Origin of the sequence: Roseateles hydrophilus, assembly GCF_026712245.1 — a bacterium.
Lineage (GTDB): Bacteria > Pseudomonadota > Gammaproteobacteria > Burkholderiales > Burkholderiaceae_C > Pelomonas > Pelomonas hydrophilus.
This window is the reverse complement of the sequence record NZ_JAPPUY010000005.1, coordinates 281,210-335,277: the sequence shown is the minus strand read 5'-3', so window position 1 is coordinate 335,277 and position 54,068 is coordinate 281,210. Positions and strand designations below refer to the sequence as shown.

Here is a 54,068-nt window from a genome sequence, read left to right as displayed (position 1 = left end):
CCCGCGCTGGAGCGCCTGCTGGCGCGGCTGGCGGTGGCGCCCGATTTCGTGGCCGCCGCCGACGCCCAGCGCCGCCTGCAGGGCACGCTGGCCAGCGACAAGGCCCACCTGCGCCAGGTGGCCGCGCTGGTGCAGGACGATGTAGCGCTGACCGGCAAGTTCCTGCGACTGATCAACGCCGTGTACTTCCGCCCGGCCGGCGGCGGCGAGATCACGTCCCTGCAGCGGGCCGTGGCCGTGATGGGCTTTGACGCCGCGCAGCGCGTCTGCCTGAGCCTGAAGCTGCTGGACCAGCTGCCCGACAGCCCCGCCGCACTGCTGCTGCGCGAGGACTTCCTGCGTGCGCTGCTGGCCTCGCGGCTGGCGCGCGAGCTCAGCGGCCCCGGGCCGGTCGCCGACGAGCTGGGCACCTGCGCGATGTTCCGCAACCTGGGCCGCATGCTGGTGGCCTCGCACTGCCCCGACGACGCGCTGGCCATCCGCCGCAGCGTGCCGCGCGTGGCGCCGGGCCTGGCGCAACGGGAGTACGCCGAATCGCGCCGCCGGCTGGGCGCGTCGTACGCGTCGCTGGGCCAGCATGTGGCGCGCCACTGGGGCTGGCCGCCGGCGCTGGTGGAGGCGGCCGGGCTGGAAGAACCGCCCGGTGGCGCCGACGCCGGCCCGAACCGGCTCTGGGTCAGCTGGACGGCCAACGATCTGGCCGACCTGCTGCTCTACCAGGACCCCGACGGATGGGACGCCCAGCTCGGCGCCCTCACCACGCCACGGCTGTCGGCCAGCCCGTTCAGCCCGGCCCAGGCCCGGGCAGCCCTGGCCGCCACGCGCCGCGACCTGGAGCGCATCGCCGAGTCCGTGGGCCTGCCGCTGGCCCAGCTGCGCGCCTGGCAGCAGGCTGACGTCACCGCCGCCGCACCTGTCGATGAGCCCAGCCTGCAGGCGGTGCAACGGCTGTCGGTGGAGGCGGCGCAGATGTCGGAGCTGCTGCTGCAGCCGGATGCCGCGCAACGCCTGCCCCGCCAGGCGCTGGGCAGCCTGTTCGAGGCACTGGGGCCGCAGCGGGCCGTGCTGCTGCTTCGCCGCGACGACGGGTTGCTGCACGTGGCCCATGTGCTGGGCACGCCGCTCGCCGGTGGCGGCCGGGGCTGGACGGTGGACGCCGTCAACGGCACGGATTTGTTCGCACGCACCTGCCAGCAGGGGGCCGACCTGCTCATCAGCGATGCACGCCGCTCGCAGGTCAGCGCCCACCTGCCGCCCGGCTTCGGCTGCGCGGGCCAGCCGCAGAGCCTGCTGCTGCTGCCCATGCGGCTGCAGGGCCGCACGCTGGGCCTGATCTACCTGGACCGCGCGACGGCGCCGCCGCTGGCCGTCAACGACGAGCTGATGCGGCTGCTGCGCCTGGTGCGCAACCAGACGTTGGCCGCGCTGCGCTGACGCGGCTGCGCCGGCCCGGTGCGGCCGGGGGCCAAAGCGGTGCCCCCGGGCGCTGCGGACGGCCTGCAGCGCGTGGCATGGAGCTTGCAAATCTCCCCGACGGAGGGCGCGCCCGCGCCCCACCGCTGATGGAGACCGCATGCCCTTCACCCGCCGTCGCGCGCTGGCCGCGCTCGCTGCCACCTGCCTGAGCTTCAGCGCCGCCCAGGCGCAGACCACCCCCGTCAAGTTCCAGCTCGACTGGCGCTTCGAGGGCCCGTCCGCGCTCTTCCTGCTGCCCGTGGCCAAGGGCTACTTCAAGGCCGAGAAGCTGGACGTGACGGTGGACGCCGGCAACGGTTCGGGCGGCGCGGTCACGCGCGTGGCCTCAGGCGCCTACGACATCGGCTTCGCCGACATGGCCGCGCTGATGGAGTTCCACGCCAACAACCCCGACGCGCCGTCCAAGCCGGTGGCGGTGATGGTGGTCTACAACAACACGCCGGCCGCGGTGCTGACGCTGAAGAAGAGCGGCATCAAGACGCTGGCCGACCTGACCGGCAAGAAGCTCGGCGCCCCGGTGTTCGACGCCGGCCGGCGCGGCTTTCCCATCCTGGCCAAGGCCAACAAGCTCGGCGCCGTCAGCTGGATCAGCATGGACCCGCCGCTGCGCGAGACCATGCTGATGCGCGGCGACGTGGACGCCATCACCGGCTTCTCCTTCACCTCGCTGCTCAACCTGGAGGCGCGCGGCGTGAAGACGGCCGACGTGCAGGTCTTCCCCTACGCCGAGCATGGCGTGAAGCTGTACGGCAACGTCATCATCGCGAGCCCCAAGTTCATCAAGGAGCGGCCTGAGGCACTGAAGGCCTTCCTGCGCGCCTTCACCAAGGGCGCCAAGGAGGTGCTGGCCCAGCCCGATGACGCGATCGCCTTCGTCAAGGAGCGCGACGGCCTCATCAATGCCGACCTGGAGAAGCGCCGCCTGCGCATGGCCATCGCCGACGTCATCGCCAGCCCCGACGCGCGGGCCGACGGCTTCGGCCAGCTCAACGCGGCGCGGCTGTCGCTGATGGCCAGCCAGGTGTCCGACACCTACGCCACCAAGACGCGCGTGGACGCCACGGCCGTGTGGAACGGCGGCTTCCTGCCCAGCGCGGCCGAGCTGAACATCCTGCCGGCAGCCAAGAAATGACGACCGCTGGGCCAAGCGACGGGCCTGCGGCTGAGGTGCCGTTCGTTGACTTCCGCGACGTCTGGCTCGCCTACAACGACGAGCTGCTGGCCAAGGGGCAGTTCGCCGTCGAGGCGATCAACCTGAAGGTCGCGCGCGGCGAGTTCATCGCCATCGTCGGGCCGTCGGGCTGCGGCAAGTCAACCTTCATGAAGCTGGCCACGGGGCTGAAGCCGCCGTCGCGCGGCGAAATCCGCGTGGACGGCAAGACCGTGCACGGCCCGCTGAAGATCAGCGGCATGGCCTTCCAGTCGGCCTCGCTGCTGCCCTGGCGCAGCACGCTGGCCAACGTGATGCTGCCGCTGGAGATCGTGGAGCCCTACCGCTCGCAGCTGCGCACCCGGCGCGCCGAGTTCGAGGGCCGCGCCCGCGCGCTGCTGGCCCGCGTGGGGCTGGCTGGTTATGAAGACAAGTTCCCTTGGCAGCTGTCCGGCGGCATGCAGCAGCGCGCCAGCATCTGCCGCGCACTCATCCACGAACCCCAGCTGCTGCTGCTGGACGAGCCCTTCGGCGCGCTGGACGCCTTCACCCGCGAGGAGCTGTGGTGCATGTTGCGCGACCTGCAGGCCGAGCAGGGCTTCAACGTCATCCTCGTCACGCACGACCTGCGCGAGTCGGTCTTCCTGGCCGACACCATCTACGTGATGAGCAAGAGCCCGGGGCGCATCGTGCTGCGGCGCGAAGTGCCGCTGCCGCACCCCCGCCCGCTGGAGGTGACCTACACGCCCGAGTTCGGCGAGATCGTCCACGAGCTGCGCGGCTACATCGGCGCGCTGAAGAAGGCCGGCGCGGAGATCGCCCAATGACATTGCAACGCCATGCCCACTGGGTGCTGCTGGCCCTGCTGCTGGCCGTCTGGCAGAGCGTCTGCGGCCTGTTCGACGTGTCCGAGTTCCTGTTCCCCAGCCCGGCGCGCATCGCGCAGCAGTTCTGGGAGCACCACGACGCCATCCTCGCCCACGCGTGGCGCACCTGGTGGGTCACGATGGCGGGCTTCGCGCTGTCCATCGTCGTGGGCGTGCTGCTGGGTTGCCTGATGGGCAGCTCGCGCCTGGCCTACGCCGCCATGTACCCGCTGATGACGGCCTTCAACGCGCTGCCCAAGGCAGCTTTCGTGCCCATCCTCGTCGTGTGGTTCGGCATCGGCGTGGGGCCGGCGGTGCTGACGGCCTTCCTGATCAGCTTCTTCCCCATCATGGTCAACATCGCCACGGGCCTGGCCACGCTGGAGCCCGAGCTGGAGGATGTGCTGCGCGTGCTGGGCGCCCGCCGCACCGACGTGCTGTGGAAGGTGGGCCTGCCCCGCTCCATGCCTTACTTCTTTGCTGCGCTGAAGGTGGCCATCACGCTGGCCTTCGTCGGCACGACGGTGTCCGAGATGACGGCCGCCAACGAGGGCATCGGCTACCTGCTGATCTCGGCCGGCTCGTCCATGCAGATGGGCCTGGCCTTCGCCGGCCTGCTGGTGGTGGGCGCCATGGCCATGGCCATGTACGAGCTGTTTGCCGTGCTGGAGCGCCGCCTGACCGGCTGGGCCCACCGCGCCGCGTGATTTCACAACCCGAGGAGAGACGCATGAACCAGAAAACCCTGGCCGCCGGCCTGATCACGCTGCTGAGCCTGCCCGCGCTGGCGCAGAGCAGCATCACGGCCTATGGCCTCATCGACGTCAGCGCCGGCATCAGCAAGGCGCCCGGCGCGACCGCCTCCGTGAAGAGCGTGGACAGCGGCAAGATGACCACCAGCTACTACGGCTTCCGCGGCGTGGAAGACCTGGGCGGAGGCCTCTCGGCCACCTTCAACCTGGAGGGCTTTCTGCGCGCCGACATCGGCGCCAGCGGCCGCTCTGCCACCGACAACTACTGGGCGCGCGCCGCCAACGTGGGCTTGAGCAGCAAGGAATGGGGCACGCTGCGCATCGGCCGCAACACCACCACGCTGTTCGTCGCCACGCTGAGCTTCAACCCCTTCGGCGACTCCTTCGGCTACTCGCCCAGCATCCGCCACATCTTCACCAGCAACACCGTCACCGGCGACTCGGGCTGGAGCGACTCGGTGCTCTACACCACGCCCAACTTCAGCGGCTTCACCGGCAGCGCCTTCGTCGCGGCGGGCGAGGGCCAGGGCGGCCGCAACGTGGCGCTCAGCGGCACCTACGCCGCCGGGCCGCTGGCCGGCTCGCTGGTCTACCAGAAGGTGCAAAAGGACGGCGGCGCCACGCCGGTAGACGACACCGAGGTGACGATGGCCAGCGGCTCCTACGACTTCGGCGCCGTCAAGCTCTTTGGCCAGTACGCGAGCGCCGAGAACCTCACGCGTCGCATCGACTACAAGATCTACGAAGCCGGCGCCAGCGTGCCCCTGGGCGCAGGCAAGCTGCTGGCGCAGTTCGGCAAGATCAGCCCCAGCACCGGCGCCGCGCGCCAGACCTGGACGGTGGGCTACGACTACTTCCTGTCCAAGCGCACCGACCTCTACGCCATGGCCATGAACGACAAGCTCAGCGGCCAGAGCGCCGGCCGCAGCGTGTCGGTGGGCATGCGGCACCGGTTCTGACCCGCGCCCGCCGCCAACGCGCAAGGGCCTGAGCGGCCGGGGCCGCCGGGCCATGCCTAGAATCCCGGCCGCCATGCCCGCCTTCAACCACGCCCACGCGCACCGCCAATCCTGGTGGCTGCTGGCCGTGTTCGTGCTCGGGCTGCTGGCGCCGGGCATCAGCGCGGCACTGGCCCATGCACGGGGCGACTTCTCGGCCTGGCAGGACGTCTGCCGCGCGCCCAGCGTGGGCCGCGTGGCCGAGCCCCGGCCCATCGAGAAGGCGCTGGACCTGCTGGCCAACGGCCACTGCGCGGCCTGCCAGCTGAGCGCCACCGACCTCGCCCCGCCCCCGGCCCTGCCGGCGGTGCAGGCACCGCTGGGCTTGGTGGCCCAAGCCCCCGCCCGCTTCTGGACCGCCCCGGTCACGGCCCACGCCTGGCGCCCGGCCAGCGCGCGCGCGCCACCCGCCTCGATCTGAGTCCCCTGCCCTTCCCGGCCGCCTGACGGCGCCGGGCCAGCCCTGGCCGCCCGGCCGGGGCCGACTCCGATCACTGTTCATTCCATGACCCAGATGTCCCTCGCGGGGCTGGCGATCGCCTGCCTCGCCCCGGCCCTCACGCCGCTCGCCCACGCCCAGGGCGTGGCCACCGACGCCCAGCTCGCCCCGGTCACCGTGACTGGCAGCGCCACCCGCAACGGCCTGCCCGCCGCCGTGCCCGGCAGCACCGCCAGCAAGACCGCCGACCAGCTGCGCGAGCAGAACCTCTTCAACCCCGAGGACGCGCTGAACTACGTGCCCGGCACCGTGGTGCGCAAGCGCTATCTCGGCGACCGCAATGCGCTGCTGGCCGGCCGCAGCTTCGGCACGCTGCAGCCCTCGCGCGCGCTGGTCTACCTGGACGGCTACCTGATCAGCAATTTCCTCGGCCGCTTCGACGCGCCGCGCTGGAACATGATCTCGCCCGAAGCCATCGCCCGCGTGGACGTGCTGTACGGCCCATACTCGGCGCTGTTCCCGGGCAACTCCATCGGCACCACGGTGGCCGTGAGCCAACGCGTGCCGCAGGGCTTCGAACTGTCCGGCCGGCTGGTCGCCAGCAGCCAGCACTTCAAGCAGTACGGCCAGGCCGAGCGCTTCGACAGCGGCCAGTTCTCGCTGCATGTGGCGAACCGGCTGGACGGCGGCGCCTGGTTCAGTGCCGACCTCAACCATCAGGACGCCACCGGCCAGCCTATGCAGTGGCAGACCGTGGTGGCCAACGCGGCGGGCAGCTTCCCGGCCGTGACCGGCGCGGCCACCACCGTGACCGGCATCGTCTACGACACCGATCCCAAGGGCCTGAAACGCGCCGTGTTCGGCGCCAATGGCGGCGCCATCGACCACACCGTGCAGGACACGCTCAACCTGCGCGGCGGCCTCATGCTCACGCCCACGCTGGAGGCCAGCGTGATGGCGTCCTGGTGGCACAACGACACCGAAACGCGCAACCAGAGCTGGCTGCGCGATGCGGCCGGCACCACGGTCTGGTCCGGCGTCGTCACCGACGGCACGAACCGCTTCAGCATCCCTGCCAGCGCCTTCGCACCGTCCACACGGCAGGAGACCCACCAGCAGCTCGGCGCCACGCTCAAGACCCGGCGCGGCCCGGGCTGGAACGGCTCGCTGGTGGTGTCCGACTACCGGCTGCTGACCGACAACGCCCGCCAGGCCAACACCCCCGACCCCGTCGCCGCAGCCGGCGGTGCCGGCAGCCTCACCCGGCGCGACGGCACCGGCTGGAACACCGCCGAAGTGCAGGCCAGCTACACGCCCACGGCTGGCGACTGGGGCCACGGCCGCCATGCGCTGGCCCTGGGCCTGCACCGCAACGGCTACCGGCTGGAGAACCGCGTGGCCAGCCTCGCCGACTGGCGCGGCGGCAACGGCACGGCCAGCCAGTTCTACGGCGGCAAGACCGAGATCACCGCGCTCTACCTGCAGGATGCCTGGCGCTTCAGCGACGACTGGATGCTCACGCTGGGCTGGCGCGAGGAGCGCTTCCAGACCCACAGCGGCCGCCAGCTGGGCGGTGGCGTCACCGTGGACTACCCCGGCCGCAGCCTGCGCGGCCACTCGCCCAAGGCGGCACTGGCCTGGGCCGCGTCGGACAGCCTCACGCTCAAAGCCAGCGCCGGCCGCGGCGTGCGCTTCCCCAACGTGGAGGAGCTCTACAACGGCACCGTCACGGCCACCAGCCAGACACTGTCGGACCCCACACTGAAGGCTGAGACCGCCGACGCCGTCGACCTCAGCGCCGAGTTCGAGGGCGATCGCCAGCGGCTGCGTGTGTCGCTGTACTGGGACGACGTGCGCGACGCCATCCTGCGCCAGTCCACCACGGACGCCGCGGTCTGCAAGACCACCGCCACCGGCGCCAGCAGCTACACCTGCGTGCAGAACGTGGACCGCGTGCAGACGCAGGGCATCGAGCTGGCCTGGCAGGCGCAGGACCTGGGCCTGAAGGGCCTGGCCCTGGAAGCCAGCGCGACCTACACGCTGCGCAGCGAGGTGACCGCCAACGCCCGTGACCCGGCCATGGTGGGCAAGTGGTGGCTGCGCGTGCCGCGCACCCGCGCCGCACTGCAGGCCAGCTACCGGCCCGACACGCGCTGGCTGTTTGCCGCCGGCTGGCGCCACCAGGGCCGCGCCTATAACGACACCTACAACCTCGACGTGAACCCCAACGTCTACGGCGGTGTCTCCAAGCTCAACCAGCTGGACCTGCGCGGCGCCTACAAGTTCACGCCGCAGCTGGAGCTGGCGCTGGGCATCAACAACCTGAGCGACCAGCACGCCTACCAGAGCCACCCCTACCCGGGCCGCACGCTGTTCGCCGAACTGCGCTTCAAGCGCTGAAGGAGGGCCGCATGAGCAACAACGCCTCGTCATCCGCGCTGAACCGGCTGTTCTGGCGCGTGCACTTCTGGGCCGGCCTGATCAGCGCGCCCATCATCCTGTTCGCCGCGCTGACCGGCCTGCTCTACGTCTTCACGCCGCAAATCGAGGCCTGGCGGCATGCCGATGTGGACCGCGTCACGGTGGGTTCACAGCGCCTGCCTCTGGACGCCCAGGTGGCTGCGGCCCTCGGGGCCGCGCCCGACGCGGCGCTTCGCTACGTCGTGCCGGCGCATGCGGCGGACGACAGCACGCAGGTCTGGCTGCGCGCGCCGCACGCCCATCACGGCGCGGGCGAACACGACCACGGCCTGCCGTCAGGCAGCATCGTCTACGTGAACCCCTACACCGGCCAGGTGCTGGGCCAGCTGCAGGAGATGGAACGCTTCAAGACCTGGGCCAAGAAGCTGCACTCGAACGCGCTACAGGGCGACGGCTGGCGCTGGCTGATCGAGCTGGGCGCGAGCTGGATGCTGGTGCTGTTTGCCACCGGCCTGGTGATGTGGTGGCCCCAGCCGCAAGCCCGTGGCGGCGACGGCTGGCGCGCCCTCGTGCCGCGCTGGGGCCGCGGCCGGGCCACCTGGCGTGACCTGCATGCCATCGTCGCCATCGCGCTGGGCCTGGTGCTGGCCGTCGTGCTCGTCACCGGCCTGACCTGGGCCGAGCACAGCGGCAAGCGCTTCCGCGCCATGCAGACCGCGCTGGGCCAGGACGCACCCAAGGCACCCAAGTCGCTGCGCTCTGCACCCGGCGATGCACCGCAGCTGAGCTGGCAGGCCGTGCTGGAACGCAGCCGCGCCCAGGCGCCCGACATCGCGATGCAGATCACGCCACCGGCCGGGGCCAACGGCGTGTGGCGTGTCGAGAACTTCGACCGCACGCAGCCGACCGGTCGCTTCAGCCTGGCGCTGGACGCGCGCAGCGGCGCCACGCTGTTCGCCAGCGGCTGGGAGCGGCTGCCGGCACTGGCCCGCGCCACGGCGGTGGGCATCCCCTTCCACCGCGGCGAGTTCGGCCTGTGGAACCAGGCGCTGCTGGCGCTGGCCGCGCTGGCGGCCGTGTTCTCGGTGGTGTCGGGCCTGGTGATGTGGTGGCAGCGCCGCCCACGCGGCAAGGTCGGCGCGCCGTCCCTGCCCAATCGCCACCTCAAGCAGGCGCCGTTGTGGCTGTGGCCTGTGATGGCCGGCCTGGCCTACGCCATGCCGGTGTTCGGCTGGAGCCTGCTGGTGATGCTGGCGCTGGAGGCCCTGGCACGGCTATGGCCCGTCGCCCGCGCCGCCGGCTGAGGCTGCCGTGGAAAAAAGCCGGGCCCGCCCCGGCTGATCGTGGGTTTGTTCACGCGCGGCTGCGCCGATGATCCATCCCGTCACCAGTGCACGGCCCCCGGCAACGCTGCGGCCCCTGGCGAGACGGCACCGCGAGCCGTCCGCGACCCTCCAGGCCCGCATTGCGTCGCCCCCACCGGGGCCTCGCCAGACTGGCCGCCTGCGCTGTGATCCACGCCGCAGCCCCACGCCCGCCGCCAGGCGGGTGTCCAGGGCGGTGTGAAGCGCCCCTCGCCCCGACGGCTTGCGCCGGCGGGGCTTCTTCTTGCGCGCCACACGGCCGCCGCATGCCACTCGGCGTAGTCCGGCTCATGCCGGCCTTGTCTCAGCCCCGTCAGAGACCCTGGCGATAGTGGCCGCTTCCCAGCAGGAGCACGCCATGGGCCGCCCGAAACAAGTCCCCCCCGCCCGCGAGGCCAACAGCCGCCGCGACTTCTTCAAGCGCTCCGGCGCCGGCACCGTGGCGCTTGTCGCCGCGCCCGCCCTGCTGCCGCTGGGCGCGCAGGCCGTGACCGCCCACACGGTGTTCCAGCACGGCGTGGCCAGCGGCGACCCGCTGGCGGACCGCGTCATCCTGTGGACCCGCGTCACGCCTGCCGCCCCCAAGCCGGCGATCACGGTCAGCTACGTCATCGCCACCGACCCGGCGCTGACGCAGGTCGTGCTGCGCGGCAGCACCAAGACCAACCCGGGCCGCGACTACACCGTCAAGGTCGACCCCGCCGGCCTCAAGCCCGCAACGACCTACTACTACCAGTTCAGCGCCGAGGGTGCCGTCAGCCCCGTGGGCCGCACGAAGACGCTGCCCGTCACCGGCGTGGACAGCCTGCGCATGGCCGTGGTGAGCTGCTCCAACCACGCCTACGGCTACTTCAACGCCTACGCCCGCATCGCCGCGCGTGCTGACCTAGACCTGGTACTGCACCTGGGCGACTACCTCTACGAGTACGGTGCCAACCAGTACGGCAACGTGCGCACGCCCGAGCCGGCGCACGAGATGGTCACGCTGGCCGACTACCGCCTGCGCCACGCGCAATACAAGCGCGACGCTGACTCGCAGGCCATGCACCGCCAGCACCCGATGATCGCCATCTGGGACGACCACGAGATCACCAACGACACCTGGAAGGGCGGCGCCCAGAACCACCAGCCCGGCACCGAGGGCGACTGGGAAACCCGCCTGGCCGCCGGCCTGCAGGCCTATTACGAGTGGATGCCGGTGCGGCCGGCCAACGGCGCCAAGCTGCGCGACAACCACCGCGGCTTTGCCTACGGCGACCTGGCCGAACTGCTGATGCTGGAGGAGCGCCTCAGCGAGCGCTCGCAGCAGCTGACCACGGCCACGCACATCACGGCCTTCGGCCCGGGCTTTGCCACCACCGACCCCGGCTACGGCGACGCCAGCCGCACGCTGCTGGGCGCCACGCAGGAGGCCTGGCTCATCGACCGCCTGCGCAGCACGCCGGCCCGCTGGAAGCTGCTGGGCCAGGGCGTCATGTTCGCGCAGCTCAAGGCGCCGGGCCGCGACCAGGCCACCGACCCCGGCCTCTACTTCATCAACGGCGACCAGTGGGACGGCTACGAGCCGGCCCGCAACCGCCTCTACGACGCGCTGCGCGGCGATGCCACCCGCCCGCAGGTCAACAACGTCGTCGTGCTCACCGGCGACATCCACAGCAGCTGGGCCGCCGACCTGCACCCCAACCCCTACCACCCGGCGCAGTACGACAAGGCCACCGGCGCGGGCTCGCTGGCGGTGGAGTTCGTCGGCACGTCCGTCACCTCGCCCGGCGTGGACACCGACACGACCGGCCAGGTGGCGGGCGCCATCCGCTTCTACAACCCGCACTTCAAGTACGTGCAGCTGACACGCCGCGGCTACATGCTGGTGGACGTCAACCGCGACCGCACCGTCGCCGAGTGGTGGTACGTGGACACCGTGGCCAGCCCCAGCAACATCGAGGCCTTTGCCACCGCCTTCGAGGTGCGCCACGGCGAGAACCGCCTGCGCCCGTCGGCGCAGACGCCCTCGCGCGCCAACCCGCCGCTGCTCGCCCCCTGACCACGAAGGAAGCAACATGCACAAAGCCGCTCTCGCCCTCGCCCTGGCCATTTCGGCGCTGGGCGCCCAGGCCGCCGACCTCAGCCTCTCCGGCCAGGCCGTCCATCACAACGACAAGATCGTCATCGACTTCCAGGTCGCCGCCGGCAGCACGGTCAGCCTGTGGACCGACTCCTGGCAGGCTGGCCTGAACTTCGACCCGCAGCTGTTCCTGGCCTGGGGCGGCGCCATCGTGAGCGCGGACGACGATGGCGGCAACCTCATCAACGCCGGCGCCGGCTACTACGACGCCGGCCTGCAGTTCACGGCCGGCACCGCCGGCACCTACCGGCTGGTGCTGAATGCCGCGTCCAACAACGCGCTGGGCAGCACGCTGTCGCAGGGCTTCAGCTACGACACCGACGCGCCCATCGCGCTGGCCGACTGGAACCAGCCCAGCTACGACCTCAACGCCAACGATCAAAAGGGAGGCTTCTGGCGCCTGAACCTCAGCGGCGTGGAACAGGCCGCCGTCGTGCCGGAGCCCGGCCGCGTTGCGCTGCTGCTGGCCGGCCTGGCCGGCATTGCCTTCAGCGTGCGGCTGCGCCAGACGCAGCGCTGAGCGCCGCTGCCGGCGCGGCCGGCACGGCCTCACAGGCCCGCGCCTGGGCGATGCCCTTCAGGAAGGCCCGCCGCACCGTGCCCGCCGCGATGGCGGCGGCCACCTGGCGCGAGTAGCGCTCCGCGCCGCTGAGCTTGCGCACCCAGCCACGGAAGGGGATGGCCCCTTCCACCGCGCGCTTCGCCGCGCCCGTCACGGCGTCACCGCCGCGCTCCACCAAGCTGGGGTTGGCATCGGTGGCGGGCGTGTCCAGGTCGGCGCCCAGCACCGCGTCCAGCGCGCGGATGTCGGCGGCCAATGCCGGGCAGCTCGCATCGGCCGGCATGCGGTAAGGCGCCTGCTGCGCCTGCACCAGCGTGTCGGGGATGGGCGCATTGACGAGGTTCAGGTCGGACAGCGGCGTGGTGGCGGCCGACGCCATCTGCTGCTGGTGCGACGCCGCGCAGCCGGCCAGGGCCAGCACGGCCGACAGGGACATCAGGAGCAAAGTGGTGCGCATGGGCTGAACCTGGAGCAGGCGTGAACGGGCGCGCAGCATAGCCGGCGCCTGCTCGCGGCGCGCGGTCAGTCCTTGCGCTCCACCAGCCGCCGGCCGGCGTCGGTGTAGCGCTCGTGCAGCGGGTCGATGGCCTGGCGCAGCCGCAGCAGCGCCTCGGGCGACAGGCGCTGGCCATGGTGGTTCAACGTCGCACGGGCCAGGTGGATGATGCGTGCGTTCAGGCTGCTGCTGGCCAGTTCGGCCAGCGCCTCCAGCGTGCGCTGGTGCTGCTTGCGCACGAGGTGCGACATCGCCTCGTTCGCCTGCGTGTTGATGGCCTGGGCCGCGTCGCGCACCAGCGCCTCGACCGCCGGCATCGGCGCGGCGGCCAGTTCCAGCAGGTGGGTGCGTGCCCGCGACACGCAGAAGCGCCGCGCCAGCTGCATAGCCCAGGTCATGGCCTCCGGGATGGGCTGCTGCCCCGCGCAGCGCACCAGCAGCATCAGCAGGCTGCTGGCCATCTCGTAGCTGAACTCGGGCTGCTCGATCTGCGCGGCCAGTTGGCGCAGGCCGCTCAGCGCCGCCTCGGCGCGCCGCAACGACAGCTGCAGCGCCACCTCGCTGGTCTGCGTCAGCAGGCGCACGCGATAACTGTCGGGATGACGGCCCAGCGCGGCCTCCAGGTGCCGGTAGGCGCGCTCGCAGGCGTCAACGTCACCCAGGTCCAGGCTGGCGATGGCCAGTGCGACAACACCTTGAAAGTCCAGCACGCGGGCCTGCGCGCCGATGGTCAGCGCCGCGCCGAGGTGCCGGGCCGCCTCGACGCTGTGGCCGAGGTAGAGCTGCAGCGAACCCAGCTTCTGCAGGCGCGACACATTGCCCGGCGTGATCTGCACCGCCTTGGCAAAGACCTCGGCGGCGGCCTCGACCTTCATCTCCTCCAGCAGCGCGTGGCCGTAGACGTCGTACGCATCGGCATAGGCCGGGTTCTCGGTCAGCAGGGTCTCCAGCGCGCGGCAGGCCTTGGCGGTGTCGGCGTCGCGCAGGTCCAGACGCGCGAGACCCAGCCGCGCCCAGGGCACGGCCTTGAAGGCCAGCACGGCCTCCAGCATGCGCCGCGCTGCATCCAGCTGGCCCAGACGCAGGTAGAGCTCGGAGCCGATGCGCGCGGCATAGACCTTGTAGACCTCGCTGTCGCGGAACATGGCCTCGCACAACTCGGCCGCCTTGGCGTAGTCCGACTCCTCGATGGCCTGGAAGACCGGCCGGAAGGCCTGCTTGCGCGCCAGCACCACCTGCAGCCGCTCCTCGAACTGCCGCGTCGCGATGGGCTTGAGCAGGTAGTCGTCCAGCGCGCCCTCCACCGCCTCGGCCACATGCTGGTAGCGGGCCTCGCCGGTCACCATGATGAAGGCCGTCTGCATGGGCAGGCCCTTGGACTGGCGCAGCTCGTCCAGCAGGTCCTGGCCGGTCATGTCGTTGGGCCCTTCCTGGCGGAACGTCATGTCGCTGAGGATCAGGTCGTAGGGCTGGGGTGCGCTCTTGATCATGCGGCGCGCCTCTTCCGGGCGGCGCGCCATGTGCAGGTGCTGGTGGCGCACGCCCAGGTCGCGCAGCATGCTGCCCAGCACGGAGCGGGCCAGCTCGACCTCATCGATGATGAGCACGAGCAGCCTGTCCATGGGCACGCTGCCAGACAGTGAGAAAGCGGGGTTCACCTGGGCTCCGGAACCTCGTCGGTCACCGCAGTCTGGCAGTAACGACGATCACGTGCAGGGGTTTCTGCGTCACGGGGGCGGCGGCCAGCGGCAGGCTCACGCCAGCAGCTGCTCCAGCCGCTGCTCGCGCAGCCCGTAGAAGCGCTTGATCTCGGCAATCTGCGCCAGCAGCTCGGGCCGGCGCGCGGCCAGGGCCTGGGCGGCGGCACCTTGCGCCTTCACGGCCAGGATCATCTTGTTCTTGCTGGTGTGCTCCAGCGCGATGAACTCGAAGACCTGGGTGCGGTAGCCCTGGCTCTCCAGCAGCAGCGCGCGCAGGCTGTCGGTCACCATCTCGGCCTCCTGACCCAGGTGAATGCCGTGCTGCAGCATGGGCTTGAGCGCCGCCGGCAGCTGCATCTGCGGGCGGATCTCCTTGTGGCAGCAGGGCGAGCTCATGATGACGCGGGCGCCGCTTTGCAGGCCCACGTGCAGCGCGTGGTCGGTGGCGATGTCGCAGGCGTGCAGCGCGATCATCACGTCCAGCGGCTGCACCGGCTGGGTGCGCACATCGCCCTGGTCGAAGCGGATGCCGCTGAGCTGCTCGCCGTCGATCACGGCGTTGCACAGGCGCACCATGTCGTCGCGCAGCTCGATGCCGGTCACGCGCGGCTGCAGGCCCTGCGCCTGCAGCCAGTCGTGCACGGCAAACGTGAGGTAGCCCTTGCCGGAGCCGAAGTCCGCCACGCGCACCGGGCCCTGCAGCTGGGCCTCGTCCACCGCGGCGGACAGGATCTCGACGAAGCGGTTGATCTGCTTCCACTTGCGCGCCATCGCCGGCACCAGCGCCGGCTCGCCCTTGACGAGGTGGGTCAGCCCCAGCGCGCGCCAGACGGGATGCGCCATCTCCAGCGGGCGCTGCTTGGCCTTGTCGTGCGCGGCCGGCGCGGGCGCGTCCTCGGCGCTGTCCAGGCGAGTCACGCGCAGGGTCTCGCGGCCCTTGCGGCTGACGGCGAACTGCACCTCCTCGCTCGCCGTGTGCAGGTGGGCGTTGCGAAAGCGCGCGCCCAGCAGCGCGGCGATCTCGGCCAGGCCGGTCTCGGGCGCGTGGTTCTTGGTGACGTCCTTGGTGCGGTGCCGCCACAGAAAGCTCAGCGCCGGCTCGCCGCGCAGCTCGATGGCGCGCACGGTCAGGCGCTCGACGTCGGCATCCTCCTCGTCCGCCGCCACCGGGCCGGACAGCAGCAGCTTGCCGAACTGGCCGCTGGCCAGCGCGAGTCGGATCTGGTGGAGAAAGCGCTCGTGGGCTGCGGCAGTGGCAGCAGGCGGCGGCGTGATCAGGCGCGTGAACATCCGGTGATTGTCCCCGCCGCGCCGCGCGAGCCCCTCAGATGCGCCCTTTCGCACAGGCAGCGCCCTCGCACCCCCCGCTTTGCGGAGATGCGCGCCGCCGCCGCCCAAGGGAAACTACCCTCCCTAACTTGAAGAACTCCTGGTCACTGTCATGCTCAAGCCCCTTCAGATCGCTGCCGCCACCCTGCTGCTTGCCGCCAGCGCTTCGCAGGCCACTTCGGTGGTCTCGTCCCAGGGCGTGACGTTCTCGTACGACGCGCTGGACGCCGACAGCTTCACGCTGCGCATCCAGAACGCACCGGCGGCCACGGGCAACTGGGGCCCGGCGACACACCTGGGCTTTCTCGCACTGAAGGATCTCGGCAGCTTCGCCACGCTGTCCAGCGTGCAGGTGTCGCTGAACACGGGCGCCAGCACGGCGTGGTCGTTCACCACGGGCGAGTTGACCGGCCAGGGCTGCGGCAGGAGCAAGGCCAACGGCGCGGCGGGCTTCTGCATCGACGCCCCGCAGGACCTGCCGCTCAGCAACGACATGCTGCTGACCGTCAACCTGCAAGGCACGGGCATCCAGTTGTCCAGCGACGGCACCCCGCACCTGAAGGTCGGCTTCACGGCGCTGAGCGCCAACGGCAACCGCCCGGCCAGCTACGCGCTCGTCGGCGACCTGCTGTCGCAGCCGATGGCGACGTCGGGCGTCGTCAGCAGCGTGCCGGAACCGTCCTCGGTGGCCATGCTGTGCCTCGGCCTGGCCGTGCTGGGCGCGGCCAGCCGCCGCCGCGCCTGATCAGGCGTGCGTGACCAGGGCCGCCTGCTCCGGGCGGCCCAGCTGCGGCAGCGTGTTGAAGCTGACGAGGTGATGCCGCTTGGGGTTGAACGCGAACTCCGTGACGGCCGCGTTGCGCAGCCGCAGGTTGAGCTCCACGACTGACTCCGCCGGGCAGGCCAGCACCTGGCCCACGGCCGTGGAGATGGGCCCGCCGCTGGAGACGATGAGCACCTGTCGGCCCGCGCCCCCGGCCAGCACGCGGGCCAGCGCGTCGGCCACGCCGGCCGCGAACTCGGCATGCGTGGGCATGCCCGCTGGCGCCACCTCGCCGCGCATCCAGGCCAGCAGGCCGGTGCGCAGCAGCCGGAAGTGCTGCTTCACCGTCTCGGCATCCGTGGGCTTGGCCAGCGGGCCGGGGTGGATGGCGCGCACGATGGCCTCGCTGTCGTACTCGTTCAGGCCGGGCAGCGCGACGGCCGGCAGGTCCTCACCCAGCCCCTCGACGAGGCCGGCGAGCGACTGCGCATGGCGCTTGAGCGTGCCGGTGAAGACGGCATCGAAGCGCTGGCCGCGCTCACGCCACCAGGCGCCCAGCAGGCGGCATTGCTCGTGGCCGATGGGGCTGAGCTGGTCGTAGTCGGCGGCGCCGAAGCTGGCCTGGCCGTGGCGAACGAGGTAGAGGCTTCCCATGGCCGCCATGATGACGGGCCGGCCGGGCGCCGGCTGTCGCGACAATGACGGCATGTCACGCCTGCGCCAAGCCACCCGCGACGACACCGCCGAGCTCTGGCGCGTGCGCTACGCCGTCACCGAGAACACGCTGACGCCCGGGCGCATCTCGGACGCCGAGCTGCACGCCCACCTGGAGACGCACGGCCGCGGCTGGGTCGTGGAGCTGGCGCCGGCCCCGGACCTGCGGATTGCCGGCTTCGCCATCGGCGACGCCCGCAGCGGCCACATCTGGGCCTTGTTCGTGGACCCGCCGCTGCACGGCCAGGGCCACGGCCGCATGCTGCACGACGTGATGGTGGACTGGCTGTTTGCGCAGGGCCACGAGCGGCTGGACCTGGGCACCCAGCCCGGCTCACGCGCCGAGGCCTTCTACCGCCGCACCGGCTGGCGCCCCGTGGGCGACGGCGTGGACGCGCACGGCGACCGATTGTTTGAACTGCTGAAGAAAGACTGGACCTTCCATGCTTGACACCCACGTCATCGAGACCGGCCCCAACCCGCGCACGACCATCATCGTGCTGCACGGCCTGGGCGCGGACGGCTATGACTTCGTGCCCATCTGCGGCGAGCTGGACCTGGCCGCCATCGGGCCGGTGCGCTACGTGTTCCCGCATGCGCCGCAACGCCCGGTCACCATCAACAACGGCTATGTGATGCGGGCCTGGTACGACATCCGCGTGGTGGACCTGCAGCGCCAGGAAGACGAGGCCGGGCTGCGCGAATCGCAGCGCCAGATCGCCGCGCTGATCGACGCCGAGCGCGCGCGCGGCATGCCGGCCGAGCGCATCGTGCTGATGGGCTTCTCGCAGGGCTGCGCCATGACGCTGATGACGGCGCTGCGCTACCCCGAGCGCCTCGGTGGCGCGGTGGGCATGTCGGGCTACCTGCCGCTGGCGCCGACCACAGCCGCCGAGCGCCACGCCGCCAACGCCGACCTGCCGCTGTTCCTGGCCCACGGCACGCAGGACCCCATCGTGGCGCATGCCCGCGGCGCCGCCGCCCGCGACGCGCTGCGCGCGCTGGGCCACGAGGTGCAGTGGCACGACTACCCCATGCCGCACTCGGTGTGCCCGGAGGAGATCGCGCACATCAACGCCTGGCTGCTGGCGCAACTGGCCTGAGTTGGCGGCGCTGTTTGGGGCGTTGCCGCGCAGCGCATGATGGAAGATCGATGAGTCATGGAGCGCCTGGCCGAACAGATCGTTGACTGGCACAACCGCCACCCGCTCGCCCGCCGCATTCGCGCGGGCGATGTGCACACCATCGGCGTGGTGGCGCTGCCCTTCGTGCGCACGACGGCACAGACGGGCAGCGTCGTCGAGCCGGTGCTGACCGACGTCGTCAGCGCGTTTGACGAGTTGCATGGCTCGCCTCCGGTGTCGCGCTTTGCCGTGTGGCTGCAGCGCCTGCGGGCCCTGCCGGGCCAGCTGCTCGGCAAGCTGCGCGGCCGCCAGCCGCGCACGCAGTGGCGGGCGTTCAACGAGAAGTTCCTGCCCGGGCTGAGCGTGGGCCGCATCGAGCGCTTCGCGCTGGCGCACGGCTACACGGAAGCGCCGGCCGCACAGGATGCCAAGCCCTGGCGCGTCATCGTCATCGACGAGAAGCTGGCCGCGCAACGCGGCGGCTGGCCGTTCGAGCTCTACCTGATGAGCGCCGGCATCGACCTGGGCACGGCCCGCACGCGCGTGCTGAGCGGCCGGGGCATTCCGTCGCAGATCATCGGCCGCCGCCTGTGGGACCTGAAGCGCGTGGCGGCGGCCGCCGCCGCGGCCGTGGTGCTGCTGGGCGTGGGTGCCTGGCTGCTGTGGCCACGCCACGCCGCCGACCCGCATGCCGACCCGGCCATGCCGCCGCCGTCGGCAGTGGCCTCGGCAGCGCACGCGGCTGCATCGGCTCCTGCAGCGCCGGCATCGGCCGCCGTGCCTCCGGCTGACGCAGCGTCTACCGCCCAACCTGGCGCCGCCGCTTCAGCGGCCGCCGACATGGCCGAAGCGGCCTCCCAGCCGGCCTCGGGCGCCGAACCCACCCCCACCCGCGCGCCCAACACCCCGGTGCCCGCCAGCGAACTGCCGCGCCACGGCACGGCCGCCATCGACGGCATGCCCGACATCCGCCCGCGGCTGGTGGAACGCACCGACGGCATCGAGCGGCCGCCACTGCGCTCGACCAAGCCGGCCGAGGCCGGCCCGGCTGGCGCCACCACCGGGCCGGCCGCCACGCCCACGCGCACAGCACCCGCCGGCGCAGCCACCGACAGCGCACGCAGCGCCGAGCCCGCCGACCCGCGGATGACGCGCCTGGCCGAGACGCCCCCGAAGAGCGGCAGCGCCCCGGTGGCACTGGTGGGCCCGGCCGGCAGCAAGGCCGATGCCGAGGCGCTGCTGAAGAAGATGAAGGAGAGCCTGGCCGGCGTGCACAGCAACCCCGAGGCGCTGCAGGCCGACGTCATCCAGACGCCCGAGGGCTGGCGCGCTACGGTCTGGCCGTTCACGAGCCGCGAGCAGGCGCAGCTGATCAACGCGACGCTGGTGGCGCGCGGGCTCAAGACCAAGGCCGTCAACTTCTAGGCCAGCGCGCCGAAGCGCTCGGCCAGGAAGTCCAGCAGCAGGCGCAGCGCCAACGGCTGGTACTGCCGCGACAGGTAGACGCCGTGGATGGCGTGCGACTCCGGCTCGCAGCCCGGCAGCAGGCGCACCAGCCGGCCCGCGCGCAGATCGTCGTCGACGAGGTAGTCCGGCAGGATGGCCAGGCCCGCGCCGGCCAGCACGGCGCGGTGCATGACGGCCGCGTCATTGCTCTGCAGCACCGCGCGCACCGGCACGCGCAGCCACTGGCCGGCCTGCTGCAGCGTGTAGTCGTTGCGGTTGACGTAGGCATGCGTCACGCAGCGGTGCTGGCGCAGATCGTCCGGCGTCTGCAGCGGCGGTGCGCCGGCCAGGTAGCCGGGCGTCGCGCACAGCACCGAGTGGAAGCGCCCCAGCGGCCGCGCCACCAGACCCGGGTCGAGCTGGTTGCTGATGCGCACGGCCAGGTCGATGCGCTCCTCGACGAGGTTGACGGCGCGCTCCAGCACGACGAGCTCCACCTCGCAGTCCGGGTGCCGGGCCAGGAACTCGGCCACCGCCGCGGCCAGCCGCGCCTGCGCGAGCGAGGCGCTGGCCGTCACGCGCAGCCGGCCGCGCGGCGCCAGCTGCTGCTCGCCGGCGGCGGCCTCGGCCTCGCGGGCCAGCTCCAGCATCTGGCGGCAGCGCAGCAGCGCGCCGGCACCGGCTTCGGTGAGGCTGACGCGCCGCGTCGTGCGCTGCAGCAGCCGCGCGCCCAGCCAGCGCTCCACGCTCTCCAGGTAGCGCGACACCATCGCGCGCGACATGTCCAGCGCGTCGGCCGCCTGCGTCAGGCTGCCACGCTCGGCCACCTCCACGAACACCTGCATCGCGATCAGGCGGTCCATGGTCCTAGAAGCGGCAGTTGGGCAGGCCCGAGGGCGCGCCGAGGCGGGCGGCTGGCAAGGCGCGACGACGACGTGGGCTCATGCCCACGAGAAGGAGCAACGCAGCCAGCGGCCCGAAGCGGCGGGCCCGCGGGCCTGCAGCGCTGCTGACCGACGTGGCGGACGTGGCGCCGTGAGCAAGGTCTTGATGCATTGAGACTTTCGATCAGTAGCAAGCGGTCGACTACCGCTTCTAGGACATTTGCTCGATCCAGTTGACAAAGCATCGACTCTAGCGGCGTTTATTCATTCAATCAGCGCAAATAGAGTGCATGGCATTCCCTCCACTTCTTCAAGGACCGCCATGAACCCCCTCAAGACCCTGCGCCGCTTCGCCCTGCCGCTGGCCGCGCTCACGCTGGGCGTCACCGACGCCAGCGCCCAAGCCGCCACCCCGGCCACGGCAGCCGCGCCGCTGGCGCTGCAGGTCTACAACGCCGATGCCGGCAGCTTCCACGTCAACGCGGTGCTCGTGTCCGGCAAGACCGACGCCGTGCTGCTGGACACCGGCTTCACGCGCGCCGACGCGCTGCGCATCGCCGCCCTGGTGCTGGACAGCAAGAAGACGCTGACCACCATCTACATCAGCCAGGCCGACCCGGACTTCTACTTCGGCATTGGCGTGCTGAAGGCCTTCTTCCCGCAGGCCCGCGTCGTCGCCACCGCGCCCACGGTCAAGAAGATCGCCGCGACGCTGCCGACCAAGCTGCAGGTCTGGGGCCCGCGCCTAGGCACCAACGCGCCGCAGGCCGTGCCGCTGCCCGAGGCGCTGACCGAACCCACCATCAAGCTGGAGGGCGAGACGCTGGAGATCCGCGGGCTGGACGACGCGCTGGCGCACCGCAGCTACGTCTGGATCCCATCGCTGCGCACCATCGCCGGTGGCGTCAACGTGTTTGCGGGCCTGCATGTGTGGACGGCCGACACGCAGACGGCGCAGGAGCGCGCCGCCTGGCGCGACAAGCTGTCGGCCATGGCCGCACTGCAGCCGCTGCGCGTCATCCCCGGCCATAGCCGCGCCGGCGCGCCGCAGGATGCCACGCAGATCCGCTGGACGCAGGACTACCTCACCCGCTTCGAGACCGAACTGCCCAAGGCCGCCAACGCCGCCGCGCTGATCGGCACGCTGCAGCAGGCCTACCCGGACGCAGGCCTCGGCATTGCGCTGGACATCGGCGCCAAGGTCAACAAGGGCGAGATGAAGTGGTGAAGCGTCAGGCCGCCGGCCGGCGGATGACGAAGGCGCGCTTGTCGCTGGCATCGAAGCCGCAGCGCTCGTAGAAGGCCCACACGGCCGGGTCCTGGCGGCTGGTGGTCAGCACCACCTTGTAGGCGTCCATCGCCCAGGCCTGGGCGATGGCATGCCGGATGACGCCCTGGCCGTGGCCCTGGCCGCGGTGGTCGGCGTGCGTCACGACGTTCTCGATGACGCCATAGGAACGGCCGCCGCGCGTCAGGTTGGGGATGACGGCGAGGTTGCAGCTCGCGATGAGCTGCGCCCCGCTGAACAACCCGAAGTGGCGCAGCCCCGGATGCGCGCACACACGGCGCACTGCCTCCGGCGAGGGCGGCGCGTCGCCGGCGTTCAGGTGCTGGTACAGCGCCAGAAGGGCGTCGACATCGTCGACGCCCAGGTCGCGGATCGCGACCGTCGTGCTCACTTCACCTCAAGCTTCATCGTGTTGGCGATGAAGGCCAGCATGTCGCTGCGTTCCTCGATGATCTTGGAGGTCGGCTTGCCGGCGCCGTGGCCTGCATTGACCTCGATGCGGATCAGCTTGGGCGCAGGGCCGGTGTCGGCGGCCTGCAGCGCGGCGGTGTACTTGAAGCTGTGCGCCGGCACGACGCGGTCGTCGTGGTCGCCCGTGGTCACCATGACGGCCGGGTAGGTCGCGCCGCTCTTGATGTTGTGCAGCGGCGAGTAGGCGTACAGCGCCTTGAACATCTCCGGGCTGTCCTTGCTGGTGCCGTAGTCCGTGGCCCAGGCCCAGCCGATGGTGAAGTGCTGGTAGCGCAGCATGTCCAGCACCCCCACCTGCGGCACCGCAGCCGCGAACAACTCCGGCCGCTGGTTGACGACCGCGCCCACCAGCAGGCCGCCGTTGGAGCCACCGTTGATAGCCAGCGTGGCGGGGCTGGCCACCTTGTTCTTGACCAGCCATTCGCCGGCGGCGATGAAGTCGTCGAACACGTTCTGCTTGTTCAGCTTGGTGCCGGCCTCGTGCCAGGCCGAGCCGTACTCGCCACCGCCGCGGATGGACGCGATGACGTAGACGCCGCCCATCTTCAGCCAACTGGCCGCCGTGACGCCGTAGGCCGGCGTCATGGAGATGTTGAAGCCGCCATAGCCGTACAGCAGCGTCGGGTTGCTGCCGTCCAGCTTCAGGCCCTTCTTGGCGGCGATGAAGATGGGGAAGCGCGTGCCGTCCTTGCTGGTGACGAACTCGCGGCGGGTCTCGAACTCGTCGGTGTTGAAGGCCGTCTTGGGCTTCTTGAACAGTTCGATCTTGCCGGTCTTGACGTCGTAGCGATGGATCTCGGCCGGCGTGGTCAGGCTGGTGTAGCTGAAGAAGGTCTCGGTGTCGCTCCAGCGGCCGCCGAAGCCGCCGGCCGTGCCCACGCCGGGCAGCTGGACTTCGCTCAGGCGCTTGCCGTCGGCGCCATGCACGCGCACCAGCGTGGCGGCATCCTGCAGGTAGCTCAGCAGGTAGCGGCCACCCACGGCAGAGGCCTGCGTCATCGCGTCAGGCCCCTGGTCCACCAGCGTCTTCCAGTGCGCGGGCGCGGGGTTCTTGAGGTCGATGCTGATGAGCTTGCCGCGCGGCGCGCCCTTGTCGGTGCGCACGACGAGCTTGCCGCCCTGCGCAGCGACCGGGCTGTACATGGCGTCGAAGTCCACCGTGATGGCCTGCGGCTTGCCGCCGGCAAAACTGCCCTTGGGCAGCGGCAGCACCATCAGGCCGTTCTTGCTGCCGGCGCTCTTCCAGACGCTGATCAGCAGCAGCTGGCCGTCGTCGGACACCTCGGCGCCGAAGCCCCATTCCTTGTCGTCACGGTTCTCGGCGACCAGCACGTCCTCGCTCTGCGGCGTGCCCAGGCGGTGGTAGTACAGCTTCTGGAAGTAGTTGGCGCCCTTGAGCTTGTCGCCGTCCTTGGGCGCGTCGTAACGCGAGTAGAAGAAGCCACGGCCGTCGGCCGTCCAGGCCGCGCTGCTGAACTTGACCCACTCGATCTTGTCGTCCAGGTCCTGGCCGGTGGCGAGGTCGCGTACCTTCCAGGTCTGCCAATCGGAGCCGGCACCGGCGATGCCGTAGGCGATCAGCTTGCCGTCGCGCGACGGCACCAGGCCGGACAGCGCCACCGTACCGTCCTTGGACAGCAGGTTGGGGTCCAGCGCCACGGTGGGCGCGTCCTTCAACGACTTGGCCGTGTAGATGACGTTCTGCTGCTGCAGGCCGTCGTTGCGGCTCCAGAAGTAGCGGCCGCCCTCGCGAAACGGGATGCCGAAGCGCTCGAAGTTGTAGAGCTCGGTGTAGATGCGGCGCGCCGGCAGGCGCTGCGGCATGGCGTCGAGAAACTTGTCCGTGACCTTGTTCTGCTCGACGACCCAGGCCTTGGTCTCGGCGCTGTTGTCGTCTTCCAGCCAGCGGTAGGGGTCGGCGACCGATGTGCCGTGATGAACGTCGATCTGGTCGACCTTGCGCGTGACCGGGTAGGTCAGCGACTGGGCATGGGCCGAGGTGGCGAGCGTGGCCGCGAGGGTGACGGCGGTCAGGGCGAGCTTCATCGTGCGAAGTCCTGGGGGTCAAGAAGGCGCAGATTGTCTCTGCGCCACAGGCCCTGGCCGATGGTCACGCCGGGTTTCACCCGGCACGGCAGCGTCAGCTGCGGTAATCCGCGTTGATGGTCACGTACTCGTGGCTGAGGTCGCAGGTCCACACGGTGGCGCTGGCCGTACCGCGGTTCAGGCCCACGCGGATGGTGATCTCGCTCTGCTTCATGACGCGCTGGCCATCCTCCTCGCGGTACGCGGGCAGGCGGCCGCCCTGGCGCACGACGGCAACGTCGTCCAGGTCTAGGTCGATCAGGCTTTGGTCCAGGTCGCCAATGCCGGCATAGCCGACGGCGGCCAGGATGCGACCCAGGTTCGGGTCGCTGGCGAAGAAGGCCGTCTTGACCAGCGGCGAGTGCGCGATGGCGTAGGCCGCCAGCTTGCACTCGGCCTCGTCGCGACCGCCTTCGATCGTGATGGCGATGAACTTGGTGGCGCCCTCGCCGTCGCGCACGATGGCCTGGGCCAGCTCCTGCGATAGGCTGATCAGCGCCTCGCGCAGCGTCTTCGCGTCGGCGCTGTCCAGCGACGTGATCTCGCCGTGCGGGGCCTTGCGGCTGGCGATCAGCAGGAAGCAGTCGTTGGTGGAGGTGTCACCGTCGATGGTGATGCGGTTGAAAGACGCATCGGCGGCCTCCTTCACGAGCGGCTGCAGCAGGGCCGGCGCGATGTTGGCGTCCGTCGCGACGAAGCCCAGCATCGTCGCCATGTTGGGGCGGATCATGCCGGCGCCCTTGGAGATGCCCGTCAGCGTGACCGGCACGCCGCCAAGCGTGACGCGGCGCGACGCCGCCTTGGGCAGCGTGTCCGTCGTCATGATGCCGGCCGCGGCCTCGCCCCAGTTGTCGGCCTTCAGCGCGGCCAGCGCACCGGGCAGGCCGGCGGCGATGCGGTCGACGGGCAGCGTCTCCATGATGACGCCGGTGGAGAACGGCAGCACCTGCTGCGGCGCGCAGCCGATCAGGCCGGCCAGCGCCTCACAGGTCTGGCGCGCGCGGGCCAAGCCGTCGGCGCCGGTGCCGGCGTTGGCATTGCCGGTGTTGATGACGAGCGCGCGCACGGCGGCACCCGCGGCCAGGTGCTCGCGGCAGACCTGCACCGGCGCGGCGCAGAAGCGGTTGGTCGTGAACACGCCGGCCACGGCAGCGCCCTCGTCCAGCGCGATGACGGTCAGGTCGCGTCGGTTGGCCTTGCGCACGCCGGCCATCGTCACGCCAAGGCGCACGCCCGGCACGGGCAACAGGGTGGCGGGATCAGGGGCGGTGAGATTGACGGGCATGGCGCGCTCGGTGAAGGAGGTCAGAGAAACCCGGGGATTCTAGGAAAGCAAAAAGGCTCCCGAAGGAGCCTTTTCAATGATGTAGCGGCTGATCAGCGCGCTTGGCGGCGACGGGCCACCCAGGCCACCACGCCCAGGCCGGCCAGCAGCAGCGCGTAGGACTCGGGCTCGGGCACCACGCCGGCCGGCGAGGTGAACGGGCTGGCAACCACCAGATCCTGGTAGTCACCGTTCGTCAGCTTGTAGACCGAGTACGTGCTGGTGCCGGTGTAGCTGAGTGCGCTGGCCAGGAAGGTGCTGGCCAGCGTGGTCACGCTGCTGGCACCGGTGACGGAGAAATTGCCGTCGAGGATGCCGTAGGTCGCCGACCCGTTGACGGCCTTCTCCTGCGTCAGCTCCCACACAGCGGTCTGGAACGCGGCCTGCGCCACGGAATCCCAGGCCGCGCCGGCGCCGGTCTTGTACGAGGTCGTGTACAGCGCCGCGAGCAGCTTGCCCTCGGTGCCACCCAGCACCGACTTCTCGTACGTGGCCGTGAGCTTGGAGTTGGGTTGCGTGGGTTCGATGCAGAAGGCTTCGAAGCTGGTGGACGTGCCAGCAGCCAGTTGCGTGTAGCCCAGCTCGTGGGCCAGCGCGCCGCGCGACCCGCCGTAGACCTGGGCGCCGTCAACGAACGCCTTCATGCGCTCGCCAGTCAGCGCGGCATTGCCCTTCCAGGCCACGTCGACCTGCTCGGTCGCTGCCATGGCGGTGTGGCTGACGGCGGCTGCAGCGAACAGGGCAGCGAACTTGATGGTGCGAGAAATCATGATCTGTTCCAGGTGACGCTGCGTGTCTATCAAACCTTGCGACGGCGCGTGGCTGCCAGGGCGCCGCCCACCGCAACCAGGGCCAGCCAGCCTGCATCGGGCTCGGGCAGTTCCATCGTGGCCGAGAAGCCCTGGCCGTCCTTGTCGCTGAAGGCCGTGCCCGTCACGTTGAGCGTCCATGCGCCAGCATCAAGCTGTCGCGTGGCAAAGGTCCACTCCTCGAAGCCCACGCGGGCAGCCGCCCAGTTGACGCCAACCAGTTCCGCCCAGCTCAGCACTTCACCGGTGGTCTGGTTCTTCAGCGAGACGCTGTCGATGTCGATCGACGGCTTGACACCCTGCAGGGCAGTGGTCTTCAGCGAGCCGCTCACCCAGGTGCTGTCGGTCAGCGTGAACAGCGACAGGCCGGTTTCCACGAAGGAGGTGCCATCACCCGTGTCATCCAGGTAGTCCGAGCGGGACACCGTCACCGTGCCGGCAAACGCGGCGGAGGCAAGGCTGAGAGCGACAGCGGCAAACAAGGCTTTCATGACGATCTTTCTTGAACTTCTACCGGACAAACCCGAGTAGCGACGTGATCTGGCACTGCACTCTAGGGGGCCCCAACCCGGCCGAGCACCCCTCATGCGTGTGGGCGGCACCCCGCTTTGTGCGCAAACGCACGGTTTCCCCCCCAGGTGAGCGGGGCCGCCTGAACCCGCGCCAGGCGGAAAACGGGCCGGCAGTGCCGGCCCGTGACGAATTCACGCGCGGTGCGTCAGGCCAGCTTGCCGTGGCAAGCCTTGAACTTCTTGCCGCTGCCGCAGGGGCAGGGGTCGTTGCGGCCGACATGGCCGAACTGCTCCAGCAGCGTGGCCGGGTCGACTTCCTGGCTGACCGAGCCGTCCTCATTGGGGTGCTGGTAGGTCACGTTGGACACGCCCGCCGCGCGCTGCTCGATGGCCTCGGCAGCGCGGTCGGCCTCCTCCTGACTCTGGATGCGCACGTTCAGCAGGATGCGCGTGACTTCCATCTTCACGACGTCCAGCAGTTGCGAGAACAGCTCGAAGGCCTCGCGCTTGTATTCCTGCTTGGGGTTCTTCTGGGCGTAGCCGCGCAGGTGGATGCCCTGGCGCAGGTAGTCCAGCGCGGCCAGGTGCTCACGCCAGCGCTGGTCGATGCTCTGCAGCAGCACCATGCGCATGAAGGGATTGAACTGCTCGATGCCGACGCGGTCGATCTTGGTCTGGAACAGCGCGTCACCGGCCTTGACGACGGCCTCGACGATCTCCTCGTCGGTGATGGAGTCGCTCTTCTTGACCAGTTCGGCCAGCGACACGTCGATCTGCCATTCCTCGCGCAGCACCTGCTCCAGCGCCGGCAGGTCCCACTGTTCCTCCAGGCTTTCCGCCGGCACATAGGTGCGCACCACGTCGGTCAGCGTGGACGCCCGCAACGACGCGATCTGCGCCAACAGCTGGTCAGCCTCGAGGATGTCGTTGCGCTGCTGGTAGATGACCTTGCGCTGGTCGTTCGACACGTCGTCGTACTCCAGCAGCTGCTTGCGGATGTCGAAGTTGCGGGCCTCGACCTTGCGCTGCGCGCCTTCGATGCTGCGCGTCACGATGCCGGCCTCGATGGCCTCGCCCTCGGGCATCTTGAGCCGGTCCATGATGGCGCGCACGCGCTCACCGGCAAAGATGCGCATCAGCTGGTCGTCCAGCGACAGGTAGAAGCGCGAGCTGCCCGGGTCACCCTGGCGGCCGGCGCGGCCGCGCAGCTGGTTGTCGATGCGGCGGCTTTCGTGGCGCTCGGTCGCGATGATGCGCAGCCCGCCCTCGGCCTTGACCTTCTCGTGAAGGCCCTGCCACTCGTCCTTGAGTTGCTGGATGCGCGCGGCCTTGTCGGCCTCGGCGATGGACTCGTCGGCCTCGATGAACTGGATCTGCTTTTCGACGTTGCCGCCCAGCACGATGTCGGTACCGCGGCCGGCCATGTTCGTGGCGATGGTGATGACACCCGGACGGCCGGCCTGGGCGACGATCTGCGCCTCCTTCTCATGCTGCTTGGCGTTCAGCACGTTGTGCGGCAGCTTGGCCTGGTTCAGCAGCTTGGAGATCAGCTCCGAGTTCTCGATGGACGTCGTGCCCACCAGCACCGGCTGGCCGCGCTCGTGGCAGCGCCGGATGTCCTCGATGACAGCAGCGTACTTTTCCTTGTCGGTCTTGTAGACAAGATCCAGCTCGTCCTTGCGGATGGTCGGGCGGTTCGGCGGGATGACGACGGTTTCCAGGCCGTAGATTTCCTGGAACTCGTAGGCCTCGGTGTCGGCCGTGCCCGTCATGCCGGACAGCTTGCCGTACATGCGGAAGTAGTTCTGGAAGGTGATGGACGCCAGCGTCTGGTTCTCGGCCTGGATCTGCACGCCTTCCTTGGCCTCGACGGCCTGGTGCAGGCCGTCACTCCAGCGGCGGCCGCTCATCAGACGGCCGGTGAACTCGTCGACGATGATGACCTCGCCGTTCTGCACGACGTAGCTCTGGTCCTTGTGATAGACGTGGTGGGCCCGCAGCGCTGCATTGAGGTGATGCATCAGCGTGATGTTGGCCGCGTCGTAGAGGCTCGCGCCCTCGGCGATCAGGCCGGCCTGGGCCAGCAGCCGCTCGGCGTTCTCGTGGCCGTCCTCGGTCAGATGGATCTGGTGCGACTTCTCGTCCACCGTGAAGTCACCCGGCTCGATGACGCCCTCGCCCGTGCGCGGGTCCAGCTCGCCGATCTGCTTCTTCAGGCCGGGCACGACCGAGTTGATCTTCAGGTAGACGTCGGTGTGGTCGTCGGCCTGGCCCGAGATGATCAGCGGCGTGCGCGCCTCGTCGATCAGGATGGAGTCCACCTCGTCGACGATGGCGTAGGCCAGACCGCGCTGCACGCGGTCGGCCGTCTCGTAGACCATGTTGTCGCGCAGGTAGTCGAAGCCGTACTCGTTGTTGGTGCCGTAGGTGACATCGGCGGCGTAGGCGGCCTGCTTCTGCTCGCGCGGCATCTGCGGCAGGTTGATGCCCACCGACAGGCCCAGGAAGTTGTACAGCTTGCCCATCCACTCGGCGTCGCGGCGCGCGAGGTAGTCGTTCACCGTGACGACATGGACACCCTTGCCGGTGAGCGCGTTCAGGTAGACAGGCAGCGTGGCCATCAGCGTCTTGCCTTCACCAGTGCGCATCTCGGCCACCTTGCCGGCGTTGAGCACCATGCCGCCGATCAGCTGCACGTCGAAGTGGCGCATCTTCAGAGCGCGCTTGCTGCCTTCGCGGCAGACGGCGAAGGCCTCGGGCAGGATGGCATCGACCGTCTCGCCCGCAGCGATGCGCTGCTTGAACTCCTCGGTCTTGCCCCGCAGGTCATCGTCGCTCAGCGCCTCGAACTTCGGCTCCAGCGCGTTGATCTGCTGCACGGTGCGGCGGTACTGCTTGAGCAAGCGCTCATTGCGGCTGCCGAAAATCGAGGTAAGTAGCTTGGGCAACATGCTGCGGATGGGGCTGGGCGAAAACCGGCCTGAGCCGGGTGACGCGCGAATCTGGGGGCGGCGCGAGGCAATGCAAGGCAGGCTTGCCGAGCCACGCAAAACGGCGCAGTTTAACGCGCAGCCGCTCGTGGCCCGCACGGCCCCATACACTGGCGCCATGTCCACGCCCCGGTACCTGCCGCCGCGCATCATTCGCACCAGCGTGCCGTCGCCCAAGCCGGTGAGCGATGTGATGCGCGCCCACGACGGGCTGGCACAGTTGGGCGAACGGCTGGAGGGATCACGCCGCCGGATGCGCGTGATTGCGCCCGCGTTGCCCGGCCTCTTGATCAACGCGATCCAACCGGGCCCGTTGGACGAGGACGGCTGGAGCCTGCTCGTCGCCAATGCGGCTGTAGCGGCCAAGTTGCGCCACCTGCTGCCACGCCTGGAAAGCCTGCTCGCGCAAGCGGGCATGGCCGGGCGCATCCGGGTCAAGCTTGTCCAGAAATAGAAAAAGCCCGCTGCGGCGTGCAGCGGGCTTTCATTGGTGCCGGCTATCGGATTCGAACTGATGACCTACCGCTTACAAGGCGGTTGCTCTACCAACTGAGCTAAGCCGGCGCATTCAGCGCGCGATTCTAGTCGCTTACTTCACCCGTTTCAGCGAAGGCCGAGGTCCGCCGCCAGGGGCATCAGGCGGCGGCGTGTCGTCACCCGCCTCATCGGCAGACTCAGCGGCAAGCCGCAAGCCGCTGCGACGCGGCTCGGCGGGTGCGACCGCGGGCGGCGGCACGCCTTCGGCCGGCGCCTCGGGTGCGGGGAAGGCCATGCCCTGGCCGTTCTCGCGCGCATAGATGGCGACCACATGGTCCACCGGCACAAGGATCTCGCGCGCCACACCGCCGAAGCGCGCCTTGAACTGGATGAACTCGTTGCCGAGGTCCAGCCCGCTGGTCGCATCGAAGCCGATGTTCAGCACGATCTCGTTGTTCGAGACGTACTCCATCGGCACCTGCACCGAACGGTCAACATGCACCGCGATGTAGGGCGTGAAGCCGTTGTCCGTGCACCAGTCGTGCAGTGCGCGGATCAAATAAGGGCGGGTGGAAGTTCCCCCACCCACACTTCCGGAAGCGGGGGTCTGGTCCATCAGCGGCGCATCACCTTCTCGGACGGCGTCAGCGCCTCGATATAGGCCGGGCGGCTGAAGATGCGCTCGGCGTACTTCAGCAGCGGCAGCGCGTTCTTGGACATGTCGATGCCGTAGTAGTCCAGGCGCCACAGCAGCGGGGCGATGGCCACGTCGAGCATCGAGAAGTCGTCGCCCAGCATGTACTTGTTCTTCAGGAAGATCGGGGCGAGCTGGGTCAGGCGGTCGCGGATCTGTGCGCGGGCCTTCTCCAGCTGCTTGTCCGTCGCCTTGGCTGTCATGCCGCGGCCTTCGAGCACGTTCACGTGAGCGAACAGCTCCTTTTCGAAGTTCAGCAGGAACAGGCGCACGCGGGCTCGGGCCACCGGGTCGCCGGGCATCAGCTGCGGGTGCGGGAAGCGCTCGTCGATGTACTCGTTGATGATGTGCGATTCGTACAGGATGAGGTCGCGCTCGACGAGGATGGGCACCTCGTTGTACGGGTTCATCAGAGCGATGTCTTCCGGCTTCGCGAACAGGTCAACGTCACGGATTTCGAAGTCCATGCCTTTCTCGAACAGCACGAAACGGCAGCGGTGCGAGTAGGGGTCGGTGGTTCCAGAGTAGAGGACCATCATGGCTTGGGCTCCCGAGGGGTCAGTCAATCAAAACGCGCAGCGGTGCTGCGCCAAAAAGCAAACGCAGTGGGCCGCCTTGTATGCGTCCCACTGCGTGGTTCGGCGCCGCCGCAAGGCTGCAGCGCCGGGACTTGCCAGTTACTTCACGTCCTTCCAGTACGACGCATTCAGTCGCCAGGCGAACAAGGTCAGGAAGCTGAGGAAGATCAGCACGATGACACCCAGTTGGAATCGCTGGGATTGTGCCGGCTCACCCATCCATTGCAGGTAGGCCACCAGATCACCGACGGCTTCGTCGTACTGACGCTCGGTCATCGTGCCCGGCGTGACTTGCTCGTAGCCCGCAAACACGTGGAGCTTCTTGCTCGGGTCATGCGGATCGGGCGCGTCCTCGAACTTCGCCACACGCTGGCCCTGCAGTTCCCACAGCACGTGCGGCATCGCGACGCTCGGGAAGGCCAGGTTGTTCCAGCCCGTCGCCTTGGTGTCGTCGCGGTAGAAGTTCCGCATGTAGGTGTAGAGGTAGTCCGCACCCGAGCCCTTCGAACCATCGGCCCGCGAACGCGCGATGACGGTCAGGTCGGGCGGGTTGGCGCCGAACCAGTCCTTGGCGTCCTGCGGGTTCAGGCTGACCTTCATGGTCTCGCCGATCTTGTCGGCGGCGAACAGCAGGTTGTTCTTGATGTCAGCGTCGCTCAGACCGATGTCGCGCATGCGGTTGTAGCGATGGAAGGCGGCCGCATGGCAGTTCAGGCAGTAGTTGACGAACAACTTGGCGCCGTTTTGCAGCGCGGCCATGTCCGACATCTTCTCCTTGGGGAACTTGTCCCAGGCGATGCCGCCGCCAGCAGCTTGTGCGCCGCCGGCAAAGCCCATGGTGATCAGCAGGATGGCGATCAGCTTTTTCATTGGTGTTCTAGCTCCGCGGCTCAGTGGGCGTTGAAGGTCACACGGTCGGGCACCGGCTTGGGCGTTCCCAGGCGGCTCCACCACGGCATCAGCAGGAAGAAGCCGAAATAGAACAGCGTGCCGATCTGCGCCACCAGCGTGCCCAGGTCGCTGGGCGGCTGGATGCCGAGGTAGCCCAGCCACAGGAAGAACACGACGAACACGGCGTAGACGTACTTGTGCCAGTCGGGGCGGTAGCGGATGGACTTGACCGGACTGTGATCCAGCCAGGGCAGGAAGAACAGGATGACGACCGCGCCACCCATGACCACCACACCCCAGAACTTGGCGTCGAAGACCTTGAGCAGACCAATCAGCACCAGCGCACCGACGAGCAGCGCGATCTTGGCGGGGCCGCCGAACTTGCCCTTCAGGAAGCTCACGACCGCGGCCAGACCGATGACGCCGCACAGCACGTTGACCATCACGTCGGTGGTCGCGCGCAGCATGGAATAGAACGGCGTGAAGTACCAGACAGGCGCGATATGCGCCGGGGTCTTCAACGGGTCGGCCGGGATGAAGTTGTTGTACTCCAGGAAGTAGCCGCCGAACTCGGGCGCGAAGAACACGATGGACGTGAACGCCAGCAGGAACAGGCACACCGCGTAGATGTCATGCACCGAGTAGAACGGGTGGAAGGGCACACCATCCAGCGGCTTGCCGTTGGCGTCCTTCGGGCCTTTCTTGATCTCGATGCCGTCGGGGTTGTTGGAACCCACATCGTGCAGCGCCAGCAGGTGGGCAACCACCAGGCCCAGCAGCACCAGCGGCACGGCGATGACGTGGAAGCTGAAGAAGCGGTTCAGCGTGGCGTCACCAACGACGTAGTCGCCGCGGATCATCAGGGCCAGGTCTTCACCAACGAAGGGCACGGCGGCGAACAGGTTCACTATGACCTGGGCGCCCCAGTACGACATCTGGCCCCAGGGCAGCAGGTAGCCCATGAAGGCCTCGGCCATCAGGCACAGGAAGATCGCGCAGCCGAAGATCCACACCAGCTCGCGCGGCTTGCGGTAGCTGCCGTAGATCAAGCCACGGAACATATGCAGATAGACGACCACGAAGAAGGCCGACGCACCCGTGGAGTGCATGTAGCGGATCAACCAGCCCCAGGGCACGTCGCGCATGATGTACTCGACCGACGCGAAGGCCAGCGCCGCGTCCGGCTTGTAGTGCATCACCAGGAAGATGCCGGTGACGATCTGGATCACCAGCACCAGCAGCGCCAGCGAGCCGAAGATGTACCACCAGTTGAAATTCTTCGGCGCGTAGTACTCCGACATGTGGACCTTGTAGGCGTCGAACGCGGTCGGGAACCGGTTCTCCAGCCAGGTCATGGTCTTCACGCCGACAGATGCGCCCGCGGGGGCTTCCTTGAATTCAGCCATGTGTCGTCCCGTTTGTTCTCGTTAGGCCTTCTTGTCCTCACCGATCAGCAGCTTGGTGTCGGCAAGGTACATGTGGGGCGGCACTTCGAGGTTGTCGGGCGCCGGCTTGTTCTTGAAGACGCGGCCGGCCATGTCAAAGGTCGAACCGTGGCAGGGGCACAGGAAGCCGCCCGTCCAGTCGTCCGGCAGCGACGGCTGCGGGCCGGCGGCGAACTTGTCGCTGGGCGAGCAGCCCAGGTGCGAGCAGATGCCCACGGCGACGAAGTACTCCGGCTTGATGGAGCGATGGCCGTTCTTGGCGTACTCGGGCGTCGGGTAGGCCTTGCGATCGGAATTGGGGTCTGCCAGCGCAGCGTCATGCTGCTTGAGCGCCTCCAGCTGTTCGGGCGTGCGGCGCACGATCCAGACCGGCTTGCCGCGCCATTCCACAGTCAGCTTTTCGCCGGGCTTCAGGCCGGAAATGTCCACCTCGACCGGCGCGCCGGCGGCCTTGGCTCGTTCGCTGGGCGCAAAGGTGCTGACGAAGGGAACGGCGGTTGCCACGCCACCCACGGCACCTGCACAACCGGTTGCGATCAACCAGGTGCGCTTGCCTTGGTCCACTTGCTGGTCACTCATGAGGGTCCTCTAAAGAGACTTCTGATCTCGGGCAGCCTGGGATTCTAGCGGAGGCTGGCTGGCGCCCCGCCCCGCCGCGCGGGCGAAAGCACGCAGGTTTACCCGCCTTCTGGCCCCGCGGAGTTGGCGTCAACATCGCCGCCGCCCCTCACAATCCACCCTTTTTTGCAGGAGTCCGCATGAGTTTCTTGTCTGAGTTCCGGGAGTTCGCCGTCAAGGGGAATGTCATCGACCTGGCCGTCGGCGTCATCATTGGCGGTGCTTTCGGCAAGATCGTGGACTCGCTGGTCGGCGACGTCATCATGCCGGTGGTCAGCAAGGTGTTCGGCGGCCTGGACTTCAGCAACTACTTCATCCCACTGGCCGGCCAGACAGCCACGACGCTGGCCGACGCCAAGAAGGAAGGCGCTGTGCTGGCCTACGGCAGCTTCATGACCGTGTCGCTGAACTTCATCATCCTGGCCTTCGTCATCTTCCTGATGATCAAGCAAATCAACCGCCTCAAGCGCAGCGAACCCGCCGCCGCACCGGCCGAACCGCCGCCCACACCGGAAGACATCCAGTTGCTGCGCGAGATCCGCGACTCGCTCAAGCGCTGATCGAAATTGCAAGCGCCCGGTAAACAATCGTTACCGGGCTTGTTTTTGCCACGGATTTGACGCCCTGCCGGAAACCCCGGCTTGCGGCCGGCGCGATACTTTGGGTGCAAGCCTGCGCCCCACCCCCTCGATGAACGCGCCCGAGATTCGCCTGAATCCCCACCTCGAAGCCTCGCTGACCCGCATCCGGTTGGCGGGCGAGCAGGCGGCGGAGCGCTGCGCCGAAGGTCTGGGACTGTCGGCGCTGTCGGCCGGGCAGATCAAGCGGCGCGACGCCTTGCTCGCCGCACAGTTCGTCTTCAGGCAGCAGCAAGGCACGTTCTCGCAGCGGTTCCTGCAGAGTTTGCGCCGGCAGGTCACGGCCGAACAGTCCGGCGCCAAGACCGAGACCACGCCCTCCGCCAAGAAGGACTGGGGCGAGCTGTCGCTGATGGATGACGATCAGGTCAACAACCTCGTCGCCGCAGACCGCATCGGCCTGGCCATCGGCCACCACAGCGAGTGGGAGCTGCGCGAAGTCGAGTCCTACATCTCAAGCATCCAGGTCGGCGAGCGCAACCCGCTGCGGCCGGAGCTCATCGGCCAGGCACTGCTGGACGCCGTGCAGGCCATCACCGACGACCCGCTGACGCGCCAGACGCTGACCGACGAGCTGACCCGCTCGCTGGCCCAGGAGATGCGCGGCTGCTATGCCGACATCGCCGAGCTGCTGCGCTCACGCGGGCTACGGCCGCAGGACCTGCGTGTGCGGGCGACGCCGGACGGCGCATCGCGGCACGGTGCGCTCGGCGGTGCGGCCAGTCAGCACGCGGAGCTCGACTCGGGGCACGGCGCCATGTCAACGCGCAGCGGCGCGATCAGCTCGGGCCACGGCACGCTGGGTCGCAGCACGATGGGCGGCAGCGCCGGCGGCTTCGGCGGCCGCAGCAGCATGGGGCCGGGCATCGGCCGTGTCGACCCGCACATGATGGACCTGCTGCGCCGCCTTGCCCAAGCGCCCGCAGCCTTCGACGCCCACGACAGCGGCCACTCCAGCCGCATGGGGCTGGACACGCTGTCCGGCGAACCCAGCGCCTGGGGCCAGCTGCCGCTGCCACCCAACCTGATCCAGCTGCACCGCGACGAGCTGCGCCAGGCCGCCACGGGCCGGCTGGACCACATGGTCATCGACGTCGTCAGCAGCCTGTTCGACCAGATCCTGTCCGACCCCAAGGTGCCGCCGCAGATGGCGCGCCTGCTGGCGCGGCTGCAGTTGCCGGTGCTGCGGGCGGCACTGGGGGACGAGACGTTCTTCTCGTCGCGCCGCCACCCAGTGCGCCAGTTCGTCAACCGGCTGGCCTCGCTGGCCTGCGCATTCGACGACTTCAGCGAAGACCCGGGCCGGGCCTTCCTGACCCATGTGCGCGACCTGGTGCAAGACGTCACACAGGGCGACTTCGACCGCATGGACGTCTACACGTCCAAGCTGGACGACCTGGAAGCCTTCATCGCCGAGCAAGCCCGCGTCACGCTGAAGGCCTCGGGCGACGCGGCCGCCGTCGTTGAGCGGCGCGAGACCGACCTGCGCCTGCAACAGCGCTATGCACTGCAACTGCAGCAGCAGCTGGCGCGCGTGCCGATGCAGGACTTCCTGCGCAATTTCCTGGCCCAGGTCTGGAGCCAGGCCATCGTGCTGGCCTCGCGAGAAGGGGCGCCTGAACGTGCGCTGCGCCTGCGCACGCTGGGCCGCAGCCTGGTCATGAGCGTGCAGCCCAAGGGCGGCACGGCCGCCCGTGCCGACTTCCTGCGCGAGCTGCCCAACCTGATGCGCACGCTGAACGAGGGGCTGGACCTGATCCGCTGGCCCGACGCGCCGCGCAAGGACTTCTTCGGTGCGCTGCTGCCGGCGCATGCCGAGTCGCTGAAGGGCCAGGCCCCCAGCGCGCTGGACACCAACCTGCTGATCAAGCAGCTCGACCAGATCTTCGGCGTGCCGCCACCGGCCGAGGCCGACCTGGCCAAGCCCATGGCAGGCGAGACGCTGCCGGGCGACCTGGATGCCAGTCAGCGGCTGACCCCGGCCGAGGCCAAGAGTCTGGGCCTAGTCGAGGAGGCCACCGTCGACTGGAACGGCGAGCTCGATCTGGACCTGTCCGGCAACGACGCCGTCGCTGCCGCCGAGCCGCTGCAGGCCGTGGACATCTCCATCGACGGCCTGCCTGCCGCCGAGAGCGCCGCCGAACCCAGCGGCGGCGCGCTGCTGGTAGACAACATGCAGCTGGGATTCGCCTACCAGATGCACACCGGCACCGAGTGGCAGAAGATGCGCCTGGCCCACATCAGCGCGGGCCGCAGCTTCTTCATCTTCACGCACGGCAACCGCCACCAGGAAACGGTCACCATGACTGCTCGCATGCTGAAGAAGCTGTGCGAGGCTGGCCGCATGCGCGCCTACGAGACCGCCCACCTGCTGGAGCGCGCCACGGCCCGTGCCCGCGCGCAGCTCGCCGCGCTCACACCGACGCGCTGAAGTGAACAGGCCCCTCGCCCCGTCTCGCTGCTCAACGCGCGCGATCCTGGTCGGTTCCCCCGCGGGAACGCCGCCCCCTGCGTCCTTGAGCCGCCAGCGTCGTCAGACGGTCAATCGCCTTGCCATCGCCAACGCCGCCGCGAGGCTGGCCGGGTCGGCAATGCCGCGCCCAGCGATGTCGAACGCCGTGCCGTGATCGGGGCTGGTGCGCACGAAGGGCAGACCTAGCGTCACGTTGACGCCCTGCTCCACGCCCAGGTACTTGACCGGGATCAGCCCGTGGTCGTGCGTCATCGCGACGACCACGTCGAACTCGCCGCGCCGCGCACGCATGAAGACCGTGTCCGGCGCATGGGGGCCGGTCGCATCCAGCCCCAGCGCGCGCGCATCGGCGATGGCCGGCGCGATGTGGTGGATCTCCTCGTCGCCGAACAAGCCTCCCTCGCCCGCATGCGGATTCAGCCCGGCCACCGCGATGCGCGGCGCCGCGATGCCCATGCGCTGCAGCGCGGCGCCGGTGATGCGCACCGTCTCCAGCACGCTGGCCCGGGTCACGCGCGCGATGGCATCGCGCAGCGCGCAGTGGATGGTGACCAGCACCGTGCGCAGCTCCTCGTTGGCCAGCATCATGCGCACCGGCGCCCCGCCGGCCAGCGCCTGCAGCATCTCGGTGTGCCCGGGGAACGGCGAGCCGGCCGCATGCAGGGCCTCCTTGTGGATGGGCGCCGTGACCAGCGCCCGCGCCCGACCAGCCTGGACTTGTGCCGCCGCCGCGTCGATGCACAAGGCCGCCGCGCCCCCAGCGCGCGCGTCCACCTGCCCGAGAGGCAATTCGCCCAGCCCCGCCGGCAGGCCTTCTGGCTGCCAGACAGGCACGCAGCGCGGCGGCACGCGGTCGTGTTCGGCCAGTGACGTGAGCTGCAGCACCGCCAGCCCGCCGCCAGTCATCGCCACGGCACGGCGCATCACGGCCACATCGCCCACCACGACGGCCTCGCGCGGTGCCTCGCGGCGCCACAGGCTGGCAATGATCTCGGGGCCGATGCCGCAGGCGTCGCCCATGCTGATGACGATGGGCAGGGGAAGTTGGGACGCTAAAGACATGACGCATTCTTTCATCGCACCACCCCAGCCGCTGGCAGACTGCCGGCCACCCTTGCAGCGCCGGAGAAGCCCTTGACCCCGCCCCCCTACCCCATCGGTACACCCGGTCAGCCCTGGGGGCCTGCCGACGTGGCCGCCTGGCGCGCCCGCGTCGTCAGCCAGCGCAGCTACGCCGATGACGTGCTGGCTGCCCTCGAGCCGCTGCGCCAGTCCTTCGACGTCAGCGAGTACGGCGCGCTGGTCTACGACGGCGAGCGCTTCCCGCTGCTGGCTGTGCGCAGCCGCGACTGGCGCGACGACCTGCCCACGCTGGTGATCACCGGCGGCGTGCACGGCTACGAGACCAGCGGCGTGCACGGCGCCCTGCAGTTCCTGCGCGACCACGGCACCGAGACCGCCGGCCGGGCCAACCTGCTGGCCGTGCCCTGCGTCAGCCCCTGGGCCTACGAACGCGTGCAGCGCTGGAACCCCGATGCGCTGGACCCCAACCGCAACTTCCGCGCCGGCAGCCCGGCCGGCGAGTCGGCGGCGCTGGTGGCCCTGCTGGCGCCGCTGCACGGCCGCACGCGGCTGCACATCGACCTGCACGAGACCACCGACAGCGACGAGGCCGAGTTCCGCCCCGCGCTGGCCGCCCGCGACGGCGAGGCCTTCGTGCCGGACACCGTGCCCGACGGCTTCTACCTCGTCGACGATGCGGACCGCCCCCAGCCCGCATTCCAGCGCGCCGTCATCAACGCCGTGGCGCAGGTCACCCACATCGCGCCGCCCGACGCCCACGGCCTCATCATCGGCTGCCCGTTGCAGTCGCCCGGCGTCATCAGCTACGCCGTGGCGCGCAAGGGCCTGTGCGCGGCCATCACGGCGGCGCGCTTCAGCACCACCACCGAGGTCTACCCCGACAGCCCGCGCACGACGCCGCAGCAATGCCTGGATGCGCAGGTCGCTGCCGTGCGGGCGGCCATCGCCTACGCGCTGTCGGCCGCGGACTGACGGCTACTGGCAGGTGCTCACGCTCATGGCGCCCACGCCCAGCGTGGCCTGCAGGTGGGTCAGCGTGCCCACCATGCGGCCCATGCGGCGCGTCACCACGCCCTGCGCATCGCGCTCGAGCTTGACGCACAACTCGGGGTTCAGGGCCATGGCGATGCGCTCCTCGACCGTGGGCCGGGGCGTGTTGCTGCGCGGATCGGTCGTGGCCGGGTTGGCCAGCGCGCCGCGCAGCACCTCGGCACGTGGCCGCAGGTCCAGCGGCGCGCTGCCCGAGGCGGCCCGTGCCGGCGATGGCGGCGTGCCAGGCGTGCCGGCCGGTGAGGCATCGGCGCCCGGGCCGGCTGCCGTGGTGGCGGCCACCGTGAAGTCCGGTGGCGCCAGGGGCGGCACGTTGGCCGGCGGGCCCGGCCACTGCGGCGCCTCGGCCGGCGCGCGGCGCGGGCGCGGCGGCTGAACGGGCGCCACCAGCCGCAACGCCAGCGCCCGTCGGGCTTCACTGCTGGTGGCGGGCTGCAGGCGCGCCTGCCAGAACAGCAGCAACAGCACGGCGTGCCCCATCAGCACCGCCAGCATCACCGCCCGCGGGCGCCACACCGGCGCGCCGGGCCGCCAAAACGCGACGGTGCTCAAGCCGACAGCGGTGCCACGCCACACCGCTCGCGCGGCGCCTCGGTCGGCGCAAGTGCGGAGCAGCGGCAAGCGAGCGAATTCATCGCTGCATGCTAGGGGCGGTCGCGGGCCGCCGCGTTACGCCAGGGTTAGGGCGCGGTTGGGCTGAGCTCAGGCCGGATTGGGCACGTCGATGAAGCGCACCGCCAGGCCCAACTCGGCCGCCACGCGCTCGCCCACGCCTTGCACACCGTAGCGCTCGGTGGCGTGGTGACCGGCAGCGATGAAGGCCACGCCGGTCTCGCGGGCGTAGTGGGCCTGAGGCTCGGAGATTTCGCCGGTGATGAAGACATCGGCACCGGCCGCGATGGCCGACTCGAAATAGCCCTGCGCCCCGCCGCTGCACCAGGCCACGCGGCGCAGCGGCCGGCCATCGCCTTCGACAGCGGTCACGTCACGCCCGGTCAGCGTGCGCAACTGCGCGCTCACGGCCACCAGCGTCGTCGGCTCGACAGCCGCCGTGAAGCCCAGGTCCTGGTCGCCAAAGCGGCCATCGGCCATCCAGCCCAGGCGCCGGCCCAGCTGCGCGTTGTTGCCCAACTCGGGGTGGGCGTCCAGCGGCAGGTGGTAGGCAAACAGGCTGATGTCGTGCTGGATGAGGCGGGCCAGGCGCTGCTTCATCCAGCCGGTCACGCGGCCGTCCTGGCCACGCCAGAACAGGCCGTGGTGCACGAGGATGGCATCGGCCTGCGCCGCGATGGCGGCATCGATCAAGGCCAGGCTCGCCGTGACCCCGCAGACCAGCCGGTTGACCTCGGCGCGTCCCTCGACCTGCAGGCCGTTCGGCCCATAATCCTTGAACCGTGTGGGCTCCAGCCATTGGTTGAGCTGGCGTTCCAGCGCGGCGCGATCGGTCATGGGGTGATGAAGTGTTGAAGCGGCTGTGGCTGATTTTCGCGCAGGCGGTCACGGTGCTGCTGGCAGCGTTGTTCGTGGTGGCCACCTTGAAGCCGCACTGGCTGCCGCCCCTGCGCGGCACCGCCCCCACGCCGGCCGTGACGGCCCAGACAGCCCAGCAGATCGCCCTGCCGCCCACGCCGCCAGCCTCGGTCGCGCGCACCGGCTTTGCGCCGGCCGCCCGCGCCGCGTCGCCGGCCGTCGTCAGCATCACGGCCAGCAAGGCACCGGAGCGCGCCGGGCGCAGCCGCGAGTCGGTCTTCGGCTTCCACTTCGGCCCGCGCCAGCCGCGCAACCCGCAGCTGGGCCTGGGCTCGGGCGTCATCATCTCGGCCGACGGCGTGCTGCTGACGAACAACCATGTCGTCGAGGGTGCGTCGGACATCGAAGTGCAGCTCAGCGACGGGCGCCAGACCCGCGCCACCATCGTCGGCACCGACCCCGAGACCGACATCGCCGTGCTGCGCATCACGCTGCCCGACCTGCCCGTCATCGCGCTGGGCGACGCCGCCAGCCTGCAGGTGGGCGATGTGGTGCTGGCCATCGGCAACCCCTTCAACGTCGGTCAGACGGTCACCTCCGGCATCGTGTCGGCGCTGGGCCGCAACCAGCTGGGCATCAACGCCTTCGAGAACTTCATCCAGACCGACGCGGCCATCAACCCCGGCAACTCCGGCGGCGCGCTGGTGGACGCCGACGGCCGGCTGGTGGGCATCAACACGGCCATCTTCTCGCGCAGCGGCGGGTCGCTGGGCATCGGCTTCGCCATCCCCGTGGACGTGGCCCGGCAGGTCGCGACGGCGCTGCTGAAGGACGGTGTGGTAGCGCGCGGCTACATCGGCGTGCAGACCGGCGAACTGACGCCCGAGCTGGCCGAGACGCTGAAGCTGGGCGACATCCAGGGCGTGCTGGTGCGGGGCGTCTACGACGACGCGCCCGCCGCCCGCGCCGGCATCAAGCCGGGCGATGTGCTGACGCGCATCGGTGACCAGCCCGTCACCTCACCGGCCGAGTTGCTGGCCCGCGTGGCGGCCCTGGCGCCACGCAGCCGCGTCGACGTGGCCTTGCAACGCGGCGAGCGGGCGATGACGTTCTCGCTGCTCGTAGGCCAGCGCCCACCGCCGCAGCGCGCTCAGCGCGGCTCGGACGAGGACTGATCTTCCGGCGGCGGTGTCGTGCTGCGGATGAAGTAGCCGGCGGCCAGCAGACCCAGCTCGTACAGCAGGCACATCGGGATGGCCAGCGCCAGCTGCGAGACGATGTCGGGCGGCGTGATGACGGCCGCGATGATGAAGGCCACGACGATGAAGTAGCCGCGCCATTCGCGCAGCTTCTCCACCGACACGATGCCCATGCGCGCCAGCACCACCACCACCACCGGCACCTCGAACGCCGCACCGAAGGCGATGAACATGTTCATGACGAAGCCGAGGTAGGCCTCGATGTCCGGCGCCGCCGTGATGCTCTTGGGCGCGAAGCTCTGGATGAACTGGAAGACCTGGCCGAAGACGAAGAAGTAGCAAAACGCCACGCCGGCAAAGAACAGCAGCGTGCTGGACAGCACCAGCGGCATCACCAGCCGCTTCTCGTGCGAGTACAGGCCCGGCGCGATGAAGGCCCAGGCCTGGTAGAGCACCACCGGCAGCGCGAGCATGAAGCCGGCCAGCATCGTGATCTTGATGGGCACGAAGAACGGCGCGATCACGTTGGTGGCGATCATCGTCGTGCCCGCCGGCAGGTGGGCCACCAGCGGCGCGGCGAGCAGGTCGTACATGGGCCCGGGGCCCGGGTAGATGCACAGGGCGCCGAAGCACACGACGACGGCGATCAGCGCACGCACCAGGCGGTCGCGCAGCTCCATCAGGTGGGCAACGAAGGGCTGCTCGGTGCCGGCCAGCTCGTCGTGGTCGGGTTTCTGGAAAGAGGAGCTCATCAGCGAATGCCTGGGTGCCGGAAGCGCGCCACGCGGGCCGCGCCGGACTGGGTGTGGCGGCGCACGCCGGCCTTCTGCTTGAACCACAGCGGCGTTGCACCGCGCTTGAGGCGCCAGTTCTTCTTGGGATGGCGGTACTCGGGCGCGGGCGTCTGCAGGCTGCCGAAATCCGCAGCGCTGCCATCGTCAGCCACATCGCTCCAGGTCTGGTTCAGCGCCTGCGTGGCGGAGTCGACCTCCTGACGCACGCTCTGCTCCACATCGTTGACCGCGGTCTGGAACTGGGACTTCATCTTCTGAAGCTCCTCCAGTTCCATGGAGCGGTTGACCTCGGCCTTCACGTCGGCCACGTAGCGCTGCGCCTTGCCCAGCAGCGTGCCCACGGTGCGGGCCACGCGCGGCAGCTTCTCGGGACCAATGACGATCAGCGCGACCGCGCCGATCAGCGCGATCTTGTCGAAGCCGAAATCAAGCACTGGGGATCAGGACTTGGTCTTGGCGTCGACGTCGACGGTGTTGGGGTCGTTGACCTTGTTGGCCGTGACCTGCTGCGGCGCGGCGGGCGCATCGGCACTGGCAGACCCGTCCTTCATGCCGTCCTTGAAACCCTTGACGGCGCCGCCGAGATCGCTGCCGATGTTCTTCAGCTTCTTGGTGCCGAAGATCAGAACGACGACCAGCAAGACGATCAGCCAGTGCCAAATACTGAATGAACCCATGTTGTTTGCTCCTTGTGGACTGGCTCAAATTCTAGGTGAGGGCTGCTCAGCCCTTGGCCCACGGCCGCGGGCCACCCATCACGTGCAGGTGCAGGTGGAACACCTCCTGCCCGCCATCATGACCGGTGTTGATGACATGACGGAAACCGTTGCTGACGCCCAGCTCCTTCATGAGCCGCGGGCCCAGCGTCATCATGCGGCCCAGCAGGCCGGCTTCGGCCTCGGTCACCTCGGCCATCGAGACGATGTGGCGCTTGGGAATGATGAGCAGGTGCACCGGCGCCCAGGGCTGGATGTCGTGGAACACCAGCAGCTCATCGTCCTCGTGGACCTTGCGGCTGGGGATCTGGCCGGCAACGATCTTGCAGAAGATGCAGTTCGGGTCGGAGTGGCTCACGGCTTGTATCCTCGTTGGGCGAATTCGGTCAGGCCCGACAGGCCTTCGCGACGGGCCAGCTCGGCCAGCACGTCCTCGGGCTTCAGGCCGAAGTGGGCCAGCGCGATCATGCTGTGGAACCACAGGTCGGCCACCTCGTAGACGACCTTCTTCGGGTCGCCATCCTTGGCGGCCATGACGGTCTCGGTCGCTTCCTCGCCGACCTTCTTCAGGATGCTGTCCAGGCCCTTGTCGAACAGCTTGGCGACGTAGCTTGTGCCGGGGTCGGCGCCCTTGCGGGACTCGATGACCGCGCCGACGCGGCGGAGGATGTCGTCACTCATAGATTTTTTTCGGGTCTTTCAGCACCGGCTCGGCGGGGCTCCAGGCGCCGTTTTCCAGCTTCTGGAAGAAGCAGCTGTGCCGGCCGGTGTGGCAGGCGATGCCGGGCTCGTGCCCCAGCTGCGTGATGGTCAGCAGCACGACGTCGTTGTCGCAATCCATGCGGATGGCGTGCACCTGCTGGAAATGGCCGCTCTCCTCGCCCTTGTGCCACAGCTTGTTGCGAGAGCGGCTGAAATACACCGCCTGGCCGCGCTCGGCCGTCAACGCCAGGGCCTCGCGGTTCATCCACGCAAACATCAGCACGTCGCCCGTGCCCTGCTCCTGGGCGATCACGGGCACCAGACCCTTGTCGTCCCACTTCACTTCATCGAGCCAGTTGGTCATCTCGTCAGTCTAGGTGAGTGGGGCCCACATGGCCTCGCTCGGCGGCAAACCACTGCAGCACGGGGATGGTGCCGGGCAGCACGGGCTGCACCTGCACCGGCAGGTCGGCCCAGGCCATCTGCTGGCCCTCGAGCATCTGGAACTCGCCCGTCCAGTCGTAGACCTTGCAGAAGTTCAGCCGCACGCGGGCGTGGGGGTAGTCCATGACCAGTACCTGCCACGGGTGGGCGGCCCCGATCTCGATGCCGATCTCCTCGCGCAGCTCGCGCGCAAGCGCCTGCTCGACGGTCTCACCCACCTCCACCTTGCCGCCGGGGAATTCCCAGTAGCCGGCGTAGACCTTGCCCGGTGGGCGCGAGGTCAGCAGGAAGCGCCCTTCCCGGCCGGCCGCGTCGCGCTGGACCAGCACGCCCACGGCCACCTCGACCGGCGCGCGTTCGGCGTCAGACATGGTCCAGTCCTTCGGGTGCGTTGTCGCCGATGGCCAGGCCCGGCAGCGGCTGGCCGACCGCGCCGCGGCCAGCCAGGTCGCGGGCAAACTGGTAGGCCACGCGGCCCGAGCGGGAGCCGCGCTCCAGCGCCCACACCAGCGAGGGCTGACGCGCAGCAGCAATGGCCGCGTCGTCCAGCCCGAAGTGGCGCAGCCACTGGGCGACGATGGTCAGGTACTCCGCCTGGCTGAACGGATAGAAGCTGATCCACAGCCCGAAGCGCTCGGACAGCGAGATCTTTTCCTCCACCGCCTCGCCGGGATGGATCTCGCCATGCTCGCCGCGCGAGCCGCCAAGGTTGTCGGCCATCTTCTCAGGCAGCAGGTGGCGGCGGTTGCTGGTGGCATAGATCAGCACGTTGTCGCTGGCGGCAGCCACCGAGCCGTCGAGCACGCTCTTCAGCGCCTTGTAGCTGGCCTCGCCTTCGTCGAAGCTCAAGTCGTCGCAGAAAACGACGAAGCGCTCCGGGCGGTCGGCGATCTGTTCAACGACATCCGGCAGGTCCACGAGGTCGGCCTTGTCGATCTCGATGAGGCGCAGGCCCTGGGCCGAGAACTCGTTCAGCACGGCCTTGATCAGCGAGCTCTTGCCGGTGCCCTTGGCGCCGGTCAGCAGCACGTTGTTGGCCGGGCGGCCGGCGACGAACTGCGCCGTGTTGCGCAGCAGCTTTTCCTTCTGCGGTCCCACTTCCTGCAAGTCAGACAGGGCGATGCGGCTGACGGCGCGCACCGGCTCCAGGCACAGCACGCCCTGGCGGCGGCGGGCCCGGAAGGCGGTGGACGCCGCCCAGTCCGGCGGCGTGGGCGCATGGGGCAGGACGGCCTCGAGCCGGGCCAGCAGGCCTTCGGCGCGGTGCAGCAGGGATTCCAGAGCGGCAGACATGCCGCCAGTGTAGGAGGCAGGCCGTCAGGCGATGGCCTTGAGGGCTGCTTCCAGCTGCTCGGTCGGCAGGCGCCGGAAGCCCGAGCGTGCATAGCGGTGCAGCCGCCCGATGATGAAGCTCACCCACACGGCGGCCTGGGCGTTGGCCTGCACCGTGGGTGTCAGCGAGCCCTGGGCCTCGGCAGTGGCGCGCAGCACCTGGCGCAGCGAGGACTCCACGCGGTCGAAGAACTGGTTGATGCGCACCGTGAGCCGCTCGTGCTCGTAGACCAGCGCGTCGCCCACCATGACGCGGGTCATGCCGGGGTTCTTCTCGCCGAACTGCAGGATCAGCGTGGCGATGCGCGCGGCCTGCCCGGGCAGGGGCTGGGGCACGTCCACGACCTGGTGGATGAGCCCGAAGACGCTGCGCTCGATGAAGTCGATCAACGCCTCGAACATCTGCGCCTTGCTGGCGAAGTGGCGGTACAGCGCGGCCTCGCTGACGTCCAGCTTGGCGGCCAGCGCGGCGGTGGTGATGCGGTCGCCGCCGGGCTGCTCGAGCATGCCGGCCAGCACCTGCAGGATCTGGGTGCGGCGCTCGCCGGGCTTGGGGCGCTTCTTCGGCGTCGGCGTGGCGGGGCTGTCGGCGGCGGTCTCGGCGTCCATGGCGCCGGATGCTAATCCCGCAGCCAGCCCAGGCGGCGCGCTTCGTAGATCGCCTCGACCTTGGAGCGCACGTGCAGCTTGCGGTAGACGCGCTTCACGTAGGTCATGACCGTGTGCGGCGACACCTGCATGAACTGCGCGATCTCGTCGAAGGTGAAGCCCTTGGCCGCCAGGTGCAGCACACGCGACTCCTGCTCGGACAGCGCGACAACCTCCTCGTCGGCCATTGCCGCAGCCATGGCCTCGGGCGACGGGCCGGTGGACGCCTGCGCACCGGGCGCCAGGCGCACCAGCAGCCGGCGCGCGATGACGGGGCTGATGGGGCTGCCGCCCGCGCGCAGCGAGCGCAGCTGGCCGGGCAGGTCCAGCGCCAGGCTGTCCTTGAGCAGGTAGCCGGTGGCGCCGGCCTCGATGCTGGCCACCACATGCTGCTCGTCACCGAACACCGAGATCACCATGACCTCGCACTGCGGCCGCGTCTGCGCGGCGTGGCGGATCAGCTCGATGCCGCTGCCGCCGGGCAGGTCCAGGTCGACGAGCAGCACGTCGGGCTGCAGCTGATCGAACATGCGCCGGCCCTGCGGCAGGTCGGGCGCGATGCCCAGCAGTTCGATGTCGGGCACGCTGCCGAGGGCGTGGGTGAAGGCATCCCGGAAGCGGGCTTGGTCTTCGACGATCAGGACCGAAAACGGGGACATGGGTACGACAGACGTGAGAAAACGCAGGACACCCGATTGTCAACCCAACCAGGCGCCGGGCCGGCTGGGGTGTTCATTCAGAAGTGGGGGGAGCGCGCCAGCGCCGCGAGCGAGCGCACGCGGCGGCTGACGTAGGCCGGCCGGCGCTGCACACCCCGCATCACCCCGGCCTGGCGCAGCCAGCGCTGCATCCAGACCGTCTTCATGCCCAGCCCACGGGCCGTCTTCTGATGGATGAGGGTGTCCTCCACCAGCACGCATTGCGTGGCACGCAGCTTGAGCCGCGCCAGCACGACGCGGAACATGCGCGCGTCGGGCTTGGGCCGTGAGTGGCCGAACAGCTGCATGTCCTCCACGCAGATCAGGCCCTCGAAGGCCCCGCTCAGCCCGATGGTGGCCAGCACGCGCTCGGCATAGCCACGCGGCGCGTTGGTCATCAGGAACTTGCGGCCGGGCAGGCGCCGCAGCGCGGCCAAGTCGTGCGCATGGCCGTGCAGGTGCGCCTCCAGGCCGGGCAGCTTGTGCGTCTCGGCCAGGAAATGCGCCGGCTTCACGCCGTGGTGGCGCTGCAGGCCGGTCAGCGTCGCGCCGTAGCGCAGCCAGTAGCGGTTGCGCAGCTCGGCGGCTTCGGCATCCGTCAGGCCCAGGTGGGTGACGATGTAGGCCGACATCGACGCATTCAGCTCCCGGAACGCCCGGTGCGACGCGTTGTGCAGCGTGTCGTCGAGGTCGAACAGCCAGACCTTGTCGCGCAACGCCATCGGTCAGCGCGACGAGATCATGGTGCCGTAGGCCTGATCGGTCAGGATCTCCAGCAGCATGGCGTGTGGCACGCGGCCATCGATGATGTGCACGGCGTTGACGCCGCTCTTGGCCGCGTCGATGGCACCGGCGATCTTCGGGATCATGCCGCCGCTGATCGTGCCGTCGGCCACCAGCTCGTCGATGCGGCGCGGCGTCAGCTCGGTCAGCAGCTCGCCCGCCTTGTCCAGCACGCCACGGATGTTGGTCAGCATCAGCAGCTTCTCGGCCTGCAGCACGGTGGCCAGCTTGGCGGCCACGACGTCGGCGTTGATGTTGTAGCTCTCGTTCTTCTCGCCGAAGCCGATGGGGCTGACGACGGGGATGAACTGATCGTCCTGCAGCGCCTTCACGACCGACGGGTCGATGGAGACGATGTCGCCGACCTGGCCGATGTCGTGCTCCTTGCTGGGATCGTCCTTGTCCTGCACCTTGAGCTGCTTGGCGCGGATCATGCCGCCGTCGCGGCCGGTCAGGCCCACGGCCTTGCCGCCGGCGGCGTTGATGAGGCCCACGATGTCCTGCTGCACCTGGCCGGCCAGCACCCACTCGACGACTTCCATCGTCTCCTCATCCGTGACGCGCATGCCCTGGATGAATTCGCCCTTCTTCCCGAGCTTGCTCAGCAGGCCCTCGATCTGCGGGCCGCCGCCGTGCACGACGACCGGGTTCAGGCCCACCAGCTTGAGCAGCACCACGTCCTCGGCGAAGTCCTGCTGCAGCACGGGGTCGGTCATCGCGTTGCCGCCGTACTTGATGACGATGGTCTTGCCGTGGAACTTGCGGATGTAGGGCAAGGCCTGCGAAAGGATCTCGGCCTTCTCGCGCGGCGCGATGTGGGAGACGTCGGTGGTGTGGGGCGTGGTCATGCTCGGGGCTCCGATGAACTGCGGCGCATTCTAGGAATGCTGCGGCGCAACGCTGCGCGGCACGGCATCAACGAGCAGGTGTCGCCTTCCATTGCTGCACCGCGAGTTCCGTCTCCTCCTCAATCAGGTAACGAAGTGCATCCACCTTGCGCTCGGTGGACAAGGCCTGCCAGGGGTCATTGCCCTGGCGGCCCGGGTCAGCCACCGCCACGCTGGCGCGCGCCCGGTAGATCGCCTGCAGGTCCAGGGTCGCCACGTCGACCAGCAACATGTCCACATAGACATACGGCGCCAGAAAACCGGAGGCCGGTTGGTTGTTGTCCTCCCGAACCACTTCCAGCATCGTGTCCACATAGAAACCCAAGCCCTCAAGCTGGCCGGCACCGCTGCTGCTGCGATACAGCTTCAGGTTGGCTTCGCCGCGTGCAGGCTGAATGAGCAGCAGGTGGGACAGACCCGCCTTCTTGGCGGCATCGAAAAGGGGCTGGGTCACCAGCACGGCATCGCCATCACGCTGCCAGGGCATGCTGCCCTTGGCCGGCAGCGCCAGCGGCAAAGCCTCGCCATACCCGTGACGGCGCACACTGTCCGCGACCGCCTTCAGCACGATGCGCTCGATCGCGTCGCCGACCTGCAGCCGGTCGCGGGCGTTCTGGTCCAGCCGGGTCCCGGTGGTCGGCGCCCGCACCACCACCTGCACATCCCGGCCCGCCGCCGACATCACGCCAACCTTGGTGATCGGCGCCGCGCTCGCAGCGGTGGCACAAGCCGCCAGCAATAGCAGAACAACGCGGCGGAAACGGATGATCGTCATGAGCATCTGGCAGAGTGGTAGGTGGCCGGCAGACTAACGCAGCCGCCTCGCTGCGCCCGCGGTATTTCTCACCTGACCGGGCCCGACAATACCGGCATGCAAGCGCGCAGTTACCTCAAGCTCTCCGTGGCCACCGCGGTCGCCACCATTGCGCTGAAGACGGCGGCCTGGTGGTGGACCGGCTCGGTCAGCCTGGCCGCCGACGCGCTGGAGTCGCTCGTCAACCTGGCCGGCGCCATGTTCGCGCTGGCCATGGTGACGCTGGCCGCCCAGCCGCCCGACGAGGAGCACCCCTACGGCCACCACAAGGCTGAGTACTTCTCCAGCGGCTTCGAGGGCATCCTCATCATCGCGGCGGCGCTAGGCATCCTGTGGGGTGCGATGGACCGCTGGCGCCACCCCGAGCCGCTGGAGGCCATCGGCCTGGGTGTGGGGCTGGCCATCGTCAGCTCCACGCTGAACGGCCTGATGGCCTGGGCCATGCTGCGCAAGGCACGCGAGGTGCGCTCGGTGGCGCTGGAAGGCGACGCGCGGCACCTGTTCACCGACGTCTGGACCTCGGCCGGCGTCGTGGCCGGCCTGATCGGCGTGATGGCCACCGGCTGGCACTGGCTGGACCCGCTGCTGGCTGTCGTCGTCGCGCTCAACATCCTGCGCGAAGGCGTGCACCTGATCCGCCAGTCCAGTCAGGGGCTGATGGACGCTGCCCTGGACGCCGAATCGATGGCGCGCATCGAGGCCGTGCTGGCGCGCTTTCGCGAGCCGGGCACCGTGCGCTTCGACCACATCGTCAGCCGCGAGGCCGGGCAGCGCCGCTTCATCGACCTGCACATGCACATGCCGGCCACCTGGTCGCTGGGCCGTGCCGCCGAGCAGCGCAACGCCCTGGAACAAGCGCTGATGCAGGCCGTGCCCGGCCTGCGCGCCACCATCCAGCTGCTGCCCACCGACGTGGAAGCGCATTTCGACGACCCCAAGGACTTGATGTGATCACCGTGTTGCAACGCGTGCGAGAGGCGCGCGTGGAAGTTGCCGGCCGCGTGACGGGACAGATCGGCCCCGGCTTCCTGATGCTCGTCTGCGCCGAGCCTGGCGACACCGAGGCCACGGCCGAGAAGCTGATCGCCAAGGTGCTGAAGCTGCGCGTCTTCAGCGACGAGGCCGGCAAGATGAACCGCAGCCTGCAGGATACGGGTGGCGGCCTGCTCATCGTCAGCCAGTTCACGCTGGCAGCCGACACCAGCGGCGGCAACCGGCCCAGCTTCACCGGCGCCGCGCCGGCCGAACAGGGCCGCCGCCTGTACGAACACACGCTGGCCTGCGCTCGCCAGCATCACGCCCACGTGGCGTGCGGCGAGTTCGGCGCCGACATGCAGGTGCACCTCGTCAACGACGGGCCGGTGACGATCCCGATGCGCATCGGTTGACGGCAGCCGCCCGGCCGCGTTCAGTGCGGCGGCGTCAGGGGCTCGCCGGTTCTGAGGCAGAACCAGTGATCCGACGCGTGGCTCTCATCCCGCAGGTACAAAGCCTGGCCGCGCACACAGAGCAGCGACTTGGCAGACCGGCTTTGCTCGTCCTGGAGATAACCGACGAAGCCGTCACCGCTCGCCAGGCTACAGAGCCAATCAGCAAACGCCAGCGCCTCGTACCAGCCCTGCAGGTCCTTGAAGCCCGGCAACTTCAGCGTGACACCCGCCCGTGGGCCGATCGCGTCCTGCCAGTACGCGGCCACCCAGTCGCCGGGCTGGAACGCCCCATAAACCTGCGGCAGCGGATGCAGGTCCATGCTGACGCGCTCCATCGCGAAGAAGGCATGTTCCGGCCAGGCGTCGGGCGCCGGCCCATCACCCTCGACCAGGTAACGCAGCGTCGCGTCCGCCTGCGGGTCGACAGGCTGGGTCAGCTCGATCGAGAGATGAAGGGTGTAGTGACTGGACACGCTGTTGACTGGGCGGCGGTGGTGACGGGCGCTCGCTGCATCTGCAGCCCGGCGATCTCACAGGTAGCTCAACCGCCCCCAACTCCGCCGCAGCACCTCACTGGCATGCGGCATCTTGCCGGCGATGGTGTAGAGGCTGAGCGCCACCGGAAAGCGCCCGGGCGCCTGGCCCACGAACACCACCACATCCATCAGCACGCCATCGACGCGGCCGGCGAAGCGCCCCTCGGCGCCGCTCAGCACGCCGTGGCTGGCGGCCCGCGCGGCGATACCCCGTGCCTGGCCGGGCGCCAGGCCGAAGTTCTCGCTGGCGCGCCGGATGGCGCTGGTGGCCACGGCCAGCATCTCGCCGGGCGCCACGCGCTGCTCGGGCCAGCTGGAGAAGGTCATCGCCATGGGCGGGTGGTGACGGTTCGGGCTTTCGGCCACGAACAGCGGCCGGCCCCGGTCCTGGATGAGGCGCGCCTCCCACGGCGGCTGGTTCTCCACCCAGACGGCCAGCCCCAGCTCGCGGACCTCGAAGATCTGCATCTCGCGCAGCCGGCGTGCGGGCGCCGCCGGTGCCTGCGCCGGGCTGCACGGCGCCCAGGCAGCCAGCGCCGCCATGCACAGCGCGCGGCGGCTGTGCCCGCCCGGCGTCAGCGCGGCCGTCATCGCGCGGCTCCGCCGGACACGGCAGCGCCCAGCCCCAACAGCGCCAACGCTGCCACGGCCAGCAGGCTGTACCAGCGCACGCTGCGCCTGAACGCCTCGCCCGCCTTGAACCGGCAGCTGCACCAGCAGACCAGCCACACGAGCAGATAGCTCACCAGCGCACGGCCCACCAGGTTGCCCAGGACAAAACTGAAGCTCATGCCACCGCCTCCGTGGCCAGCTGCGCCAGCTGCCAGCCTGCTGGCGCCCACTGCATGCACTGCAGCGACAGCGCATGCGCGTCGGTGCTGGCGTGGAACACGCGGGCGGCCTCGACCCGCAGCGCCGCCAACGCGCCGGGCACGCCGGGGTCGGCAATCAGCAGCACGTCGCGCCGAGGCGCGCACACCTGCGTCACGGGGCCAATCTCGCGGCTGACGTGGTGCTGCCAGAAACCGTCGAAGGCCAGCAGCACCGCCTCCAACTCGCCGCCAGTGCGCACCGCGAACACCCCGTCGTGCACGCCCGTGCGCACCAGCTGGGCCGTGAAGCGCCCCTTGAAGTTGGCCAGGGCCAGCGCCCGGATGTCGGCCGTCGACACCCCGGCCTGGGCCAGCAGCGGCGGCGTGGCCATCACGAAGTGCTCAGGCTGCTCGAACGCATAGCTCAGCAACAGGTCACCGCACAGCGGTGCCGTGACGGGCAGCTGCTCGTCGGGCACGCCGTGCTGGCGCAGCGTGCCCAGCAAGTCGCGGTGTTTCACCCGCAGCGTGAGCCGCTCAGGGCGGTAGAGATCGTCGGTCATGGTGCGTATGTGGTCAGCGCCGGCGGTGGCAATCGGCTGTCGAACCCCGGTGAAGGCCTTGCAGCGAAGGCCGCCGTCGGGAATGGTGGCGTGGTCGTCTCAGAACCAGCATCGGCGCTCACACCTCGCCGCCATGGCGCACGCCCAGGGCGTCGCTCAGGCTCAGGTACTCGCTCATGTGCTCGCGCGCTACCAGCCAGCCCACCCA

58 protein-coding genes, 1 tRNA gene and 2 pseudogenes (2 of these 61 running past the window's edge) are annotated in these 54,068 nt (G+C 69.6%); 22 read left to right on the top strand and 39 right to left on the bottom strand.

What is annotated here, in order from left to right:
- The 10 genes from NYO99_RS19470 to NYO99_RS19425 form a co-directional block, all read left to right on the top strand.
- Window positions 1-1,434: the 3' portion of an HDOD domain-containing protein gene (locus tag NYO99_RS19470; protein WP_268168956.1), read on the top strand. Its footprint begins 36 nt before the window's first position; only the last 1,434 of its 1,470 coding nucleotides appear in the window; its start codon lies beyond the left edge, outside the window; the stop codon is at window positions 1,432-1,434.
- 139 nt (window positions 1,435-1,573) lie between these two features.
- Window positions 1,574-2,608 (top strand): ABC transporter substrate-binding protein, encoded by a 1,035-nt coding sequence (locus NYO99_RS19465; RefSeq protein WP_268168955.1) that lies wholly within the window; start codon window positions 1,574-1,576, stop codon window positions 2,606-2,608.
- Window positions 2,605-3,453: an ABC transporter ATP-binding protein gene (locus NYO99_RS19460; RefSeq protein ID WP_268168954.1), complete on the top strand. Its 849-nt coding sequence runs from the start codon at window positions 2,605-2,607 to the stop codon at window positions 3,451-3,453. Before NYO99_RS19465 ends, NYO99_RS19460 begins: the two co-directional genes overlap by 4 nt.
- Window positions 3,450-4,199 (top strand): ABC transporter permease, encoded by a 750-nt coding sequence (locus NYO99_RS19455; protein ID WP_268168953.1) that lies wholly within the window; start codon window positions 3,450-3,452, stop codon window positions 4,197-4,199. The genes NYO99_RS19460 and NYO99_RS19455 overlap by 4 nt, the downstream gene beginning before the upstream one ends.
- A gap of 23 nt (window positions 4,200-4,222) precedes the next feature.
- Window positions 4,223-5,203, top strand: a complete 981-nt coding sequence (locus NYO99_RS19450) for a porin (protein WP_268168952.1) — start codon at window positions 4,223-4,225, stop codon at window positions 5,201-5,203.
- Between the two features lie 73 nt (window positions 5,204-5,276).
- Window positions 5,277-5,663, top strand: a complete 387-nt coding sequence (locus tag NYO99_RS19445) for a DUF2946 family protein (protein WP_268168951.1) — start codon at window positions 5,277-5,279, stop codon at window positions 5,661-5,663.
- Between the two features lie 84 nt (window positions 5,664-5,747).
- Entirely contained in the window at window positions 5,748-8,081 is a 2,334-nt protein-coding gene (locus NYO99_RS19440) for a TonB-dependent receptor (RefSeq protein WP_268168950.1), read from the top strand.
- An 11-nt stretch (window positions 8,082-8,092) separates the two neighbouring features.
- Window positions 8,093-9,406 carry a PepSY-associated TM helix domain-containing protein gene (locus NYO99_RS19435; protein WP_268168949.1) on the top strand — a complete coding sequence of 438 codons (1,314 nt, stop codon included), beginning with the start codon at window positions 8,093-8,095 and terminating at the stop codon, window positions 9,404-9,406.
- Window positions 9,407-9,824: 418 nt separating this feature from the next.
- Window positions 9,825-11,507, top strand: coding sequence for an alkaline phosphatase D family protein (locus NYO99_RS19430; protein ID WP_268168948.1), 1,683 nt, complete (start codon window positions 9,825-9,827; stop codon window positions 11,505-11,507).
- Between the two features lie 16 nt (window positions 11,508-11,523).
- Window positions 11,524-12,108: a DVUA0089 family protein gene (locus NYO99_RS19425; protein ID WP_268168947.1), complete on the top strand. Its 585-nt coding sequence runs from the start codon at window positions 11,524-11,526 to the stop codon at window positions 12,106-12,108.
- Here the strand turns inward: NYO99_RS19425 and NYO99_RS19420 are convergent.
- The 3 genes from NYO99_RS19420 to NYO99_RS19410 form a co-directional block, all read right to left on the bottom strand.
- The gene (locus NYO99_RS19420; RefSeq protein WP_268168946.1) at window positions 12,077-12,607 is read right to left on the bottom strand and encodes a hypothetical protein; all 531 of its coding nucleotides are present in this window, start codon (window positions 12,605-12,607) and stop codon (window positions 12,077-12,079) included. The genes NYO99_RS19425 and NYO99_RS19420 overlap by 32 nt on opposite strands.
- A gap of 65 nt (window positions 12,608-12,672) precedes the next feature.
- Window positions 12,673-14,268 (bottom strand): response regulator, encoded by a 1,596-nt coding sequence (locus NYO99_RS19415; RefSeq protein WP_268168945.1) that lies wholly within the window; start codon window positions 14,266-14,268, stop codon window positions 12,673-12,675.
- A gap of 132 nt (window positions 14,269-14,400) precedes the next feature.
- The gene (locus NYO99_RS19410; RefSeq protein WP_268168944.1) at window positions 14,401-15,636 is read right to left on the bottom strand and encodes a class I SAM-dependent methyltransferase; all 1,236 of its coding nucleotides are present in this window, start codon (window positions 15,634-15,636) and stop codon (window positions 14,401-14,403) included.
- Between the two features lie 151 nt (window positions 15,637-15,787).
- Here NYO99_RS19410 and NYO99_RS19405 point away from each other — a divergent pair, with 151 nt between their 5' ends.
- Window positions 15,788-16,420 (top strand): PEP-CTERM sorting domain-containing protein, encoded by a 633-nt coding sequence (locus tag NYO99_RS19405; RefSeq protein ID WP_268168943.1) that lies wholly within the window; start codon window positions 15,788-15,790, stop codon window positions 16,418-16,420.
- Here NYO99_RS19405 and NYO99_RS19400 read toward each other — a convergent pair whose 3' ends face one another.
- Window positions 16,421-17,092 (bottom strand): histidine phosphatase family protein, encoded by a 672-nt coding sequence (locus tag NYO99_RS19400; protein WP_268168942.1) that lies wholly within the window; start codon window positions 17,090-17,092, stop codon window positions 16,421-16,423. It lies immediately after the preceding gene.
- A 52-nt stretch (window positions 17,093-17,144) separates the two neighbouring features.
- Between NYO99_RS19400 and NYO99_RS19395 the strand changes: the two genes are divergently transcribed.
- Genes NYO99_RS19395 through NYO99_RS19385 form a run of 3 tightly spaced genes read left to right on the top strand, consistent with a single transcriptional unit; the run spans window position 17,145 to window position 19,701 of the window.
- Window positions 17,145-17,603: a GNAT family N-acetyltransferase gene (locus NYO99_RS19395; protein WP_268168941.1), complete on the top strand. Its 459-nt coding sequence runs from the start codon at window positions 17,145-17,147 to the stop codon at window positions 17,601-17,603.
- Entirely contained in the window at window positions 17,596-18,255 is a 660-nt protein-coding gene (locus NYO99_RS19390; RefSeq protein ID WP_268168940.1) for an alpha/beta hydrolase, read from the top strand. Before NYO99_RS19395 ends, NYO99_RS19390 begins: the two co-directional genes overlap by 8 nt.
- Window positions 18,256-18,312: 57 nt before the next feature.
- A complete protein-coding gene (locus NYO99_RS19385) occupies window positions 18,313-19,701 on the top strand; it encodes a hypothetical protein (protein WP_268168939.1) in 1,389 nt (462 codons plus the stop codon).
- Here the strand turns inward: NYO99_RS19385 and NYO99_RS19380 are convergent.
- The gene (locus NYO99_RS19380) at window positions 19,698-20,585 is read right to left on the bottom strand and encodes a LysR family transcriptional regulator (RefSeq protein WP_268168938.1); all 888 of its coding nucleotides are present in this window, start codon (window positions 20,583-20,585) and stop codon (window positions 19,698-19,700) included. The genes NYO99_RS19385 and NYO99_RS19380 overlap by 4 nt on opposite strands.
- 343 nt (window positions 20,586-20,928) lie before the next feature.
- On the opposite strand from NYO99_RS19380, the gene NYO99_RS19375 reads away from it, so the two are divergent.
- Window positions 20,929-21,834: an MBL fold metallo-hydrolase gene (locus NYO99_RS19375; RefSeq protein ID WP_268168937.1), complete on the top strand. Its 906-nt coding sequence runs from the start codon at window positions 20,929-20,931 to the stop codon at window positions 21,832-21,834.
- A gap of 4 nt (window positions 21,835-21,838) precedes the next feature.
- On the opposite strand, the gene NYO99_RS19370 is transcribed toward NYO99_RS19375, so the two are convergent.
- The 6 genes from NYO99_RS19370 to secA form a co-directional block, all read right to left on the bottom strand.
- Window positions 21,839-22,285 carry a GNAT family N-acetyltransferase gene (locus tag NYO99_RS19370; protein WP_268168936.1) on the bottom strand — a complete coding sequence of 149 codons (447 nt, stop codon included), beginning with the start codon at window positions 22,283-22,285 and terminating at the stop codon, window positions 21,839-21,841.
- Entirely contained in the window at window positions 22,282-24,411 is a 2,130-nt protein-coding gene (locus NYO99_RS19365; RefSeq protein ID WP_268168935.1) for a prolyl oligopeptidase family serine peptidase, read from the bottom strand. Before NYO99_RS19365 ends, NYO99_RS19370 begins: the two co-directional genes overlap by 4 nt.
- A 94-nt stretch (window positions 24,412-24,505) precedes the next feature.
- Window positions 24,506-25,735 (bottom strand): bifunctional glutamate N-acetyltransferase/amino-acid acetyltransferase ArgJ, encoded by a 1,230-nt coding sequence (gene argJ, locus NYO99_RS19360; protein ID WP_268168934.1) that lies wholly within the window; start codon window positions 25,733-25,735, stop codon window positions 24,506-24,508.
- A gap of 92 nt (window positions 25,736-25,827) precedes the next feature.
- On the bottom strand, window positions 25,828-26,544 hold the full coding sequence (locus NYO99_RS19355) for a PEP-CTERM sorting domain-containing protein (RefSeq protein WP_268168933.1): 717 nt from the start codon (window positions 26,542-26,544) through the stop codon (window positions 25,828-25,830).
- Between the two features lie 29 nt (window positions 26,545-26,573).
- Window positions 26,574-27,074 carry a hypothetical protein gene (locus NYO99_RS19350; protein WP_268168932.1) on the bottom strand — a complete coding sequence of 167 codons (501 nt, stop codon included), beginning with the start codon at window positions 27,072-27,074 and terminating at the stop codon, window positions 26,574-26,576.
- Window positions 27,075-27,301: 227 nt separating this feature from the next.
- Window positions 27,302-30,046, bottom strand: coding sequence for a preprotein translocase subunit SecA (gene secA, locus NYO99_RS19345; protein ID WP_268168931.1), 2,745 nt, complete (start codon window positions 30,044-30,046; stop codon window positions 27,302-27,304).
- On the opposite strand from secA, the gene NYO99_RS19340 reads away from it, so the two are divergent.
- Window positions 29,991-30,539, top strand: a complete 549-nt coding sequence (locus NYO99_RS19340; protein ID WP_268168986.1) for a hypothetical protein — start codon at window positions 29,991-29,993, stop codon at window positions 30,537-30,539. The two genes, secA and NYO99_RS19340, sit on opposite strands and share 56 nt — an antisense overlap.
- A gap of 34 nt (window positions 30,540-30,573) precedes the next feature.
- Here NYO99_RS19340 and NYO99_RS19335 read toward each other — a convergent pair.
- The 6 genes from NYO99_RS19335 to petA all read right to left on the bottom strand — a co-directional run bounded on the left by NYO99_RS19335 (window position 30,574) and on the right by petA (window position 34,749).
- Window positions 30,574-30,649: transfer RNA gene (locus tag NYO99_RS19335), tRNA-Thr, on the bottom strand.
- Window positions 30,650-30,674: 25 nt separating this feature from the next.
- Window positions 30,675-31,178, bottom strand: a complete 504-nt coding sequence (locus NYO99_RS19330; RefSeq protein ID WP_268168930.1) for a ClpXP protease specificity-enhancing factor — start codon at window positions 31,176-31,178, stop codon at window positions 30,675-30,677.
- A complete protein-coding gene (locus NYO99_RS19325) occupies window positions 31,178-31,795 on the bottom strand; it encodes a glutathione S-transferase N-terminal domain-containing protein (protein WP_268168929.1) in 618 nt (205 codons plus the stop codon). Before NYO99_RS19325 ends, NYO99_RS19330 begins: the two co-directional genes overlap by 1 nt.
- 138 nt (window positions 31,796-31,933) lie before the next feature.
- Window positions 31,934-32,704 (bottom strand): cytochrome c1, encoded by a 771-nt coding sequence (locus NYO99_RS19320; protein WP_268168928.1) that lies wholly within the window; start codon window positions 32,702-32,704, stop codon window positions 31,934-31,936.
- A gap of 20 nt (window positions 32,705-32,724) precedes the next feature.
- Window positions 32,725-34,131, bottom strand: coding sequence for a cytochrome b (locus NYO99_RS19315; protein WP_268168927.1), 1,407 nt, complete (start codon window positions 34,129-34,131; stop codon window positions 32,725-32,727).
- Between the two features lie 21 nt (window positions 34,132-34,152).
- Window positions 34,153-34,749, bottom strand: coding sequence for a ubiquinol-cytochrome c reductase iron-sulfur subunit (petA, locus tag NYO99_RS19310; RefSeq protein ID WP_268168926.1), 597 nt, complete (start codon window positions 34,747-34,749; stop codon window positions 34,153-34,155).
- A 179-nt stretch (window positions 34,750-34,928) separates the two neighbouring features.
- On the opposite strand from petA, the gene mscL reads away from it, so the two are divergent.
- Window positions 34,929-35,348 carry a large conductance mechanosensitive channel protein MscL gene (mscL, locus tag NYO99_RS19305; protein WP_268168925.1) on the top strand — a complete coding sequence of 140 codons (420 nt, stop codon included), beginning with the start codon at window positions 34,929-34,931 and terminating at the stop codon, window positions 35,346-35,348.
- Window positions 35,349-35,478: 130 nt separating this feature from the next.
- Window positions 35,479-37,857, top strand: a complete 2,379-nt coding sequence (locus NYO99_RS19300; protein ID WP_268168924.1) for a DUF1631 family protein — start codon at window positions 35,479-35,481, stop codon at window positions 37,855-37,857.
- Between the two features lie 102 nt (window positions 37,858-37,959).
- Here NYO99_RS19300 and pdxA read toward each other — a convergent pair whose 3' ends face one another.
- Entirely contained in the window at window positions 37,960-38,961 is a 1,002-nt protein-coding gene (gene pdxA, locus NYO99_RS19295; protein WP_268168923.1) for a 4-hydroxythreonine-4-phosphate dehydrogenase PdxA, read from the bottom strand.
- A gap of 72 nt (window positions 38,962-39,033) precedes the next feature.
- Between pdxA and NYO99_RS19290 the strand changes: the two genes are divergently transcribed.
- Window positions 39,034-39,954, top strand: a complete 921-nt coding sequence (locus tag NYO99_RS19290; protein ID WP_268168922.1) for a M14 family metallopeptidase — start codon at window positions 39,034-39,036, stop codon at window positions 39,952-39,954.
- A gap of 3 nt (window positions 39,955-39,957) precedes the next feature.
- Here the strand turns inward: NYO99_RS19290 and NYO99_RS19285 are convergent, their stop codons facing one another.
- Together NYO99_RS19285 and NYO99_RS19280 are read right to left on the bottom strand one after the other, a co-directional pair.
- On the bottom strand, window positions 39,958-40,584 hold the full coding sequence (locus tag NYO99_RS19285) for a flagellar biosynthesis protein FlhF (RefSeq protein ID WP_268168921.1): 627 nt from the start codon (window positions 40,582-40,584) through the stop codon (window positions 39,958-39,960).
- A 150-nt stretch (window positions 40,585-40,734) separates the two neighbouring features.
- Window positions 40,735-41,481, bottom strand: coding sequence for a Nif3-like dinuclear metal center hexameric protein (locus tag NYO99_RS19280; protein WP_268168920.1), 747 nt, complete (start codon window positions 41,479-41,481; stop codon window positions 40,735-40,737).
- 14 nt (window positions 41,482-41,495) lie between these two features.
- On the opposite strand from NYO99_RS19280, the gene NYO99_RS19275 reads away from it, so the two are divergent.
- Window positions 41,496-42,677 (top strand): S1C family serine protease, encoded by a 1,182-nt coding sequence (locus tag NYO99_RS19275; protein WP_268168919.1) that lies wholly within the window; start codon window positions 41,496-41,498, stop codon window positions 42,675-42,677.
- On the opposite strand, the gene tatC is transcribed toward NYO99_RS19275, so the two are convergent.
- The 14 genes and pseudogenes from tatC to NYO99_RS19210 all read right to left on the bottom strand — a co-directional run bounded on the left by tatC (window position 42,653) and on the right by NYO99_RS19210 (window position 50,480).
- Window positions 42,653-43,453, bottom strand: coding sequence for a twin-arginine translocase subunit TatC (gene tatC, locus NYO99_RS19270; protein ID WP_268168918.1), 801 nt, complete (start codon window positions 43,451-43,453; stop codon window positions 42,653-42,655). The two genes, NYO99_RS19275 and tatC, sit on opposite strands and share 25 nt — an antisense overlap.
- Window positions 43,453-43,623: pseudogene (gene tatB / locus NYO99_RS21415) on the bottom strand (Sec-independent protein translocase protein TatB); the annotation flags it as partial. The pseudogene tatB (NYO99_RS21415) and the gene tatC, both read right to left, overlap by 1 nt.
- A gap of 77 nt (window positions 43,624-43,700) precedes the next feature.
- Window positions 43,701-43,929, bottom strand: a pseudogene (gene tatB, locus NYO99_RS21410) (Sec-independent protein translocase protein TatB); the annotation flags it as partial.
- A 6-nt stretch (window positions 43,930-43,935) separates the two neighbouring features.
- Complete coding sequence (gene tatA / locus NYO99_RS19260) at window positions 43,936-44,172, bottom strand: Sec-independent protein translocase subunit TatA (protein ID WP_268168916.1); 237 nt, start codon at window positions 44,170-44,172, stop codon at window positions 43,936-43,938.
- A gap of 46 nt (window positions 44,173-44,218) precedes the next feature.
- Complete coding sequence (locus NYO99_RS19255) at window positions 44,219-44,569, bottom strand: histidine triad nucleotide-binding protein (RefSeq protein ID WP_268168915.1); 351 nt, start codon at window positions 44,567-44,569, stop codon at window positions 44,219-44,221.
- Window positions 44,566-44,892: a phosphoribosyl-ATP diphosphatase gene (locus NYO99_RS19250; RefSeq protein WP_268168914.1), complete on the bottom strand. Its 327-nt coding sequence runs from the start codon at window positions 44,890-44,892 to the stop codon at window positions 44,566-44,568. Before NYO99_RS19250 ends, NYO99_RS19255 begins: the two co-directional genes overlap by 4 nt.
- A complete protein-coding gene (hisI, locus tag NYO99_RS19245; protein WP_268168913.1) occupies window positions 44,885-45,277 on the bottom strand; it encodes a phosphoribosyl-AMP cyclohydrolase in 393 nt (130 codons plus the stop codon). Before hisI ends, NYO99_RS19250 begins: the two co-directional genes overlap by 8 nt.
- Window positions 45,278-45,281: 4 nt before the next feature.
- Window positions 45,282-45,728, bottom strand: coding sequence for an NUDIX domain-containing protein (locus tag NYO99_RS19240; RefSeq protein ID WP_268168912.1), 447 nt, complete (start codon window positions 45,726-45,728; stop codon window positions 45,282-45,284).
- Window positions 45,721-46,650 (bottom strand): ATP-binding protein, encoded by a 930-nt coding sequence (locus tag NYO99_RS19235; protein ID WP_268168911.1) that lies wholly within the window; start codon window positions 46,648-46,650, stop codon window positions 45,721-45,723. Before NYO99_RS19235 ends, NYO99_RS19240 begins: the two co-directional genes overlap by 8 nt.
- 24 nt (window positions 46,651-46,674) lie before the next feature.
- Window positions 46,675-47,298, bottom strand: a complete 624-nt coding sequence (gene slmA / locus NYO99_RS19230) for a nucleoid occlusion factor SlmA (RefSeq protein ID WP_268168910.1) — start codon at window positions 47,296-47,298, stop codon at window positions 46,675-46,677.
- Between the two features lie 11 nt (window positions 47,299-47,309).
- The gene (locus tag NYO99_RS19225; protein ID WP_268168909.1) at window positions 47,310-47,996 is read right to left on the bottom strand and encodes a response regulator; all 687 of its coding nucleotides are present in this window, start codon (window positions 47,994-47,996) and stop codon (window positions 47,310-47,312) included.
- A gap of 77 nt (window positions 47,997-48,073) precedes the next feature.
- Window positions 48,074-48,757 (bottom strand): pyrimidine 5'-nucleotidase, encoded by a 684-nt coding sequence (locus NYO99_RS19220; RefSeq protein WP_268168908.1) that lies wholly within the window; start codon window positions 48,755-48,757, stop codon window positions 48,074-48,076.
- A 3-nt stretch (window positions 48,758-48,760) separates the two neighbouring features.
- A complete protein-coding gene (argB, locus tag NYO99_RS19215; protein WP_268168907.1) occupies window positions 48,761-49,666 on the bottom strand; it encodes an acetylglutamate kinase in 906 nt (301 codons plus the stop codon).
- 67 nt (window positions 49,667-49,733) lie between these two features.
- Window positions 49,734-50,480, bottom strand: a complete 747-nt coding sequence (locus tag NYO99_RS19210; protein ID WP_268168906.1) for a hypothetical protein — start codon at window positions 50,478-50,480, stop codon at window positions 49,734-49,736.
- A gap of 96 nt (window positions 50,481-50,576) precedes the next feature.
- On the opposite strand from NYO99_RS19210, the gene NYO99_RS19205 reads away from it, so the two are divergent.
- Together NYO99_RS19205 and dtd are read left to right on the top strand one after the other, a co-directional pair.
- Window positions 50,577-51,470, top strand: coding sequence for a cation diffusion facilitator family transporter (locus NYO99_RS19205; protein ID WP_268168905.1), 894 nt, complete (start codon window positions 50,577-50,579; stop codon window positions 51,468-51,470).
- Window positions 51,467-51,907, top strand: a complete 441-nt coding sequence (gene dtd, locus NYO99_RS19200; protein ID WP_268168904.1) for a D-aminoacyl-tRNA deacylase — start codon at window positions 51,467-51,469, stop codon at window positions 51,905-51,907. The genes NYO99_RS19205 and dtd overlap by 4 nt, the downstream gene beginning before the upstream one ends.
- 20 nt (window positions 51,908-51,927) lie before the next feature.
- Here the strand turns inward: dtd and NYO99_RS19195 are convergent, their stop codons facing one another.
- The 5 genes from NYO99_RS19195 to NYO99_RS19175 all read right to left on the bottom strand — a co-directional run.
- Window positions 51,928-52,422 (bottom strand): hypothetical protein, encoded by a 495-nt coding sequence (locus NYO99_RS19195; protein WP_268168903.1) that lies wholly within the window; start codon window positions 52,420-52,422, stop codon window positions 51,928-51,930.
- A 57-nt stretch (window positions 52,423-52,479) separates the two neighbouring features.
- Window positions 52,480-53,076 (bottom strand): hypothetical protein, encoded by a 597-nt coding sequence (locus NYO99_RS19190; RefSeq protein WP_268168902.1) that lies wholly within the window; start codon window positions 53,074-53,076, stop codon window positions 52,480-52,482.
- Complete coding sequence (locus NYO99_RS19185) at window positions 53,073-53,276, bottom strand: hypothetical protein (protein WP_268168900.1); 204 nt, start codon at window positions 53,274-53,276, stop codon at window positions 53,073-53,075. The genes NYO99_RS19190 and NYO99_RS19185 overlap by 4 nt, the downstream gene beginning before the upstream one ends.
- Complete coding sequence (locus NYO99_RS19180; RefSeq protein WP_268168899.1) at window positions 53,273-53,860, bottom strand: DUF1444 domain-containing protein; 588 nt, start codon at window positions 53,858-53,860, stop codon at window positions 53,273-53,275. Before NYO99_RS19180 ends, NYO99_RS19185 begins: the two co-directional genes overlap by 4 nt.
- 118 nt (window positions 53,861-53,978) lie before the next feature.
- On the bottom strand, window positions 53,979-54,068 hold the end of the coding sequence (locus NYO99_RS19175) for a DUF6630 family protein (protein WP_268168897.1). The gene runs 1,320 nt beyond the window's last position; the window shows 90 of its 1,410 coding nt (coding positions 1,321-1,410); its start codon lies beyond the right edge, outside the window; the stop codon is at window positions 53,979-53,981.

What these genes read in the sequence shown, in the direction of transcription:
- NYO99_RS19465 (WP_268168955.1), top strand. Translation starts at nt 1,574, where the DNA reads ATGCCCTTCACCCGCCGTCGCGCGCTGGCCGCGCTCGCTGCCACCTGC.
- mscL (WP_268168925.1), top strand. Translation starts at nt 34,929, where the DNA reads ATGAGTTTCTTGTCTGAGTTCCGGGAGTTCGCCGTCAAGGGGAATGTC.
- NYO99_RS19315 (WP_268168927.1), bottom strand. Translation starts at nt 34,131, where the DNA reads ATGGCTGAATTCAAGGAAGCCCCCGCGGGCGCATCTGTCGGCGTGAAG.
- NYO99_RS19415 (WP_268168945.1), bottom strand. Translation starts at nt 14,268, where the DNA reads ATGGACAGGCTGCTCGTGCTCATCATCGATGAGGTCGAGCTGGCCCGC.
- NYO99_RS19410 (WP_268168944.1), bottom strand. Translation starts at nt 15,636, where the DNA reads ATGTTCACGCGCCTGATCACGCCGCCGCCTGCTGCCACTGCCGCAGCC.
- NYO99_RS19185 (WP_268168900.1), bottom strand. Translation starts at nt 53,276, where the DNA reads ATGAGCTTCAGTTTTGTCCTGGGCAACCTGGTGGGCCGTGCGCTGGTG.
- NYO99_RS19400 (WP_268168942.1), bottom strand. Translation starts at nt 17,092, where the DNA reads ATGGGAAGCCTCTACCTCGTTCGCCACGGCCAGGCCAGCTTCGGCGCC.
- NYO99_RS19405 (WP_268168943.1), top strand. Translation starts at nt 15,788, where the DNA reads ATGCTCAAGCCCCTTCAGATCGCTGCCGCCACCCTGCTGCTTGCCGCC.
- NYO99_RS19380 (WP_268168938.1), bottom strand. Translation starts at nt 20,585, where the DNA reads ATGGACCGCCTGATCGCGATGCAGGTGTTCGTGGAGGTGGCCGAGCGT.
- NYO99_RS19225 (WP_268168909.1), bottom strand. Translation starts at nt 47,996, where the DNA reads ATGTCCCCGTTTTCGGTCCTGATCGTCGAAGACCAAGCCCGCTTCCGG.
- NYO99_RS19450 (WP_268168952.1), top strand. Translation starts at nt 4,223, where the DNA reads ATGAACCAGAAAACCCTGGCCGCCGGCCTGATCACGCTGCTGAGCCTG.
- NYO99_RS19330 (WP_268168930.1), bottom strand. Translation starts at nt 31,178, where the DNA reads ATGGACCAGACCCCCGCTTCCGGAAGTGTGGGTGGGGGAACTTCCACC.
- NYO99_RS19180 (WP_268168899.1), bottom strand. Translation starts at nt 53,860, where the DNA reads ATGACCGACGATCTCTACCGCCCTGAGCGGCTCACGCTGCGGGTGAAA.
- NYO99_RS19210 (WP_268168906.1), bottom strand. Translation starts at nt 50,480, where the DNA reads ATGACGATCATCCGTTTCCGCCGCGTTGTTCTGCTATTGCTGGCGGCT.
- NYO99_RS19390 (WP_268168940.1), top strand. Translation starts at nt 17,596, where the DNA reads ATGCTTGACACCCACGTCATCGAGACCGGCCCCAACCCGCGCACGACC.
- secA (WP_268168931.1), bottom strand. Translation starts at nt 30,046, where the DNA reads ATGTTGCCCAAGCTACTTACCTCGATTTTCGGCAGCCGCAATGAGCGC.
- tatA (WP_268168916.1), bottom strand. Translation starts at nt 44,172, where the DNA reads ATGGGTTCATTCAGTATTTGGCACTGGCTGATCGTCTTGCTGGTCGTC.
- NYO99_RS19455 (WP_268168953.1), top strand. Translation starts at nt 3,450, where the DNA reads ATGACATTGCAACGCCATGCCCACTGGGTGCTGCTGGCCCTGCTGCTG.
- petA (WP_268168926.1), bottom strand. Translation starts at nt 34,749, where the DNA reads ATGAGTGACCAGCAAGTGGACCAAGGCAAGCGCACCTGGTTGATCGCA.
- NYO99_RS19445 (WP_268168951.1), top strand. Translation starts at nt 5,277, where the DNA reads ATGCCCGCCTTCAACCACGCCCACGCGCACCGCCAATCCTGGTGGCTG.
- NYO99_RS19325 (WP_268168929.1), bottom strand. Translation starts at nt 31,795, where the DNA reads ATGATGGTCCTCTACTCTGGAACCACCGACCCCTACTCGCACCGCTGC.
- NYO99_RS19300 (WP_268168924.1), top strand. Translation starts at nt 35,479, where the DNA reads ATGAACGCGCCCGAGATTCGCCTGAATCCCCACCTCGAAGCCTCGCTG.
- NYO99_RS19240 (WP_268168912.1), bottom strand. Translation starts at nt 45,728, where the DNA reads ATGTCTGACGCCGAACGCGCGCCGGTCGAGGTGGCCGTGGGCGTGCTG.
- slmA (WP_268168910.1), bottom strand. Translation starts at nt 47,298, where the DNA reads ATGGACGCCGAGACCGCCGCCGACAGCCCCGCCACGCCGACGCCGAAG.
- hisI (WP_268168913.1), bottom strand. Translation starts at nt 45,277, where the DNA reads ATGACCAACTGGCTCGATGAAGTGAAGTGGGACGACAAGGGTCTGGTG.
- NYO99_RS19205 (WP_268168905.1), top strand. Translation starts at nt 50,577, where the DNA reads ATGCAAGCGCGCAGTTACCTCAAGCTCTCCGTGGCCACCGCGGTCGCC.
- NYO99_RS19250 (WP_268168914.1), bottom strand. Translation starts at nt 44,892, where the DNA reads ATGAGTGACGACATCCTCCGCCGCGTCGGCGCGGTCATCGAGTCCCGC.
- NYO99_RS19280 (WP_268168920.1), bottom strand. Translation starts at nt 41,481, where the DNA reads ATGACCGATCGCGCCGCGCTGGAACGCCAGCTCAACCAATGGCTGGAG.
- NYO99_RS19355 (WP_268168933.1), bottom strand. Translation starts at nt 26,544, where the DNA reads ATGATTTCTCGCACCATCAAGTTCGCTGCCCTGTTCGCTGCAGCCGCC.
- pdxA (WP_268168923.1), bottom strand. Translation starts at nt 38,961, where the DNA reads ATGTCTTTAGCGTCCCAACTTCCCCTGCCCATCGTCATCAGCATGGGC.
- NYO99_RS19235 (WP_268168911.1), bottom strand. Translation starts at nt 46,650, where the DNA reads ATGTCTGCCGCTCTGGAATCCCTGCTGCACCGCGCCGAAGGCCTGCTG.
- NYO99_RS19395 (WP_268168941.1), top strand. Translation starts at nt 17,145, where the DNA reads ATGTCACGCCTGCGCCAAGCCACCCGCGACGACACCGCCGAGCTCTGG.
- NYO99_RS19440 (WP_268168950.1), top strand. Translation starts at nt 5,748, where the DNA reads ATGACCCAGATGTCCCTCGCGGGGCTGGCGATCGCCTGCCTCGCCCCG.
- argJ (WP_268168934.1), bottom strand. Translation starts at nt 25,735, where the DNA reads ATGCCCGTCAATCTCACCGCCCCTGATCCCGCCACCCTGTTGCCCGTG.
- tatC (WP_268168918.1), bottom strand. Translation starts at nt 43,453, where the DNA reads ATGAGCTCCTCTTTCCAGAAACCCGACCACGACGAGCTGGCCGGCACC.
- NYO99_RS19375 (WP_268168937.1), top strand. Translation starts at nt 20,929, where the DNA reads ATGAACCCCCTCAAGACCCTGCGCCGCTTCGCCCTGCCGCTGGCCGCG.
- argB (WP_268168907.1), bottom strand. Translation starts at nt 49,666, where the DNA reads ATGACCACGCCCCACACCACCGACGTCTCCCACATCGCGCCGCGCGAG.
- NYO99_RS19425 (WP_268168947.1), top strand. Translation starts at nt 11,524, where the DNA reads ATGCACAAAGCCGCTCTCGCCCTCGCCCTGGCCATTTCGGCGCTGGGC.
- NYO99_RS19350 (WP_268168932.1), bottom strand. Translation starts at nt 27,074, where the DNA reads ATGAAAGCCTTGTTTGCCGCTGTCGCTCTCAGCCTTGCCTCCGCCGCG.
- NYO99_RS19320 (WP_268168928.1), bottom strand. Translation starts at nt 32,704, where the DNA reads ATGAAAAAGCTGATCGCCATCCTGCTGATCACCATGGGCTTTGCCGGC.
- NYO99_RS19430 (WP_268168948.1), top strand. Translation starts at nt 9,825, where the DNA reads ATGGGCCGCCCGAAACAAGTCCCCCCCGCCCGCGAGGCCAACAGCCGC.
- NYO99_RS19460 (WP_268168954.1), top strand. Translation starts at nt 2,605, where the DNA reads ATGACGACCGCTGGGCCAAGCGACGGGCCTGCGGCTGAGGTGCCGTTC.
- NYO99_RS19220 (WP_268168908.1), bottom strand. Translation starts at nt 48,757, where the DNA reads ATGGCGTTGCGCGACAAGGTCTGGCTGTTCGACCTCGACGACACGCTG.
- NYO99_RS19385 (WP_268168939.1), top strand. Translation starts at nt 18,313, where the DNA reads ATGGAGCGCCTGGCCGAACAGATCGTTGACTGGCACAACCGCCACCCG.
- NYO99_RS19365 (WP_268168935.1), bottom strand. Translation starts at nt 24,411, where the DNA reads ATGAAGCTCGCCCTGACCGCCGTCACCCTCGCGGCCACGCTCGCCACC.
- NYO99_RS19435 (WP_268168949.1), top strand. Translation starts at nt 8,093, where the DNA reads ATGAGCAACAACGCCTCGTCATCCGCGCTGAACCGGCTGTTCTGGCGC.
- NYO99_RS19190 (WP_268168902.1), bottom strand. Translation starts at nt 53,076, where the DNA reads ATGACGGCCGCGCTGACGCCGGGCGGGCACAGCCGCCGCGCGCTGTGC.
- NYO99_RS19420 (WP_268168946.1), bottom strand. Translation starts at nt 12,607, where the DNA reads ATGCGCACCACTTTGCTCCTGATGTCCCTGTCGGCCGTGCTGGCCCTG.